Below are 43,055 nucleotides of genomic sequence, written 5' to 3'. Positions count from 1 at the left end.
CCCCCAACCAAAACCGTCGGGGAAGTGTGTTCACATGGGTCAATTCTCAGTGACAATTTATGGGGATACCGGGTCAGTTCTCAGTGACAATCAACAAGCAGGTAGCTTCAAAGAGCCCCCTACAAGGCCGAAGCAGGCCAGTGCGACGCAGGGGCATTCCTAGGGGCAGTTTGCTGCCTCTGTGGCGTTCCCGCTCTTGCTACGATGTTCAGAAGGCCGATGGCTGGGGTGGTAGGATTCGAACCTACGATCTTCAGTACCAAAAACTGTTGCCTTACCACTTGGCCACACCCCATCGGTGAGCGGGTGTCTAATGCCAGATTTCAGCAGGTGCAAGAGGGTTTTTGGAAAAAAATGCAGTTTTCATGCTTCCCTTTGCTGGTCTGTTCTGCCCCGGAAATACTCAGCTCTGGTGCTGGGTTTCTCAATCTCTTCCGGTCCTTACAAGGATGGAGCCGGCGCGATGCCCCCGTTCGACGGCGTGATGCGCCTTGGCGGTGTCGACCAGATCGAAAACCTCAGCGATGGGCAGATGCAACGCCCCAGCGGCTGCCGCATGTTCGATACGTTTGATCGCTGCACGACGGGCCACGGGCGGCAGCAGATAGACCAGCATCATCTCCAGCGTCACCGATTTGAACATCAACGGGTAGAACGGTAGCTGCGGTGTCATCTGCTGCGCCGACCCATAGGCCGTTATCCGACCATTTGGTGCAATGACCTCGGTGTCGACGGCACAGTTCGCACCAAACTCAACCTCGACGATATGTTCGACGGGGCGACCATCATTTGCCGCCAGGATCTGCTCTGCCAGGTCCCCGTCGGCATAGGCCAGGGTGGCGTCAGCTCCGGCCTGCCGGACCCGGTCCGCCGCGTGAGATGCGCAGGTCGCGATCACCCGCGCCCCGCCCCATCTGGCCAGCTGCACGGCCAATAGACCAACGGTGCCGGCACCGCCCTGAACGAGCACCGTTCGATCGGTGACATCCCCACCCGAGAACACCGCATGAGCAGCCGTTAGCGCCGGGATCCCCAGAGCCGCGCCCTGTTTCAGGTCAAGCCCTTCCGGCAGCGGAACAGCCTGCTCAGCCGGCAGCGTTATGGAGGTGGCGGCGGTCCCGAACGGCCGCTGCCACTGACCGTTCCAGATCCAGACGGCCTCCCCGATACGCGCCGGATCGACACCCTCGCCGACCTCCGCAATCACGCCCGACCCGTCACTATGGGGAATGATCACCGGATAGGGCAGCTCAGTCACTCCGGCGCGGGCGCCGGCCCTCGCCTTCACGTCAGAGGGGTTTACGCCGGAATAGGTCAGTTCCACACGCAGCTCACCTGGCCCCGGTGCGATATCGGGCAGGTCTTCCAGCTGCAGGACGGTTTCTGCCGCTCCAAACGCGCGATAGGTGACTGCCTTCATGATAGGGACCTCTTCGTACTGGCGAGCGCGATGCACACCCTCTACTGCCCCCGTAGATGAGCGAAGACACGGCAGGCCTGCAAGCCCCCGCGTCTCCACCGCTCTCACCCGGTCGATGGTCCGCCCGATGGATTTTTACCGCTCAGGCAGGCACACCCGCGGACCGCAGCGCCTTGCTCCAATCCTTGCCGAAGGGGGCATTGGATGCCGCGTGATCTTTTTCGTAACGTGCAATGTTGAACCCCGGCTGCACGGTGAGTAGCGATTTCACGACATCCCGCGCCTTGTCCGATTGCCCCAATGCCTGCAGGGCGATGGCTTTGGTCCGTAACGTTGCCGGGAAGGTCGGGTTGGCCTGCAAGGACCGGTCTGCCAGGTTGACTGCACGCTCGTAATTCTGCGCGCCCAGATTGGCCGTCGCTGAATATGAATCGAAGTAATAGCGCTGCGGTCCCAGCGGAGAGAGCCGCCGTGCGGCATCCGTCAGCCTTACCGCATCCTCCGGCTGGTTCTGATAGGCAAGGGTTGTGCCCTTCAGCAGCAATGCCAATGCTTCGTTCGGATTGTCCTTCAGTGCGAGGTCATAGGAATCCTGCGCCAGATCGAACCGGAACATCAGGTGGCTGGCGATCAGCCCCCGCACCGTCAGTGCCAGAGAGAACGTCGGATCCTGGGCAAGTGCCGCTGCCACCAGCTGGTTGGCGAGATGCGCGTCAAGCTGACGATCCGTTGAGAAGCCTTTCTGCACGCGCATCACATGCCACATCGCCATCCACGTCAGGGCAACCGGGTGCTGCACTTCACGTTCCAGCAGGACTGCGAGGATTTCCTGCGCCTGGTTGAACTGCGGCATCTGCATGTCCTGCATCAGCGCGATCGCCGCCATCAGCAAGGTATGACTATCGTGTTTGGACAGCGGCCTGAAGCCAACCAAACGCACCGCTTCACCGACCACGGTCCAGCCGATCTGTGCGGTAACATCTCGCAAGGCCATGCTGCACCCATTGGTCAGCATCGCGAGGGTCTCGGTGAAGTCTCGCGACCAGATGACCCGCTCCCGCTCGGCGTCATGCAGGTCAACCTGCAAACGGTAGGTCTGGCCCGTAACATTGACGGTCCCCGATACAAGATAGCTGGCACCCGCCATCGAATAGACTTCGCTAGGGCGGATCTGATGCGGATCGAACTGCCGCGACGCCAGATATGACGTGACGCAAAAGGCATGGCTGCGCGACAGGTGGCGCACCAACTCCTCCGAGAGCAATGCCCCAAGCGGAGATTTTGCATCCCCCGGCGCGCGGTGCACAAACGGCAGAACGGCGATCGGCGGCAACAGGCTGTCCAATACGGCGCGGCTGTAGTCACGCAGCATGCCCGTGGCGGCCCGATTGCGGGCATCGGCGCGCGTCAACTCATTGCGCTGCTGTTCCAACCAGACCGCAAATGTCGTTTCATGCGGCAGCTCAAAGCCTTCCATGAAATCGCCCTTGGCAGGGTCTGCATCTACTTCGATTTTCGACAGATCCAGGACCACGCGCTCTCGATTGGCGGACAGAAAGGACGCACATTCGCTTCCAAGATGCCGACGGAGAGTCGAGAGCGCGGTTCGCAAACTGGCCTTCGCCTGCTCTGGCTGGGCCAGACTCCACAGGGTACGCTCCAAAAACGCTCGTGTTCGCACACCGCCTTCTGCAGTAGACAAAAGTGCCAACAGTGCTTGGTGCTTTGAGCCGAGGAGAAGACTGTCTCCGTCGGGCAGAAAAACTCCAAACGCGCCAAAATGGCGAATTCTAAGTTTATTTTCCATATCCCAAACCCATTACCTCTAGCAATACAACCGGAACCTATAAACCCCAACTCCGACCGAATTGATTACCCACCCATTAACCATCTCACAAGAATCAATAAAAGTCACCACAAATAATACAACCTAAAGGATTTCAGTATGTTTGGATAACGCACACTTGTGGAGTATTCCCTCCAGCATCCAAACCACTGATCGGAATCCAGCTATTGACCACGGCTGAATGAGACGACAGCCGCAATATATTGTCTCCTCCAGATGGAGAAACTGCACATCCGGTGTCAGGACAGCCGAGCCGCGCAGGCGGAATAGCCGTCACATCCGACGCCGTTCTCTAACAGTCATTGATCGGGAGGCCGGATACGGATGTGAAAAAATGCACCCTATGATTGTTTTGATTAATTTTCAGATATAAACCGATACCCGCTGCCGACAGTATCGACACGACCCACGCCACCATTCGGTAGGTGATACCCTACAACCATCAGCTGCTCAGATGACAGCCGCTGCAACAGCTTTTGCCGCACCCTGGCCGCGGCGGCCGGGAGTTGATCGGATGCGATTTCCCAGCCCGGCTCGGAGAAGCTGACATGTGCATTGGTGATCGCATCACCCAGCACCATCACGTTATCCGTCCCACCTGAAATTTCAAACGACATATGGCCGGGTGAATGGCCAAAGGTCGCGTGTGCAGCAACACCCGGCAAAATCTCGGCGCCATCATCGAACAGGGTGATACCATCGGCAAGGATCTCCAGACGTCGGCGTGCGCCAACCGCCATGGACTCACGCGCCGCGCCGATTGACCCCACGGTTGCAGGATCAAACCAGTAGTCCCATTCCTTGCGCCCCATCATATGTTGAGCGTTGCTAAAGAGCGGTTCGTCGAAATCATCCAGAACGCCCCAGAGATGGTCAGGATGGCAGTGCGTGAACACCACATGCGTGACATCCTCCGGGCTGATCCCCACGGCAGCTAGCGCATCGGGCAGCTGTCCAGTCCCATCCTGAAAGGCGGGCCCCGCACCGGTATCAAACAGAATGATGTGATCCTTGTCGCGCAACAGCGTGACATTCACCTCCGGTGTGAGCGGCTCATCAGGAGAAATCCCATGCTCCGCAAGGACACGCGCAAGCGCAGATGGCTCCAGATCCCCATACAGAAAAGAGGGTGGCAACTGCATTCGGCCATCTGAGAGGCTGAGCAGCTCCGCTGCGCCGAGCGACACTCTGGTTTCCGCCCAAACACGCCCGAAGGGCACCAGCGCGAGCCCGGCCCCCAACCCCTGCACAAAATGCCGTCTTGTTACTGCCATGGTTCAACTCCCTCTTCCGCAAGAGTAATAATATTCAAATATGTGCATAAAATGAAGCCCAATACGCCGGATAGAGGGCCTGACCGAAGAATAGCAAAAACCGACAGATAGAAACCTGTCGGCTTTTTCCCTTTTGTTTTCGAGGCGGTCGCCTATTTCCGGCTCAGCTCTTTCCAGACGCCATTCTCTACCACCGAGATGACAATGACATCGGCGCCCCTATGGTCATCCGGCCCATAGGTGATCTGGGTATCGGTCAAGGCATCAAAGAAATCGAGGCTTTCCATCCCCTTGATAAAGCTTTCATGAGTCAGATCGGGGCCTGCGGCCTCCAGCGCATTCACCACGGTATTGGCTGCACTATACCCGAGCATGGCAAAGCCACCGGCGGGCTGGCCGAACTTTGCTTCGTAATCCGCCATAAACTTCGCCGGAACGTCGTCTTCAGCCCGCGCGATCAGGTCAGCCCAGCCAGCCGCAGCATAGAGACCCTCCGTTACGCCGCCGGGCACCGCCGCCACCACCTCAAGAAAACCGGCGGAGGTGTTGAGGAATTTCGCCTCAGTCCAGCCCAGCTTCTTGGCAGTGCCAACCACGGTAATCCCCTGCCGCACGCCAAGCGCCATGGTGATGATATCGCATCCTTCGGACTTCAGCTTCGTCAGCGAACCGACGAAGTCCAGCTCATCCGGCTTATGGGTCGTCTCGGCAGCGAAACTCAGCCCTAGTTCGGCAGCAACATCCTGGCTACCCTCCTTGATCTCCTTGCCGAAATCCGACGGGATATACATCGAGCAGACTTCTTTCGCATCGAATTCTTCCGCCAGATAGGTCACACCGGCGCGGACCTGATCGTAATAGCTGGAAAACCCGATGAACTTATTGTCGATCGGCTCCTGCAACATCTGACGCGCAGCGGTCAGCGGGCTGATATTGGGAATGCCTTTCGGATCCAGCAATTTGAACCCTGCGATATTCATGGGTGTTCCCAACGACAGGAGCATTGCAAAGACCTGATCGCGATTCAGAAGCTTATTGTAGCCCTGCATGGCCCGCGGAATCTGATAGCCATTGTCTTCGACCACGAAACGAATTTGGCGGCCGTGAATGCCGCCATTGGCATTGGCCTCGTCAAACCGCAAATTGGCGCCATTTACGGCCGGCACACCAACAGCGGCAAATATTCCACTCAGGTCATTGACCGAGCCGAGCACAATTTCACTGTCGCTCACTCCTTGGGTCTGCGCCATCGCCTGAGGCGCAAGCCCCGCCGCCAGTGCGGCCCCGATAAAGCCCGCTGTCCATCTCTTCATCTGCGCTTACTCCCTTGTGTCCCCCGGCGCGGATGCGCCTGTTTGTCAGTACATCTGGTCGATCAGGTTCTTGTGCTTTTTCTCCACCAGCCCACGTTTCAACTTCATGGTCGCGGTCAGCTCGTCATCCTCGGCCGTGAGCAGAACGTTGATCAGACGGAAATCCTTGATCTGCTCGACACGCGCGAAATCACGGTTGACCGCATCGACCTCACTCCGGATCAGATCAACCACCGGTTCCGCAGCACAGAGCGAGGCAAAATCACTAAACGGGATTTTCCGATCCTGCGCAAATTTCTCGACGTTTTCCTGATCAATCATGATCAGGCAGGTCAGGAATTTGCGCCGGTCACCGATCACCACTGCGTCTGAAATATAGTGGCTGAACTTTAACCGGCTTTCGATTTCAGCCGGTGTAATATTCTTGCCGCCAGCGGTGATAATGATGTCCTTGATCCGCCCGGTGATGGTCAGGAACCCATCTTCGTCCAGCCGCCCGACATCGCCAGTGCGCAGCCAGCCATCCTCGGTATAGGTCTCAGCCGTTTTTTCAGGCTTGCGCCAATATCCCTGGAAATTGTTGAGCCCCCAGAGCTGAATTTCCCCATCCGCCGCGATACGAATATCAACGCCCGGCACGGCCTGGCCAACAGTGCCCGGCCGATGCGACAACACCCGGTTTGCCGCGGTAAGTCCTGCGTTTTCGGTCATTCCGTAGCCCTCGATCAGCGGCACGCCAATCGACCAATACCAACGCAGCAATTCAGGCGAAATCGGTGCCGCCCCGGTGCCGCCCCGGCGCAGCCGGTCCAGCCCGAGCATTCGGCGCAGATTACGCAGAACCAGCATATCCCAGATCCGATAGCGCAGGGCGATACCCGCAGGGACGGGTTTTGCGGCCAGCACATACTCGGCCCGCGCAGCCCCCGCAGCGACCGCCCGACCAAAGGCCCAGCGCCCCAGCCAGGTCGCCTCCTGCGCCAGGACCAGAACGCGGGAATAGACTTTTTCCCAGACACGCGGCACCGCAAAGAAGGTGGCCGGCGACACTTCCTGCATATTGTCGAAAACGGTTTCCGGGCTTTCGGCGAAATTCACCGTACTGCCGGCCGCCATTGGCAGGTAGACGGAGACGTTGCGCTCAAGGATGTGGCAGAGCGGTAGGAAACAGAGCTGCTCATCCGTGGCGTAGCATTCCAGTGCACGCGCGCCTGACTCCATCGTCGCGAGGATGTTCTCGTGACTCAACATGGCGCCCTTGGGCAGGCCAGTGGTGCCCGACGTATAGATCAGCAGCGCGGTTTCATCTGGCCGCGACCGGGCCACCGCGTCCTCGAAAGCGGTTGGATTTGCCATCTTGAAGGCCGCGCCCTGATCATAAAGCTGATCGAGAAACAGGCATCTGTCATGCTCCAGATCATGCAGTCCGTCGCGCTCCAGAATGATAACCCAGCGCAGATGCGGGACCTCGGCTTCGATCTCCAGGAACTTGTCCAGCTGCTCGTCGTTTTCCACCACCAGAAACCGGCTGCCGCTGTCATTGATCAAATAGGCCAGCTGCTGGGCGGAATCTGTCGTATAGACGCCAGACGCAATGGCCCCGGCGCCCTGGATGCCCATATCGAGATAGAGCCATTCCTTGCGGTCTTCGCTCAGGATCGAAACAACTTCACCTCGCTCGAGCCCCAGCGCCATCAGGCCCAGGCCGATCTTTTCCGCATGGTCCCAGTAGTCCTGCCAGGAATAGGCCTTCCAGATGCCCATATCCTTTTCGCGATGAGCGGTCCGTTTACCCAGTTGATGACAGCGCAGCGAAAACAGTTTTGCCACGGTATCGCAGCCATCGACCATGACGGGCCGCTGCCCCGGCGTGGCATTGTAGCTGGCGCCGTTCAGTTCAACCTGAGGAAGCGGGGCCGCATCGCCGCCCGCCTGTGTTGTTATGTCTGCCGCCGACGCTGTCTGTGTCACCGCTGTCCTCGCATCCATTCAGGTCCCTAGTTGATCTCAGTCGCGCCGATCAGCGCCATGTCTTCTTGCGCTTCCAGCGTTTCTCGCTGCGCTGCCCGGCCTCCTGATGGCCGAGGTAAAACGCTTTGATATCCTCGCTGTCCATCAGCCGGTCGGCGCTGCCATCCATGACGATACGCCCGATTTCCATGACATAGCCGACATGCGCCAACTCCAGCGCGATCCGCGCGTTCTGTTCCACCAGCATCATGGTCACCCCCTCATCGCGGTTCAGCCGCTTCAGGATGCCAAAGATTTCCTGTACCAGCAGTGGCGACAGGCCAAGGCTTGGTTCATCCAGAAGCATGATGCGCGGACGGAGCATCAACCCACGCCCGATCGCCAGCATCTGCTGCTGACCGCCTGACAGTGTGCCAGCCTCCTGATGGCGCCGCTCAGCCAGGATGGGGAAATAGTCAAACACCATCTGACGGTCGCGCTCGATCTCAGCCTGATCACGGCGGGGATAGGCCCCGAGGGTCAGGTTTTCGTCAACGCTGAGCAACGGAAAGACCTCGCGCCCCTCGGGCACATGTACGATGCCCCGGCGGACGATCCGATGCGGTTCCTCACCTTGGATTTCTTCGCCGTCGAAGCTGACCGTGCCCTTCTCAGGATCCATGATACCCGAAATCGTCTTCAGCAGGGTAGATTTTCCAGCGCCATTGGCGCCCAGAACCGTGACGATCTGCCCGGCCTGAACCGATAGCGAAACACCGCGAATGGCCATGATCGGCCCGTAGAAACTCTCAAGATTGCGAATGTCCAGCAAGGCCGCGCCCATCACACCGCCCCCGCGCCCAGATAGGCTTCGATAACAGCCGGGTCGGCCTGCACTTCAGCCGGGGTGCCTTCGGCCAGTTTCGCGCCATCGGCGAGGGCCAGAACCCGGTCCGACACGCTGGACACCAGACCCATGTCGTGTTCCACCATCAGGACAGTGATCCCCATCTGTTTGCGGATATCGTCGATCCACCAGCGCATATCCTGGGTTTCCTCCACCGACAGGCCGGAGGCGGGTTCATCCAGCAGCAAAAGCCGCGGCCCCGAGGCCAATGCACGGCCAAGCTCAACAACCTTGCGGATGCCATAGGGCAACCCGGCAATCATCTTGTTGCGGTAGGCTTGCAGATCCAGGAAATCGATGACCTCCTCAACAGCAGCCCGGTGCAACCGTTCCTCGCGCCGGACACGTGGCGCAAAAAACAGCTCTTCGATCAGGGTGGTGCGCCGATGACGATGCCGACCGACCAGCAGGTTCTGCAGCACCGTCGCATGATCGAACAACTCGATATTCTGAAACGTCCGCGCAATGCCCAGATCCGCCACCGCATCCGCGTTGCACTGCAACAGGTCACGCCCATCAAAGCGGAACTGGCCGGAATGTGGTTGGTAGAACCTGGAAATCAGGTTGAATACGGTGGACTTCCCCGCCCCATTTGGCCCGACGATGGCATAGACCTCACCTTCCTCAACCGAGAAGCTGAGATCATTCACCGCCACAACGCCACCGAATTTCAACGTGGCATGTTCAATCTCCAACAGGCTCATCTGAGGCGCTCCGTCTTGAGATAGGATTTCTGACGCCGGAACATATCCTTGCGTGCGAAGGGGAACAGCTCGAACCAGATGCGAATCTTCAGCCAGCGTCCATAGAGGCCCATCGGCTCAAACAGAATGAACAGGATCAGGATCATGCCAAAGACGCCGGTTTCCAGACCCGGAATGGCAACCCCGCTGCCCAGCACGCTGTCTTTCAGGATCGACAGCCCCTGCGGCAGAAAGGCGACCACCACCGCGCCAAAAAACGCGCCATGTATTGATCCCAGCCCGCCAATCACGATCATCATCAGCAGCGTAATCGAGATCACCAGAGAGAAGGTCTCATTGTTAAAGGCACCGGCGTAATAGCCCATCAGCGCCCCGGCCCAACCGGTGATCATGCAGCTCAGCCCAAAGGCGGTTGCCTTGGTCCGGGCGATATGTACGCCCATCGCGGTGGCGCTGACTTCACTGTCGCGCACCGCTGCAAAGGCCCGGCCAAGCGGTGACCGTAAAAGATTGCGGTAAAACAGCGTTGAAATCACCGTGACACCAAGAACCAGATAGTAAAAGCGCACCGGCATGGTCCAGCGTTCAATCTCGATCCCAAATAAACGGATCACGTCAGGAAATTTGCCCGACACACCACCGGTCCAGGGTTCAAGCAGAACGATGATGTCATCGGCCAGGATCGACAGGGCAATGGTAGCAATCGCCAGATAGATCCCGTGCAATCGCAGGGCCGGAATGGCGATGATGGCCCCAACAACCCCGGTCAGGACCCCTGCCAGCGGGAACGCCAGAACAAAGGGCACCCCCTGTTCAATCAGGATGGTATTGGCATAGCAGCCAATCGCCAGAAACGCAGCATGGCCAAGGCTGGCCTGTCCCGTCTGGCCGGTCAGCAGCATCAGCCCCAGCCCGGCAATCGCCCAGATCAGAACATTGGTGACCTCGCCGATGTAGAATTCGTTGATCAGCAGTGGCAAAGCCAGCGCCAGCACAATCAACGCACCATAAACCAGCAGGCTATGACGGTCAGGAAACAGGCGGATGTCGTGGTCGTAGCTGGTTTTGAACTGAATCCGCATCGCCTTATACCTTCTTTGTGCGCACTTGGCTGAACAGACCATGCGGACGGAAGACCAGCACCGCCAGCAACAGCACGTAAGGGGCAATCTGCGAATAGCCAGCCGCCAGGTAACGCGCGGCAAAAGGTTCGATCACGCCGACGATCAACCCGCCCGCCAAGGCACCCGGAAGCGAGCCGAAGCCACCGATCACCGCCGCAGCAAAGGCCTTGATGCCCAGCAGCCCGGCATTTGGATCAATCGCGCCCTTCGACGCAAAGAGGATGCCCGCAACAGCCGCCGTCGCTCCCGAGAGCCCCCAGATGAGCCCCTGCACCCGCCTGACCGGAATGCCCATGAAATAGGCCGCCATCTGGTTTTGGCTGGCCGCCTGCATGGCCAGACCCAGCTTGGTGCGCTGAAAAAACTGGTAGAGCGACCAGGTCAACAGCACCGTGACAACAATCACCGCTATATCGGCCAGCCCCAGAACGACGCCGGCAAGCTGTACATCTCCCAGCGCCAGCGGACTCTCAAGCGTCTGTGGCTCATGGCCCCAGATCGCACCGGCAAAGAAGCGAATGACAAAGCCCAGCGCGATCGTCAGGATGACAACCGCCGTCTGGTTCTGCCCAAAGAGATGACGCAGGATCAGCAGGTCAAGCAGATACCCAAGCCCGGCCATGATTGCGATCGACAGCGGTGCCGCGACCCAGAAGGGTAAGTCCAGATATTCAGCATTGGTCAGTCCCAGCGTAACGAAGGCGCCAAGCATCATGAAATCGCCCTGAGCGAAATTGACCGCCTCGGTCGCCTTGTAGATCAACACGAAGCCAAGCGCGATCAGACCGTAAACACAGCCGTTCGCGAGCCCGCTGACCAGCAGCTGCACTCCGTCCAAATTGTCCTCCCCCACCCGTTCAAGGCGGCTTTTCTTTTTGCGCAGGTCCTATGCGTTTCAGACCTCCTCAAGCCAAAACGCGGCTGCGATTAAACCCAGAGTAGAGAGGTTGAAATTCACCTGTCAATCCGCGCGACACTGCGTCAGCGCCAGAAAAACAGGCTACCGCATTCGAAAAATGCCTCTATCATTCGCGGCGCAATCTTGGGCCGGAACGGTGCGCGAGGTGACCAGTCAGCCGCAGACGCTCTTTAGCGCAGCGCAGAATCTCGCGGCCGCTGCCGACAAGCGGTGCTCACTCCGCAGGCAGAGCCCGACCGGCCCAAGGGTGCTGTCAGTGTCCAGCGGCAGCTCTACCAGGGCGCCGCTGGCGAGGTCAGATTTCACCACCCCATGGCTGATGATCCAGACCGCCTGATGTGCCAATGTGAACTGGCGCCCAAACGTCGACGAGACTGTTTCAATGGCGGCGTCAGGCATCGAAATGCCCTGTTCCAGGAACATGCGTTCAACCGAAGGGCGAATAATTGACTTCGGCGGCGGCATCAAAATCGGAAACGCGCCGAACAGCGCATAGGAGAGATCCTGCGGTGCCAGCTCCGTCAGCGGATGGCCCGGTGCGACGACCACTGTTACCCGCTCACGGAACAGCGGATCGAAATCCAGGCCCACCATATTTTCGGGTGCCGGTAGTCGCCCTACGACCACATCCAGCTCTCCGCGCCGCAACAGATCCAGCAGATGCTGATTGTCTCCCGACATGACGGAAAACCGGTTGCGCGCGCCCTGCGTCCAGATATTGGCCAGCGCCTCCGGGACAACGGTTGCCGAGACCGTCGGCAAAGCCCCAATCGCCACCTTGGATCCTGCGGCCTCGTCCAGCCCACGTAGCAATTCGACACCGTCGCGTGTAAGGGCCAGACTGCGCCCCGCATAGTCCCTGAACGTCTCACCATAGCTGGAGAGTCGAATGCCGCGACCGTGTTTCTCGACCAAAGGTTTATCGCAGACGGCTTCCAATTCGCGCAGCGCCCGCGTCACTGCCGGCTGGGTCATGCCCAGGCGCTCCGCCGCTTGGGTCACGCTCATCTTTCTGGCAACCTCGACAAAGACCTCCAGATGGCGGAGCTTCAGCTGAGATGAAAGGCGCATATCATTTTCGACATAAAAATATCCACACAAGGGGATTATACAGACCATTTACGATATGAGATAAGGGATAATCCATGGAGGAGCATATGCACAAGCCGCAGTATGACGCAGGGATGAAGGTTCGTCGCGAGGTATTGGGCGAAGCCCATGTGGCCCGCGCAGATGCTGCGACAACAGCGCTGGATGCGCCTTTCCAATCCCTGATTACCGAAGCAGCCTGGGGGACAGTCTGGGCCTCTGAGCAGATCAGCCGACGCGAACGCTCGATGCTGACGCTGGCCCTTCTTGCGGCGCTCGGCAATTTCGATGAGATCCCGATGCACATCCGCGCAACCGCAAATACCGGCGCAACACCCGAAGATATTGCTGAAGTTTTCCAACATGTTGCCATCTACGCGGGGGTGCCGCGCGCCAATCATGCGCTGAAGCTCGCCAAGAGGGCCTATGCCGAAATGGCCGCCGAAGAACGAGGCGACGCCACCCCCGCAGGAGACAGCTGTGACGCCCCCTGATTATTTTACCCGCGACCGCCGCTGGCACCCTCCTGCCTTCACGCCGGACTACAAAACCTCGGTCAGCCGATCCCCGCGATTGCCGCTGCTCAGCCTCGAAAACACTGCCAGCGAAATCACCGGCCCGACGTTTGCGCCCAGCGATATCGCGCCCGGAGACAATGACCTTCTGACCAATTTCGCCCACGATGGCGGCAGTCCGATCGGCGAGCGCATATTGCTGCATGGGCGTGTTCTGGACGAAAACGCACGTCCCGTTCCCAATACACTGGTCGAGATCTGGCAAGCCAATGCCTCGGGCCGCTACCGCCATAAAAAGGACGGTTATCTGGGTGCATTGGACCCCAATTTTGGCGGCTGCGGTCGTGTTCTGACCGATGATCAGGGCGCCTATGCCTTTCGCACAGTGAAACCAGGGGCCTACCCCTGGCGCAATGGCATAAACGACTGGCGGCCTGCACATATACACGTTTCGGTGTTTGGCCGCGCCTTTGCGCAGCGGCTGATCACCCAGCTCTACTTCGAGGGCGATCCGCTGATTGCCCGCTGCCCTATCGTTAGCACCATCCCCGATCGCGCCGCCGTTCAGCAACTGATTGCGCGGCTCGACATGAACGAGACGCTGCCGTTCGACATGATTGCCTACCGCTTTGATATCGTGCTGCGCGGGCGTCGCTCTACCCTGTTTGAAAACCGGCCGGAGGGGAACTGATGGTGCCGCCACTGAAGGAAACCCCGTCTCAGACCGCAGGCCCCTATGTGCATATCGGCCTAGCGCCCGGTGCCGCCGGGTTTGAAATCTATGCGGCCGAGCTGGGTCAGGATATCGCCGGGCCTAATGCCAGGGGCCAGCGCATTCGGGTTCAAGGCCGGGTCTTCGATGGCACCGGCGCAGCTCTGAAGGACGTTTTGATCGAGGTCTGGCAGGCCAATGCCGACGGGCGCTATCCGCATCCGGAGACTCCAACATCCGATGATGCGCGCGGGCAGGTCGAACCCGGTTTTCGTGGCTGGGGCCGGGCGATTTCTGATTTCGACACCGGGGACTGGCAGTTCGAGACCGTGAAACCGGGAGGTGTCTGCGGGCGTGACGGGAAGACCATGGCACCACATATCAACCTCTGGATCGTGGCGCGTGGCATCAACATCGGGCTGAATACCCGGCTCTACTTCGACGATGAGCCGGAGGCCAACGCCAGCGATCCCATCATGGCGCTGATCGAGCAGACCGAGCGGCAAAAAACCCTGATCGCCCGCCGCCAGGATCACGGCAGGGCGGACGATGCGCAGGCACCCGTGACCTATCGCTTTGACATTCACCTGCAAGGGCCGGACGAAACCGTGTTCTTCGATATCTGAGGGCTGATCATGACCAATCCCTGTATCATCTGCGTCGCGATAACCGGCTCTGTGCCGCGCAAGGCCCATAACCCGGCCGTGCCGATCACTGTTTCCGAACAGGTAGAGAGCACACAGGAAGCCTATGAAGCCGGTGCCAGCATCGCCCATTGCCACGTCCGCCAGGACGACCAAACACCAACTTCCGATCCTGACAGGTTTGCTGAACTGATGGATGGGATCCGGCGGCACTGTCCCGACATGATTGTCCAACTCTCTACCGGCGGCCGCTCCGGCGCTGGTCGCGAACGCGGCGGAATGCTGTCTCTACGGCCTGATATGGCTTCGCTCTCGGTGGGCTCCAATAATTTTCCAACCCGCGTCTACGAGAACCCGCCGGATCTGGTCGATTGGCTGGCTGCGCAGATGCAGGCCTACGACGTGAAACCGGAAATTGAGGCCTTTGACCTCTCCCATATTCATCAGGCGGTGGCGATGTCGCGTGACGGCCGGTTGAAGGCCCCACTCTACGTCCAGTTTGTACTGGGCGTGAAGAATGCAATGCCGGTGGATCGTGATGTGTTTGACTACTACGTCAAGACTATGCAGCGCCTTGCCCCGGATGCGCAGTGGTGCGCGGCCGGGATCGGAGCCGGACAGATCGAGGTCAACGAATGGGCCATCGCGGCAGGCGGGCACACCCGTACCGGGCTGGAAGATAATCTGCGACTGGACCGGCATACGCTTGCCCCCTCCAATGCCGCACTGGTGCGCCGGACGGCGGATCTGTGCGAACGCTACGGGCGACCCGTTGCTACCGCTCATGAGGCCCGCAGCATTCTGGGCCTGCGCGCAGCCAACGGCTGAAACGGGGCGACCGGCTATCACCTGTCAGCGCAGCAATAGGCCGACCCAAGACACCTCTTTCGGCTGTTTCATGCCCAACCCAACGGACGCGGCGTCAGCCGGCCTGACCCCCTTGTCTGCGCGCATATCGCACCCTATTTCGAGGATGCGCGCGACGCATTCGCAGCAAGAGCCGCTCCTCCCTCGGCTGCTGTAGCCTGATTGCCTAACCCTCCCGAGTTGCACAGGGCTTGGAATGCGCCGCGCGTTACCATCCCTCGCATCCCATTGGCCATGAGATATGCCGCCAAGCCTCCTCAATCCGCGACGTCTTGCTGCTCCGGGATCTGCGACAGATCACGCAATATCGGGCAGTCCGGGCGATTATCGCCGGAACAGCAGGTGACCAGTTCCGACAATGTGTCCCGCATCGCTTCCAGATCCGCGATCTTGAGGTTGATCTTGTCCAGATGTTCCTGCGCCAGTTGTTTGACATCTGCGCTGGCACGGCTCTCATCCTCGTAAAGCGCAAGAAGCGTGCGGCAGTCCTCGATCGTAAACCCAAGCGCGCGGGCACGACCCAGAAACGCCAGCTTGTGAAGGTCGGTCTCCGCAAAACAGCGATAACCGTTTTCGCTGCGCCGCGGTTTGATCAGCCCAATGTCCTCATAGTATCGAATGGTCTTGGCCGGTAGGCCGGAGCGGTTCGCCACATCGCCTATATTCATGGTCGCACCTCTGCCAATTGCTGCGCGCCTCGCGCGTTTGGGAACTTTCCTAAGGGATCTATTTCGGAACTCATCCGACGCAAGCCCAGGCTGTTGCCGACGCCGGTCACCTTAACGTTCAGTTTTCTGACACGCGCCTGTTCCATGGCTCACCCCTTTCGACATCTGATCATCCCCTTTTGCGGCAGATATGAGGCTTCCAGTCAGGGGAAGGTCAAGGGCAGATAGCGCAGGTTTCTCGAACAGATGATGTGGCCATACTTACGCCCACCGGACCGGCAGGTGACGGGAACGAAGAGGCCCTCGTCGTATTCTTCTGAGGCGCAGCCAGCCGAAGCCGCTAGTGTGGTAGCGCAAGAAATACACATCCCGCGACGGCCGATGGTTTACGCCCCCCCAATAGGTCTGCCAATATGCCGCTCAGCGCAATTGGCGCCTGCCGTCACTGACAGAACAAAGGAATTTCGCAATGATACGCACTCGCGCCGCTGTGGCCGTTGCCCCGGGCAAACCGCTTGAGATCATGGAAGTGAACCTCGAAGGTCCGAAAAAGGGCGAGGTGCTGGTCGAAATCAAGGCAACCGGCCTCTGCCACACGGATGAATTCACCCGCTCCGGGGATGACCCGGAAGGGATCTTCCCGGCCATCCTGGGCCACGAGGGCGCAGGCGTCGTGATCGAAGTTGGCGAAGGCGTCACCAGCCTTGAAGTGGGCGATCACGTCATTCCGCTTTACACCCCCGAGTGCCGCGAATGCGAGTATTGCCTCAACCCAAAGACAAATCTGTGTCAGGCGATCCGCTCTACCCAAGGTCAGGGCCTGCTGCCGGACGGATCCACCCGTTTCTCGATGCTGGATGGGACACCGATCCACCATTACATGGGCTGCTCGACCTTTGCCAATCACACAGTGGTGCCTGAGATCGCCCTGGCCAAGATCCGCAAGGACGCCCCCTTTGACAAGGTCTGCTACATCGGATGCGGCGTCACCACCGGCATCGGCGCGGTGATCAACACCGCCAAGGTCGAGATCGGGTCGCGCGCGATTGTCTTCGGCCTTGGCGGCATTGGACTCAACGTGATCCAGGGTCTGCGACTGGCAGGTGCGGATCAGATCGTCGGCGTCGACCTCAACCCCGGCAAGGTTGAGATGGCCAAGAAATTCGGCATGACCGACTTCGTAAACCCCTCCGAGGTAGAGGGCGATCTGGTGGCGCATCTGGTTGAGCTGACCAAGGGTGGCGCCGATTACACATTCGACGCGACGGGCAATGTGCAGGTCATGCGGACCGCGCTTGAAGCGGCGCATAAAGGCTGGGGTGAGAGCATCATCATCGGCGTGGCTCCGGCAGGCGCCGAGATTTCGACACGTCCGTTCCAGCTGGTCACAGGCCGCAGCTGGCGTGGCACCGCCTTTGGCGGCGCCGCCGGGCGTACCGACGTGCCCAAGATCGTGGACTGGTATATGGACGGCAAGATCGAGATCGACCCGATGATCACACATAAACTGTCGCTGGACGAGATCAACCATGGGTTCGAACTGATGCACGAAGGAAAGTCCATCCGCGCCGTGGTCGAATTCTGATCCACCCGCATACCCGAGATCATGACGCAGGCCGCAGGGCCTGCGTTTTTTTTGCACTTCATCTGCCTGCATTCGGCGAACGTCCTGCCAGCAAGGGGTGGCGAGCCGCGTCAACCAAAGGCATAATTGCCCGGCACCTGCCCCGCTTTGGTTGAGGACCTTGCTTGAAACTACAAGCCGTTGACATCTCCCGGACCGAATCCGCCGCGACGATCATCTTTCGCACCCTGCGCAAGGCGATCATCACCGGTGAGCTGTCGGATGGAACCCCCCTGCGGCAGGATGAAATCGCCAAGGCCTTTCACACCTCGCGCTTTCCCGTCCGCGAGGCGATTGCCCGCTTGGAACAGCAGGGGCTGGTCACCTCCCAGCGCTACAAGGGTGCCGTGGTCGCAACCCTGTCGATGCAGGACGCCTCAGAAATCTTTGACCTGCGCGCCAAGCTTGAAGCGGATATCATCCGCGCCGCCGTCCCGAACATGACCATGGACATCCTCGCACAGGCGCGCGCGCATCTGGATGCCTTTGCCGCCTGCGATGCGCCAATGCAATGGGGGCCGCTGAACCGAAAATTTCACGGCACGCTCTATAGCGTCAGCGGCTTGCCCTATCACGTCGAGATCGTCGAAACCTCGATGGACCGGATTGATCGCTACCTTCGCGCGCAGCTTATCATGAGCGACGGCATGGCCCGCAGCAGCAGGGAGCATCGCGCGATACTGGCAGCTTGCGAAACAGGTGATGCCGATCTCGCGGCCCAGCTGACAGCAGAGCATATTCTGGCTGCCAAAACCTCGCTTGAGGATCAGCTACGCGCGCAGATCCCCTAACGCCGCACTGCCGCCCTACCGCACCTCTAGGATCCGGCGTCCACCGCCTCAAGGCTGACATCGTAGCCCCACAAGCGACGCAGATGCTTCAACACCTCGTCGCGGTCATCCTCCGACAGGTGAATGCCGTCGCGCACCGTATGGGTCAGCTTAAGCTCGCGGTCGCCTTTCAGATCGGCATCAGTGACCTGAATATCAGGCTCTAAATAGGCCAAATCGTAGGAATGCGCGAGATCGCGCCGCACCGAGCGATAGCCGCTGCGATTGTGGATCTGGCTCACCACCAGATGTGACTGCTCGGCGTCATCAGCGAGGGTGAACAGTTTGAACTTGCGGATGAGATGCGGCGACAGGAACTGCTGGATGAAACTTTCATCGCGGTAATTGGCCCAGGCATCCCGCATCACCCGGCGCCAGTCGGGATCACCCGCGAAATCCGGAAACCATTCGCGATCTTCATCGGTCGGGTTCTCGCAGATGCGGCGAATGTCCTGCATCATCGCAAAGCCCAGCGCATAGGGATTGATGCCAGAATACCGCGGGTCGTCATATTCCGGCTGGAGCACCACATTGGTATGGCTGTGCATCATCTCCATATAGGCGCCTTCGGTCAGGCGGCCCTGCTCGAACAGCTTGTTGATAATGTAATAATGCACAAAGGTCGCGCAGCCCTCATTCATAACCTTGGTCTGTTTCTGGGGGTAAAGATACTGCGCCAGCATCCGCACGATGCGCAGGATTTCAGATTGCCACGGATCAAGAACCGGGCTGTGTTTCTCCAGAAAATACAGCAAGTTTTCCTGCGGCAGATTCATCAGCTTGCGACGGGCACTATAGGGCTCGTCCCTGATCTGCTCCAGCTTGTCGCCACCCATGGTTGCATCGGTCCAGATATCCAGAACGCTCTGACCGCTTTCATAACCTTCACGCACCTTCTGCATCGCTGCCAGTTCTTCGGTGGTGGGTTTGGGCGGACGGCCATAGCGAAAGACCCCCTGCGATTGCAGCGCATGGGCCGCGTCCAGGATCTCCTCTACTGCGCTGAGCCCGTAGCGCTCCTCGCAGGCGGCGATGTAGTTCTTGGCAAAGGCCAGATAGTCGTGAATGCCGGCCGCATCAGTCCATTGCTGAAACAGGTAGTTGTTCTTGAAAAAATGATTATGCCCAAAGGCCGCATGGGCCATGACCAGCGTCTGCATGGCCATGGTATTTTCTTCCATATTGTAGCTGATACAGGGGTTTGAGTTGATGACGATCTCATAGGCCAGCCCCTGCCGCCCGGTCCGATACAGCGCCTCGTCGCGGGCGAAATGCTTGCCGAATGACCAGTGCTGATACATCAGCGGCAGACCGACGCAGGAATAGGCATCCAGCATCTGCTCGGCCGAGATGATCTCGATCTGGTTCGGATATACATCAAGCCCCAGATCATTCAGCGCAATATCCTCAATCGCGTCCCGCGCAACTTCCAGAAGTTCAAAGGTCCATTCCGGCCCCGTGAACAGTGGCTTCGCGATAGTATCACCCGCCTGCATTCTGCGCCCCTTTTGCCTTGGGGAGGAAGAACTCCCTGAAAATCGGATAGATATGGGAGGGTTGCGACACACGCTGCATCTCAAAATGCGGGACCTGAGCCTTGACCTGCCGGTAGTTCTGCCAGAGATCCTCACCCGCCTCGGGATTGCTCAACAGCATCTCGGCGTTCTCATCGACGATTTCGACATAGGCGTAGTACTGGCAGACCGGCAGCAGCTCTTCCAGAAGCAGCGCCTTGCAACGCGCCGAGTCATTGCCGAAATTCTCCCCATCAGAGGCCTGCGCCCCGTAGATGTTCCACTCATCCGGCGGGTAGCGTTCGGCAACGATCTCCTTCATCTTCTCCAGCGCGGTCGACACGATGGTGCCGCCTGTCTCGCGGGCATAGAAGAAGGTTTCTTCATCAACCTCCTGCGCGTGATGGGTGTGACGCACAAAGACCAGTTCGGTATGCTCATAGCTGCGCGCCAGGAACAGATGCAGCAGCAGGAAGAACCGTTTGGCCAGATCCTTCTCCCGCTCCTGCATGGAGCCAGAGACGTCCATAAGGCAGAACACGACCGCACGGGAGTTGCGGATCTTCTCCGGCACGTGGGTGTCATATCGCAGATCCAGCGGGTCAATATACCCCACCACGCGACGTTTGCGCTCCAGAGCCTCCAACCGGAGGATCAGCTCTTCAAGATAGGCTTCCTGTTCGGTGCTGCGTTCCGCCAGCGCCTGAAGCTCCTCGATCTGTTTTTGCAGCTCGGCTATGGATTTGGCAGTCGGGCGTTGCAGTGCGATCCGACGTCCCAGCGAATTGCGCATCGTCCGCACAAGGTTGAGGTTGTTCGGCGTGCCCGCAGTGGTCAGCCCGGCACGGCGTGTCCCGATGGTTTCAGTCTCTACAGAGGCTTTTTTGACCAGATCTGGAAGCTCAAGACCATCAAACAGGATCTCAAGGTATTCGTCGCGCGTCAGGGTAAAGGAAAATTCATCCGCGCCATCGCCATCCTCGGACGCCTGTTTGCCCCCCTCTCCGGCGCCCCCCTGCGGTCGCTTGAGCGTGTCGCCGACAACAAAATCCTTGTTGCCGGGCAGCACGTGACGGCGGCGCCCCCCCTTGGCGGAATGGTGAAACCGGGGTTCTTTCAAACCCCGTGAGGGAATAGTGACCTTCTCACCTTCGGCAGGAATACCGCCACCATCCTTGATCGATTTGTCGCGGACCGATCTGTCCACGCGCTCCTTGATGCTTTCGCGGGCGCGTTCGAGGAACCGTTGCCGGTTCCCCAAACTCTTGCCCTTGGGATTGGCGCGCCTGTCGATAAAGTGATGCATCTGCCACCCACCCTTTGCTGTTAGCCCGCCTTATTTACGCGCATGTACCATTCCACCAACCTGCGAACCTGCCGGTCGGTATAGCCGTGGCTGCGCATCCGTTCGACGAACTCCTGATGTTTGCCTTCGGTCTTGCTGTCCTTCTTCGATCCGAAGGAGATAACCGGAAGCAGTTCCTCGACCTGGCTGAACATGTGTTTCTCGATCACATCCCGCAGCTTCTCGTAGGAGTTCCATGCCGGGTTCGAGCCGGTATTGGCGCGATGACGCAGGGCGAATTTGACCACCTCATTGCGGAAGTCTTTGGGGTTGGCGATGCCCACCGGTTTTTCGATCTTGCTCAGCTCGGCGTCCAGAACCTCGCGGTCATAGAGCTGGCCGGTGTCCGGGTCCTTGTAATCCTGCTCCTCGATCCAGGCATCGGCATAAGAGATATAGCGATCGAACACGTTCTGCCCGTATTCGGTATAGCTCTCCAGATAGGCTTTCTGGATTTCATTGCCGATGAACTCCTCATAGCGCGGGGCCAGTTCCGTTTTGATGAAGGCAAGGTATTTCGCCTCTGTCTCCGCCGGGAATTGTTCGCGTTTGATCATCTGCTCCAGCACATACATCAGGTGCACCGGATCCGCCGCCACCTCATCGGTGTCAAAGTTGAAGGTGGTCGACAGCACCTTGAAGGCAAAACGGGTCGAAATCCCGTTCATCCCCTCGTCGACACCGGCGCGATCCTGATACTCCTGCACGGTCTTGGCCTTCGGGTCGGTGTCCTTCAGGCTTTCGCCATCGTAGACGCGCAGCTTGGAATAGAGATTTGAGTTTTCATGCGGTTTCAGCCTGGTCAGCACCGAAAACCGGCTGAGGATCTTCAGCGTTTCAGGCGCGCATGGGGCCGCAGCCAGCTCGCTGTGTTCGATCAGCTTGTCGTAGATCTTAGCCTCTTCGGAAACCCGCAGGCAGTAAGGCACCTTCACGATCGACACACGGTCGATGAAGGCCTCGTTGTTCTTGTTGTTCTTGAACTGCTGCCATTCACTCTCGTTGGAATGTGCAAGGATCAGCCCGGTGAAGGGGATCGCGCCGAAGCTCTCGGTCCCCATGTAATTGCCTTCCTGCGTCGCCGTCAGCAACGGATGCAGCATCTTGATCGGCGCCTTGAACATCTCGACGAACTCAAGAACGCCCTGGGTCGCACGATTCAGGCCACCTGAGAAACTATAGGCGTCGGGATTGTCCTGGCTGTAATGTTCCAGCTGGCGAATATCGACCTTCCCGACCAGCGTGGAGATGTCCTGATTGTTCTCATCGCCCGGCTCAACCTTCGCAACGCAGATCCGGCGCAGCCGCGACGGATAGAGCCGCACCACCGAGAATTTGTTGATATCGCCGCCGAACTCATCCAGCCGCTGGACCGCCCAGGGCGACATCAGCCCCGGCAGCCGGTGTTGGGCGATGCCATATTCATCGCTCAGCAATTTGCCCATCCGCACCGGATCGAAAAGGCCAAGCGGGCTCTCGAAGATCGGCGACAGCTGATCGCCAGCCTTCAGCACGTAGATCGGCTGCTCCTCTACCAGACGTTTGAGACGTTCCGCGAGCGAGGATTTACCACCGCCGACCGGACCCAGCAGGTAGAGGATCTGCTTGCGCTCCTCCAGCCCCTGCGCGGCGTGGCGGAAATAACCCACGATCCGCTCGATCGTGTCCTCCATGCCGTAGAAATCTTTGAAGGCAGCGTATCGCTTGATGGTGCGGTTCTGAAAGATCGGACCCAGTCGCGCATCTTTTGACGTATCAACCAGCTCCTCTTCGCCAATCGCCTTGAGCATACGTTCGGCGACATTGGCATACATGCTGGGATCATCGCGACAAGCATTCAGATAGTCCTGTAACGACATCTCCTGCTCGCGCGTTTCGCCGTATTGTTCGGCAAAAATTTCGGCAATGTCTTTCATCTGGCTCTAGCCTCCTAGTTACTGCGCGCCGGTCCTCCTGGGGTCCAAGATCGCACACGGACAGAGGGCGCCCAGCGCGAGGGCCAAGTAATGTCCGCGTGAAAATATTCGTCTGAATTCTGCTCGGCGCCGGATCCGGCGATACAAGACCAGCGGGTCACTCTGAGCGGTGACATTCCAGCTGTGGCCTGGGTTTCGGCGTCGTGTACTTAGGATCAACTCTACACCAATTATGTCCTTCAGCCTATCTGAAACTGGTGTCTTTTTGGTTAATTGCCAGTGCGTTTTAATAGAACGCTTGTTCACACATTGGCGATATAGACGTGACCCGAACAGCCGAAACCGGCCCCCTTTCTGACGGCTCTTCAGCCTGCGGACACATGGAACCACCATAAACAGAAGGCAAATAAACGCAGCGCCCATCGCAAATGCACCGCAAACCCACCGCAGCCACCTCCCTAACGTCAACCAGAGGGGATCATTAACAAAAACCGACGGATAAACTTCGATGCAAATTGAATACAAATTAGCCACACCCTGATCTTTTCGGTAAAAATCCGCTCATCAAAACCTAGACAAGGCCGCTGGGAAGGCAGCAATATGGCGGCAATATGGCCGCGGAGACGGCTGATGGGCAAAACAATGCAGGCTACCTGGGCGTCACAGTTTCGGCGCTTTGGTCTTTTGACGAGCGGTATATAAAAATGAGTACGGTTGGATACATCGTCCGCGACATGGCGGGCACCAAGCAGCATGGTACATCTGCTGACACCCCCCAGGCGACAATTGCGACAGCAACCGCGAAAGACATTTCGCTGAACCTCGGACCCTCCGATGTCGAAAGCTACGCGCGGCGCGGCCAGGACCTGCATATTACGCTGATCGACGGTCAGGTGGTGGTGCTGGATGATTTTTTCAACACCGATGCGACAGGTGGCAAGAACCTGTTCCTCAGCGAGGAAGGCAACTTCATCGAAGTGGTTCTGGAGGACCGCACCGATGGCATGCTCTATGCCAGCTACGAACCTCTCGACATGAGCGGCAAGTGGAGCGCCTACGATGACATGGTGTTCCTTGACGTGGACCGCATCGAACCGGTTGTCGCTCCCCTTGTGGCCCCGCTGATCGGCGGCCTCGGCACCGCAGGCGCCGCAGCTGGCGTCGTTGGCGCGGCGGCCATTGTTGGCGCAGGCGGCGGTGGTGGTGGCGGAGGCGGCGGGGCCGTCACGCCAACCGTCGACAATCCCGATGCGACCTATCCGGTTGCAGGCTCGACCACCGAAGATGTGATCGTCAGCGGCACCGGCGCCCCCGGCTCCACCGTGGAAGTCACGCTCGGCACAATTACCGAAACCGTCACGGTCAAGGATGATGGCACCTGGGTTGCCAACTTCCCGGTGACCAACCTGCCGCCGGATGGCTCCTACGAGACCACAGTCTATGTAAAAGATCCGGCCGGGACCGAATTCAATCTGGATGGTCCCTCGGTCATCATCGACACCACCCCGCCGCCAATCGACGTCAACACTGTCGAAGGCGACGATCACATCAACTATATCGAAGTGGCCGACGGTGTTGTGATCAACGGCACCGGCGAAGCAGGGGCCAGCGTCAGTGTTGTGTTCCAGGGTGTGACCCGCACAACCACCGTGGCCGATGATGGAACATGGTCGGTGAACTACAGCGTGAACGAAGTGGCGACGGGCATCTACAGCTCCACCATCGAAGTCACCAGCGCAGATTCCTTTGGCAACACAAGCACCACGACTCACACGGTCGACGTCGACACCGAAACCCGGGTCACGATCAACACCCAAGTGGGCACTGATCACATGATCAGCGGCGCGGAACAGGCAGCGGGCATTACCCTCACCGGTACAGCCGAGGCGGGGTCGAGTGTTGTGGTGACCTTCCAGGGGGTCAGCCGTACCGTAACCGCAGATGCGCAGGGTAACTGGTCGGCCAGCTATCTCAGCTCTGAAATCGCAACCGGCACCTATGACGCAAGCGTCTCTGCCGTGGCAACAGACACCAGCGGCAATACCAGCTCCACCTCCACCAAGATCCCGGTCGATACTGAAACCATGGCGTCGCTCGACGCGGTTCAGGCCGGCGACAATGTGATTTCCGCGCCGGAAGTCGCCAGCGGCGTAACCCTGACCGGCAAGGCCGAGCCAGGCGCCAGTGTCGCGGTGACGCTCGAGGGAACGACACGCACGGTCACTGCGGATGCGCAGGGCAACTGGAGCGCCGATTTCACCAGCAGCGAGATCCCGACCGGTGAATATGACGCCAATGTTTCGGTGACAGCAACTGATGCACTGGGCAACACTGCCTCCACCACCGGCACCGTCCGTGTGGATACCGAAACCGATATCACCCTCAGCAATCCGCTGGCGGGCGACAATATGATCAATGCGGCAGAGGCCAACAACGGTCTGGACCTGACCGGCACCGCCGAAGCGGGCGCCAGCGTTGTGGTCCAGCTGGGGACAGCTACCCGCACTGTGACAGCCAACGCCCAGGGGCAATGGACGGCCAGCTTCGCCGGGTCGGATATCGCCGATGGCACCTATGACACAACGGTGACCGCAACAGCGACCGATGCCTACGGCAATACCGCCTCGACCAGCAGCCAGATCCGTGTGGATACCACCACCAGCGTTGGGCTTGATAGCGGGCAGGCCGGTGGCGACGATGTGCTGAACGGTGCCGAAGCCGCAGGTGGTCTGACCCTGACCGGCAGCGCCGAGCCTGGCGCCTCTGTCGCGGTGACCTTCCAGGGCATCACCCGGACCGTCACCGCCGACGCACAGGGCCGCTGGAGCGCGCCCTACGCAACCAACGAAATCACCCCCGGCGAGTATGACGCCCCGATCAGCGTCACCGCGACCGATGCGGCCGGCAATAGCGAGAGCACCTCCGGCACCTTGCGTGTCGATACCTCGACCGCTGTCAGCATTGATGCCAACCAGGCAGGCGGCGACAATATCGTCAACGCAGCAGAGGCGCAGGCCGGTGTCACGCTCACAGGCAACGCCGAGCCCGGCTCCGTGGTTTCGGTGACCGTTGCAGGCGTGACCCGCAGCGCAACCGTGGCTTCAAATGGCAACTGGAGTGCGCTGTTCGAGCCCGGCGCGCTGGCTGCTGGCGAATACAATACCTCGGTCACAGTGTCGGCAACGGACGCGGCGGGTAACACCGCTTCGGCCTCCTCTGCCCTGCGGGTAGACACCGTTGCGGGCACTGTGACGCTATCTCCCGACCCGATCGAGATCGACGATGTGATCAACGCTGTCGAACGCGCCGACGGTGTCGAAATCAGCGGCACCGCGACGCCGGGCCTGACCGTGACGGTAGGCCTTGGCACCGCAAGCCGTCAGGTCGTCGCCGATGCAAACGGCGACTGGGCGACCACCTTCCCGGCGGCCCAGATCCCGACCGGCACCCGCAACCTGCCGATCACCGCCTCCATCATCGATGACGCGGGCAATACTGCGAGCGTTTCCGATAGCGTTGCGCTCGATACGCTGGTGACGCCGTTGACGGTGCAACCGAACCAGACCTCGGACGACATCGTGAACAAGGCAGAGCAGCAGGCGGGTGTCACCTTCAGCGGAACTGTCGAAGCAGGATCGACGGTGGTGATCAACGTTGAAGGCAAAGAGCAGACTGCCACGGTCGACGCCCTCGGCAACTGGACGGCGACGCTCGACGACGCAACATTGCCGGACGGTGACCGCACCCTGACAGCCTCCATTACCGCGACCGACGCTGCCGGTAACGAACGCAGCATCACCGAGCAGTTCGACATCGACACATTGGTTGATCCGGCGTCCATCTACGCGCTGAAAATCACTGGCCAGGGCATTCTTGAGCTGGAAACCAAGGACGCGACCGACAATTACGCTGTCAATACGCTGAACCCGGCAGGCACTGTTGGCTCTCCCGCGGCGACCAAGACGGTCGACCCGCAGGATGGCACCGAGTTTGCCTTCGGCACGCCGATCCCGGATGGCACACATCTGGTCCTGTCGCGCAGCGATGATGTTGGCAATACCTCCAGCACCTTGGTGATCTTTGATGACAACGCAACCAACAGCGGCACCATCAATCACGCCGGGCTGGGCCAGTTCAACATCGACCATCTGGACCTGCAATTTGCCAACGATGTGCACCTCACACTCAATGAAGCTGACATCAAGGCACTGTCGAACAATTCCGACACCCTGACGATCCACGGCAGCGACAATGACAACGACCAGATCACCCTCACCGGCGGCAACGCCGCGAGCGCGGGCACCCGTGTGGTCGATGGTGAACTCTACAATGTCTACACCATTGGCAACGATGGCACGACGCTGATCGTCGATCAGGACGTTCAGGTGGTCTTCTGATCCACAGCGATCACCCGGGGGCCGTTTGGCGCAAACCAACGGCCCCCGGCAAAACTACCCGGCAACAAGGGTAAGGGCACAGGCGATGCGAGGGGGCAGAATGCAATTGGGACGACCCATTGGCGCGGTGGCACTGTTGTGCTGCCTGTCGGCCTGCATGCAGTCCCTGCCCTTTGCCAAAACCGGCGAGGGCGCCGAAACCGATGTCAATCGGCGCGCCAGCAGCTTTGCCCAGCCGGATGCCAAAAACCCCTCGGTGGTGATCTCAACCCTGATGCAGCGTCAGTCCCTGCTTGAAGACGGCAGTGTCTATGACGTTGTTGCGCAATCCGCGATTTCCGCCTCTGCCCGCGCTGCCGAGGCCGAGCTGACCAGCGCCAAACTGCGTGCGGAGGCCAAATCCAAGAACTGGCTGCCGACGCTTGGCCCCTCTGTCAGCCTCACCGATCTCGGGGATCTGGTGGCGGGTATCCTGATTGAACAGGTGTTGTTCGACAATGGACGCCGCAAGGCCGAACGCGCCTTTGCCGCCGCCGATGTCGAAGTCGCAGCGGTCAACCTCTCGATTGACATGAACAGCCGTGTAGAGACGGCCTTGGGCCTCTATGTCGCGGGCCTGCGCGGTGCTGAGAAAGCCGCGATCGGCACCCGCGCCCTGTCGCGGATGTATGAATTTGAACGTATCGTGAAGGGGCGCGTTGATGGCGGCGTGTCGGACCGGTCCGACCTCAACGTAGTGCAGAGCAAGATCAACGGCATCCGCTCAGCCGTGGCCACGGCCAAGGACGCCACCGCCACCTCAACAGCCGAACTTAGGGCGATGACCGGTCAGAGCTTTGACGGGACGCCAAGCCACCTGCAACTGGCGACCCCGCCGGAGGCCGGTGCCTATCTCACCGTTCTCAAAGCCGAAGCCGAGGCCACCCGCAGTGTCGAACAGGCCAAGATGGAGCGCGCAGGGCTGCTGCCGCAGGTCTCAGCCGCGGGCAATGTCACCAGCGATGGTTCGGGCGCCGGACTGACCCTTGATCTGGCGCAGCCCTTTGGCCTTGGCACGCCTGCGGCGCTGAAAGCGATCGAAGCCTCCAAGGAAATTGCCAAACGGCAGGTATCCGAGGCCGAGGAAGATGCACGCCGCGATTTCAGTCGCCAGATGCAACGCCTCGCCTCTTATCGTAGGCAAGAGGCCGAAGCGGCATCCCTGGCGCAGACCAGCCGCGAGACTTATCGCCTGTTTCAGGCACAGTTTAAGGCCGGGCAACGCTCGGTCATGGATGTGGTATCCATCTACGAAGAGGTGGTACGCCGCGAACACGCCCATATCGACGCAAAATACGAAGTCGTTCTGATCCAGCTGGCGCTGGCAAGCGATATGGGACTATTGGCCGATGGGGACCGGATTTGAGCAATTCCAACCGCCCGACAGATGACACCGTGCTGCGGACCGTCCCCCCTGCCCCGCGCGACACCGGGACGGCAGGACGTGCCAGTGGTGGCAAACCGGTGCTGCGCGCCATTGATACCCAGTCGACGCCACATCTGGCGCCGGCCGCGGCCGCCCCTGCGCCGGCCCCCGGTCCCGCGACCCCACCGATGCCCGATGTCGATCTGACCGGCCTGCTGGAGGATGGCAACGTGGGCGAGGTCAGCGCGCTGATCGAGGACGCAACAGCGCGTATTCAGCATCGCGCCGCGCTCATCGCGACCTTTGCAGCCCTTAAAGGCACGAATGTCGCACTCAGCGACCTTGCCGAACATATGTGGCGCAATGATCCGGGCGATGTCTCCGTCGACTCGCTTGCCCGTGCGCTTCAGACCACGGGGATGCAGGCGCAGATCAATCATCAGGTGCCGCTCATCCCCGAAAGCTGGCCCGCGCTGGCCATGATGAACAATGGTCAATGCGTTCTGGTCCTGTCGCAAAGCCGGGATATGCTGAGCGTCTATGACACCACTTGCACAGATAATCGCGCGGATGTGCCGGTGGCCGAGTTCGGCCCCTATTTCACCGGCACAACGCTGGGCGCACGCAATTCCCTGAAACAGATCGCCGCCCGCCATACACCGCAGCTGGAAAGTGATCACTGGTTCTGGGGTGAGTTCCCCAAATACCGCCGTCAGGTCGGCGAGATCATGCTCGGCTCGCTGGTTGCCAATATTCTGGCCGTCTCAGTCGCGCTGTTCTCGCTGCAGGTCTATGACCGCGTGGTTCCTCACCAGTCCCATGCGACGCTCTGGGTGCTGGCAATCGGCGCCTTCCTTGCGATCATGCTGGAAGCACTGCTGAAGCTGGCCCGTGCCCGGCTGACAGATGCCGCCGGACGCCAGATCGAGCTGTCGGTGCAGAACAACCTGATGCGGCGGTTAATCGGGATGCGCTCTGACAAGAAACCACTGCCCCCGTCAGGTCTGTTTGCCGCGATGCGCGATTTCGGATCGGTGCGCGAGTTCTTTACCTCCACCACGATTTCAACACTGGCCGACATTCCGTTCATCGCCGTGTTCCTGCTGCTGGTGGCATCGATTGCGGGCCCGATCGTCTGGATTATCATTGCAGGTGGCATCCTGATGCTGCTGCCCGCCTATTTCATGCAGAAGCGCATGATCGCGCTGACACGTCAGACACAGGGCGCAAATGCCAAAGCCGGACGCCTGCTGCATGAGGTCGTGAACGAGCTGGACACGCTGAAGAGCCAGCGCGGCGAAGACCGGGTTCTGCGGCTCTGGGATGAGCTGAACACGCTCTCCACTCATGCCGCGACCGAGCAGCGCCGCCTTGCCAGCGCGCTTACCCATTGGTCGCAGGGGGTCCAGCAGGCCACCTATATCGGCTCTGTCGTGGTGGGCACTCTGATGGTTTTCGCCGGTGAGTTCACCGTCGGTACCATCATCGCAACCGGTATTCTGACCAGCCGCACGCTGGCACCTCTGACCCAGTTTGCCGCCACGCTGGCCCGCTGGAGCAACGTCAAAGGTGCGCTGGAAGGACTGGACGCCATCGCCAACTCCGCTCAGGAAAAAGAAGACGAACGCTCTTATCTGCGCCGCGACAGCCTGCAAGGCCGGTTCGAACTGCGCGAAGTGATGTTTCGCTATGACGAAGACGGCGCCCCGACGCTGGACGTGCCGGGCGTTGCCGTTACCCCCGGCCAGCGGGTTGCGGTTCTTGGCGTCAACGGCTCCGGGAAATCGACGCTGTTGAAACTGATGTCGGGACTTTATGCGCCGGACCGTGGACGGGTGATGATTGACGGCACCGACATGACCCAGATCGACCCGCGCGACCTGCGCCGCCATATCGGCTATCTCAGCCAGGATGTGCGGCTGTTTGCCGGGACGCTGCGCGAGAACCTGAACCTCAACCAGCTGGAACGCGACGACGACCGGCTGATGACGGCGCTGGATTTTGCAGGCCTCGGCGCCCATGTGCGCAATCACCACAAGGGCCTCGATCTGGAAATCTTCGACGGTGGCGGCGGGCTGTCCATCGGGCAGCGCCAGTCGATCGGCTGGGCGCGCCTGTGGTTGCAGAACCCGTCAATTGTGCTTCTGGATGAACCCACTGCCGCACTGGACCAAACGCTGGAACGCACATTGGTCAGCCGTCTGGAAACCTGGCTGGAGGGTCGCACGACAGTGATTGCGACACATCGGATGCCGATCCTGTCGCTGACCAACCGGACGCTGATCCTGCAATCCGGGCGCATGGTGGTCGACGGACCGCGTGATCAGGTTCTGGCACATCTTGCCGCAGGTGAGGGCAAATGACCTCGACCGGCTACGATCTTCGCGAAACCTCGCGCGGGGCGAGCCGCATCATCTATCTGGCGGCGGGCGCTCTGGTGGTGTTTCTGATCTGGGCCAGCTTTGCTTGGGTCGACGAAATCGTTCGTGCCGACGGCGAGGTTGTGTCCTCCTCGCGCTCTCAGATCGTGCAGAACCTTGAAGGCGGCATTCTTGCCGAACTCCATGTGCATCAGGGCGACACGGTGAAGGCCGGGCAGATCCTCGCCCGTCTGCAGGACACCAAGTTCCGCGCCGCCGCTGATGATCTGCAGGACCGGATCGACGCGTTGGAAATCAAACAATACAGGCTTGAGGCCGAACTGGAGGGTGCGTTTGATTTCAATGTTCCCGACGATCTGGCCGAACGCTCCCCAGGCATCTACACCTCGGAGCGTGCGCTGCTGAATGCCCGGCAGACCGATTTCACCAGTCGCCGCGCCAGCGCCCGCGAGATCCTCGACCAGCTGAAGGACGAACTGGCCAATATGCAGCGTCTCTACAAGAAAGAGATCGTGGCGTTGATTGAGGTCAACCGCGCGCAAAAGGCCGTGAGCGACGCCCAGGCCAAATACAATGAAATTGGCACCCAGTCAGAGCTGGAGCTGGCGGAGGATTACTCCAAAACCCTTCGCGAGCTGACCTCATACCGGCAGGAGCTGCGGCTGGCGCAGGATCAGCTTGACCGAACCGTGATCACCTCGCCCATGGCCGGGATCGTCAACAGCCTTGCGGTCACCACCATCGGCGGCGTGATCCGCCCCGGTGAGGAAATCGTCGAGATCATCCCGCTCGGCGAGGAAATGTTTGTAGAGGCACGGGTGAAGCCCGAAAACATCGCCAGCGTCCAACCCGGCCAGGATGCCACTATCAAGCTTTCAGCTTATGATTACACCATCTACGGATCGCTGCGCGGCAAGGTGGATTTTGTCTCGCCCGATACCTTCGAAGACGAGCGCAATCCCCGTGCAGAGCCGTACTACCGGGTGACGGTCAAGGTTGATCGTTCCGAATTTACCGAACGCCAGCAGGCCATCGAGATCCGCCCCGGGATGCGCGCCACCGCTGAATTGCAGACCGGCAGCAAAACGATCCTGAACTACATGCTGAAACCGCTGTATAAATCCCGCGAGGCCCTGCGCGAACCCTAAGGCAACACATCCAGAAACCCCGCGATCCAATTGGATGCAGGGGGGCTGTCTAAGAGGTTGATCGCTTGGAGAAAACCGGTGTGCATCCGCGGCCGTCAGCTGGTTTCCTCGGATCGGTGCTGCCTAAAGATCCTTCGCAAGATGGATGAACGGGGTCTGCTCGACCGGTCTGAATGCCGGTTTGTCCCCGTATCGTACCATCAGCTGGCGGACCGCATCATCGCCAGAACGGTCTGATCAAACGAAGTTCCGATTGAGACCCGACGATTGCCCATCGCCGCTTTGGCCGAGATAACCGAGACCAGTCGCGGCATCCGGCCCGGAACGACGTCAAAGACAGGCGCGCCTGACGCACCGAATTCAACCCGGCACGTCATCACCACGACCTGCGCCTGTCGCGCCAGAACGTGGCAGTTCTGTTCCAGATTTGGACGGTTCTGCTGCGCCATCGAATAAGACAGCACTTCAACCGACGCCCCGCGCGCCGGACGATTGGCCAGTTCAAAGGGCTGGATCATGTTGCGGCTGATTGGCCGATCCAGACGCAGGATCGCAATATCGCTGCCCAATTGTGAATCGCCGAGTGGCTGATACTCGTAGCTCGGGTGGACAACCGCCTTGGTGACAGACCGCGCCGCCTTGGCATGTCGCCCGTTCAGCCCCGCTTCGAACCGGATGCTGGTCGGATCAACCTGGCGGCCGGTGTCGGGGTTGTAGACGCAATGCGCCGCCGTCACGACCAGATCGGGTGCCACCAAGGCCCCGGTACACATATTCCGTCCTGAAATGTTCAGCCGACCCACGGCTTCCCATCCAATAACGGAGGTGATGCTCGACTGCGGTTCTTCCGCAGCAGAGCTATCAGGCATGCCAAACAGGAGGCATGCCGCAAAAGCAGCAAAAATGCGTTTCATCGCCCACTCCAAATTCCCACGCTCACACCTTGGTTCAAGCGTGCGGCTGGAATGAGACGCAAAACTGCCCGACATGGCCGAAACCATGCGCAAAATAAGTCTCTCTACACAAATCAGGACCCCCCCCAGGGTTTTGATGCCCCATCATCGCAAAAAAACCGCAGAGCGCACACAATTTCTCGGGTGTTTTATTAACTTTTTAGCAAACCTTTGTGATCGCTTAATAAATTCTCACGGTGGCAAATCAGGCTGCAGCCGGTCGCTGGCAGCTGACGATGGCATTACGGCCACCGTGCGGCAGGGTTGCCACATTGCCGCAGGCGCCGCGCGGCGGGTCGGTCGACAGAGCACAGGAAGAGCCGTTTTAACTTTCAAATAACCAAAACTCCGCCTTAACCTTCCCTTAGGACTTATCTGCAATATCTTAACGCGCGGTGGTGTGATGCTGCCAATTCGACCTATCTGGAGCGGCGCAGCCCCCTGATCGGCTCAAGAAGAATCGCATAGAGCCGGGGAATCAGGGCCCACATAGCAGCGCCAATGGCCAGGCAGATCAGCAGCACAGCCGCCGCACGAAACATCTCCAGAAACCCCAGGGTCGCAATGCCGGGTATGCTGACGGCAGGCGACAGGATCTGTCCCAGAAACACCGATGCCATCAACGCGCCCGCCACAACGCCGCGCCGCGAGGCGGGTGACAGCGCCAAGGCCAGCGCAACGAAATTCGGCATCACCGTGGCCAATCCGGAACCGATGGCGACCATCGCCAGGCTTTGCCACAGGGTGCCGCCCCCCGTCAGCATTAGAAACCCGCTGCTCATCAAGGCATATCCCAATGCGTAGGCGCCCGCCGCACCGAGCCAGCGATTGATGCGCAGGTAAAGAAAACCTGTCATCCCGCCAGATAGTGTCAGCACCCCCAACAGAAGCCCAGTTTTTGCGGAATGATCGCCAGCCTGCGTCGCCAGAAAAAATGGCAGCTGTGTCGGCATCATGAAGAAAACCAGACTGGTTATCATCTGCAACGATGCCAAGCCGACAAGCAGCACAGGCCAAGCCGAACGGGCTGCGCCCTCGGTTGATCCGGTTGCGGTTTCGCTCCGCTGGGCCGGATCCGGCTCTGCCAGGTAACGCCAGACCAGCGGCAAAAGAAGGATCGCAACCGCGTAAATCGCAAAGGGAAGCCGGGCTGAGATCACCGCCAGCGCCCCAGCTGAGGTGATGAAGATCAGCCCCCCGAAGTTGCGTGCCGATGTCTGCAAACCCATCATAGAACGCCGCGCGTCGCCGGTGAAATAATCGCCGATCAGCGCTGTCTGGGCAGTCATGATCATCGCCACCGCCACGCCCAAGAGCAACCTGCTGATCATGATCGCCGGCAGGTTCGGCAGCACCGCCCCTGCGGCGCCGCTGACGGCAAACAACGCAATACCCAGCAACAGCATCCAGCGCCGCCCGTACCTATCCGCCATCCACCCGGCGAGCGGCGCGCAGATCAGAACCGACAGCGACGGTGCAGAGACCAGGAATCGCGTCAGCAAAGCCGCATTCGGCGTATCGGCGAACTCGGCCTCAAGCCCGGGAAGGGCCGGGCTGATGGTGGCGTTCGCCATAATGGTCAGGGTTGCGGCGAATAGCAGGGCCAGCGCGCGCGGATCCTTCCAGACGGCATCAGAAATCGGGGCTGCCGGTACAGACATGCCAGTCTCCTCTTGTGGGTGTGAGCATTCTGGCGCAGCCTGCAACCTCAAGTCGACTTTAGGTCAAGAGGAAAGAGCGATGCGCCTGTACGACATCGGAGAAGTAGCCGCCCGATGTGGCGTCACCCCCGCCACATTGCGGTATTACGAAGAGCTCGGCCTGATCACCTCGCTCGCGCGCAAGGGATTGCGGCGACAATTCGGGCCTGAGACCTTGTTGCAGCTATCGGTCATCGCGCTTGGCAAGGCAGCCGATTTCTCGCTGGCGGAAATTTCGGGGATGTTTGGCTCGGATGGGCGGCCGGACCTGCCACGCGATGAGCTGCACCAAAGGGCGGACAAGCTGGATCAACAGATCCGCAACCTGTCGACGCTTCGTGACGCGATCCGCCATGTGGCCAACTGCCCTGCGCCATCGCATATGGAGTGCCCAACCTTTCAACGGCTCCTGAAGGTCGCGCGACGGACCCGCGGCTGAAACCGGGCCACCTCCTCCTTCAGCGCCGCTTTCTGGCGGCAATTGTATGTGATCGTAGACTTCTGCGCCCGTTGCCACATATCGCAGAGGATATCGGAACAGCGCGAGGCGGAGACTGAAATGGGTTTTGCAAATTTGACGTATAAGCTGACGGCCGGGTCTGAGGCTTCCGATCCCAAAGCCGCCCGCCGGGTTGCGACCCATGTCACCGCCCTCACTGCGACGAAGCTGGCCGACGGTTTGATTGATCCCAAACTGGTGCTGGCCTGGCTGATGAACGCAATCGGTGCGCCGGGCTATCTGATTGGGGTGCTGGTCCCGGTGCGGGAATCAGGATCGCTCCTGCCGCAGCTGGTCCTTGCCCAGCGGATCGAACAAAGCCGATATCGCAAATACTATTGGGCTGCCGGATCGGCGCTTCAAGGTCTCGCTGCGCTTGGCATTGCCGCCGCTGCCATGCTGCTACCAGGTGTCATGGCAGGCTGGGTCATTCTGGGCTGCCTTGCCATGCTGGCCCTGGCGCGGTCGGCGTGTAGCGCCAGCTACAAGGACATCCTCGCCCGAACCGTGGACAAGGGCAAACGGGGGTCCGTCTCGGGAACGGCGGGAACCGTCGCCGCCAGCGGTGTGTTTCTGTTTGCGATTTTGCTCAGCACCGGGCTATTGCCCCGCAGCCCGATGGCCATCTCGCTGGTTGTTGCCGTATCAGGCCTGCTTTGGCTCGGTGCCGCTGCCGTCTTTGCACGATTGAACGAGCCAGAAGCCGAGCCTCAGTCTGAAGAAGGCTTCAGCCCGCAGGAGCTGTTGCTGCCGTTGCGGCAGGACAGCGAGTTGCGGCGTTACATCGGCACCCGGGCGCTGCTGATCTCAACCGCCTTGGCGCCGCCGTTTCTGGTGATGCTTGGTGGACGCGACGCCGAAAGCGGCTTTGGCAATCTCGGGCTGCTGGTGCTGGCCTCCTCCATTGCTGCGATTGTCTCCTCCTACATCTGGGGCAAGCTATCGGACCGATCAAGCCGCCAAACCCTGATGGTGTCGGGTGCGCTGAGCGCTGTGACGCTGGCGGCGGCGGCGGCGTTCGGCTGGGGTGAGGGCGTTGTTGCCAGTGCCTTGGTGGCCTGCTTCGTCTTTGTCGCCCAGATCGCCTATCAAGGCGCGCGCGCCGGTCGAAAAACACATCTGACCGATATGGATACGGATGGTCACACATCGGTCTATACCGCACTTTCCAACACGATGATTGGCGTGCTGTTGCTGCTGGGTGGGGGCTTTGGGCTGCTGGCCGATGCTGTTGGCGCAGCACCGGTTCTGGCGCTCCTCGCCCTGCTTAGCGGGCTGGGCGCGGCACTTGGCTCACGGTTGAGCGAAGTGCAGGAGGATGCCGAAGGCTAACACCCCAACTGGCCCCCGTCATCTCCCTGTCGCCTCTCCCGATCCCATCGCTCCGTTAGGCGGCGTGGGGAGCTGGCACGTGATCCGCTGTCAGCTTGTCTTCACGCGGCGCGTCACCCGGTACAGAATGGCCGGTTTTCACCACCGCGCGGCGCTCGGCATCAAGCCCGGCCCCGAACAGGATCACAAAAGCAGACAACCACATCCAGGTCAGCAGAACGATCACCCCCGAGAGGGCACCAAAGGTTTCGTTGTAGCTGCCGAAAGCTTGCACATAGAGGCTGAACCCGATGCTGCCGACGACCCAAAGCGTACAACTCAGTATCGCGCCGGGCGTGAACAGCTGCCAGCCATCCCCGGACCGGTCCGGTCCAAATCGATAGAGCGCCGAAATTCCAGCGATACCGACTGCGAACATCAGGGGCCAGCGCAGGAGTTGGGTCACCATCGACAACAACGCTGACTCGCCCAGGAGCGCAGCCGCGGCGGGTATCGCCGCAACGACCAGCAGCAGGACACACCCGCCAATAATGGCCGTGAAAGTAATGCCGACAGTCATCGCCTTCAGAACGATGAAACTGCGCCCTTCCCGGGTGCTAAAAATTACGTTCAGCCCCTGGATCATACTGTCGGTGCCACGCGATGCGGACCAAAGCGCCAGAGCAGCGGAGACTGCGGCGGCCCAGCCCAGCGACTCTGGGCGCGCGCCCGCTACCTGCACCAATTGCTGATTGACCAGATCCGCAGCCGACGGTGGCAACAGCCCGGTCAGCCAAGCAGCCTGTGCAGTGATCAGGGTTGGATCCGCAATCAGACCAAACAGAGCAACCGCTGCCGTAATACCTGGAAAAACCGACAGGAGGCCGTAAAAGGCGACTCCGGCGGCGAGCAGCCCGCCGTTGGCCTGTCCCATCCGGCCCCAGGCCCGCCAGAGCAGTTTCACAAACGACGCCAGTTGCGCAATCGATCCATCCTGTGTCTGCCCGCTCCGGTCCCGTCCGGGGTCACTCGGTGGACCGCTGCGGTCGAGGTTGGGGGCTGTTTTCGACTGGTCGGTGGTGGTGGTCGTCCCCGACTTGGAGGTTGAGCTGTGATCTGACTGTTTTGGCATGAGGCTGTCTCCCGCGTTGCCAACTCAACGCAGCAAGATGGCGTTTTGTTTCTTGGAACTTAGCCTTTGCCCGCGAGTTGAGGTTTTGACGCAATCCAATTGGAGACAACCATGAGCCACTTCACCCATCACCCGGCTGCTTCCCACGATCTGGTGGTCATAGGAGGCGGTTCCGGCGGGCTGGCGGCCGCCAAGGCGGCAGCGCGGCTGGGGGCCTCGGTCGTGATGATCGAACAGGCTGAGCTGGGCGGAACCTGCGTCAACCGCGGCTGCACCCCGAAGAAGCTGATGTGGAAAGCCGCGGCCCATCGCCAGAGCCACCGTGATATGGCCAAGGTTGGCCTGACGGCCCTGCCGGACTTTGATTTCGCCGCGCTGCGCCGTCGCTCCGATGCCAAGATTGACCACCTCAACCACCACTTCGAGGATCAATTGCAACAGGCCGGTGTGCGCCTGCTGCGCGCCACTGCCGAGATTGGCGAAGCGGGCCAGATTCACGCCGGTGGTGAGGTTTTCCAGCCCGGAAAACTGTTGCTTGCGACCGGGGCGCGCCCGCGCGCGTTGGATATTCCGGGCGGTGATCTGGCCGCCACAAGTGATGATGTCTTTGGGTGGAGTGATTTACCGGGGCGGCTGCTGATTATCGGCGGCGGCTATATCGGATGTGAGTTCGCCAGTATCTTCGCGGCTTTTGGCAGCGAGGTGCAGCTGATGACCGATGGCGACAGACTGCTTGATCAATTTCACGCACCGGCGATCGCCTGCGTGCAGGCCGGTCTTCAGAAACAGGGCGTCACCATCGGCTTTGGCCGCAAGCCGAAGCAGATCGACTTCAACGGGACAATGTTCAAAGTCAGCTTCGACGATGGCAGCATCCAATATGCGGATCAGGTGATAGCCGCCATTGGGAGAGTACCAAACACCGACACCCTTGGGCCAGGGGTGCAGGGCATCGTCCATGCGAAATCCGGCGCGCTGGCCATTGATGAGCATTTCCAAACATCCATTCCCGGCATCTACGCGGTCGGCGACGCTGCCGACCGTCTGCCGCTTACCCCTGTGGCAACGCGAGACGGCGCTTGTTTTGCGACCCAACACTTTGGCGACGGCGCCGCACAGATAGATCTCAATCTGGTGCCGCAGTCGGCCTATACCATCCCGCCGGTCGCGCAGGTCGGCCGGATGGATCAGACAAACACCGGCGGTGAACAGGTGTCTGGCCTGTCCAGCGATGTGCTGGACGACGGCACGGCTGCCAACTCGTTCTTTGACAGATCGTTCAACGGCCCCCTGCTGAGCGGCGTGGCGCTGGTCGATCACGCAGCACCGGAGCTGATCGCCCCCTTCGCCGCGTTGATCGCAAGCGGAGCCACCGCAGACGATCTTGACGCAGTCGTCGGCATTCACCCCAGTTTTGCAGAAGAGACGGTCGGCCCGTAAGATACCGCAGACAAAAAAGACGCGATCCACTCTGGGTCGCGTCTTTTTTCTGCTCTTATCGGAGGCGTCGTCCGGTCAGTCGCACAGCGTCCGATCAATGAGCGAAAGCCCCAGCAAGAACATTGAAATCAGGAATACCACGTTGGCAGCAAATGCCGCCCCTGCCGCGACACCACCAAATGCCAGTACTGCCGAAGCAGCTGCAATCAGAGAAAAAACCAGTGGCCAATTCATCATCGATCATCCTCGTCTCTATCCGTTATGGTTCTGCAAACACAACGTTTTTGACAGGAAAAGGTTCCGAGACTTGGCCGGTCCTACGCCTGACTGGCGCGGACCGGGTCTGAAACAGACGCCTATTTCTCGTCAATCTCAGGCTTGATCTGCGCGTAGGTCAACACGGTGAAAACCGCTGTCCCGCCGATGATATTGCCCACCAAGACCGGCAGGAAAAAACCAAAGACAGCCTGCCCCAGAGGCAGCATGCCCTGCACCATCAGAAACGCCATCTCAACCGAACCCGCGACGATATGGGTGAAGTCCCCGGCGGCAATCAGCCAGGTGAAGATGACGATCAGGGGGATTTCGCTATTCTGCGCAGAGGGCAGCATCCAGACAATTGCGGCAATCAGGATCCCCGACGGGATACCGCTGATCATGCCGATAAACGGTGGCATTCCGGTGGCGTGTTCGCTGATTTCCACCATGGAGGCGCGCAGGGCCGGGTCCAGCACCGGGGTCAGGGCAAAGAACGACGCAATCAGGAAGGCCCCGACAACATTCGCAGCCAGCACCACCGACCAAAGCCGCGCGGTGCGCAGCAGGCTGGCCTTGTCCCCGCGCAACATGACCGGCACCACGGTGGTAATGGTGTTTTCGGTGAACAGCTGCATTCGGCCAAGGATGACCATCAGAAAGCCTAGTGAATATCCAAGGTTCTCAACAAGCGGGGACCAGCTGGCATCTGGCAGATGGGTCTTGAAAACGGCCTTGCCCAACACCGAGAAGCTGATCAATAGCCCGGCAGCGATGCCAGACCACCACAGCGCCCGCACGGGTCGCTCCAATTCTTCCTCACCGTTGCGACGAATGGTTTCAAAGATCAGCCTTGGAGACAGGCCTGTTGCCTCTTCGACGGCCTCATTCTCGGACTCTTCCTGGATGAGGTCTTCGCCGGACGTCTTGGCCTCGATCATCTGCAACTCCTGTTTTCCGTATCCAGTTCAACGCCCAAGCGTCCCAGTCGGTTCCGCCGCGCGGAACCTTTTTCACGCCGGAGCGTTAGCCCAAGAGACCTGTAACGGGATACGTCGATGACTGCCGAGATCAGCGCCACACTGATGGACCAATTGACGGGGTGGCTGGAAGGCGCCATCGATGCGCTACCGCGTCTGGCCGTTGCCATCATCGTTCTGGTGCTGACAGCTGCGCTGGTCTGGACTGCAAAAACGATCATCCGGCGGCTCAGCAGCCGGCTGAAACTGCGACGCAATCTCTGCGATGTGTTACAGCTCCTTGCCAGCGTCCTTCTGTGGCTTATCGGCAGCCTGATCGCAGTCACCGTCGTTTTCCCCACGATCACGCCGGGCAAGGCGCTGACCACCCTTGGCCTTGGGTCAGTGGCGATTGGCTTTGCCTTCAAGGATACCTTTGAAAACTTCCTGGCTGGTATTCTGCTCCTCCTGCGAGAACCCTTTCAAATCGGCGACTTCATCGAATGCGAGGGTGCCGAGGGCCAGATCGAGGCGATCACCGTGCGCGACACCCGGATCCGTCAGACAGACGGCCAACTGGTTGTCGTCCCCAACGCGCAGCTGTTCCACAACGCCGTCACAGTGCGCACCAACCGCGAGCTGCGGCGCGCCACGCTGATCTGCGGCGTCGCCTATGGCGAAGACGTCGATGCCGCTCGTGATGTCATCTCAAAAGCGGTCAGAGGCGTCGATATGGTGCGCAACGACGTGCGCGACATTCAGGTCTTTGCCAAGAGCTTTGGCGCGTCCTCCATCGACTTCGAAATCACCTGGTGGACCGGGTCCGAACCGGTGGATATCCGCGCCAGCCGGGATCAGGTTGTCGGTGCAGTGAAATCCGCCCTGGACGATGCGGGTATCGAGATTCCCTTCCCCTACCGAACCCTGACGGTCAACGCGCCGATCCCGGTCGATATTGCCGCGGCGCAGAAACCCAGTGCGTGACCCACCCCCCTGTGGCCGAGCGCTGGATCACTGTTTGCGATCATCAAACGCTCCTAGCCACGAGGCCGCAATTCACTCTACCATCGCGCTGGGATGATGGCGATTTAACTCAATCTTTGATTGTGTTTCATGCTATTCAAACCTCCCTGAAACGGAGGAGTACCTGCTATGAATCTCGGTTTACTGGAAGAGAACGCTACCGCATCAGCGACGCAGAAGCTGACCTATGCTCTCAAATGCGCGGCCTATGACGACGCCTATCTTCGCATGGATGGCAGCGGTGTCGACGCGCCCGCCCCTGAAGGCGCCGGAACGGTCAACGCGCAAATCGGCGCAAGTTCATGGGAGCAGTTTATTCTGACACCGCAGGACGACGGTACAGTCGGCCTGCTCTCAGCGGCATGGAACAATTGCTACGTGCGCATCGGCACCCCATCGCCGGGAGAGATCAAACCGATCAACTGCCAGTTCGGTTGCGGCGGGCTCGAGCGCTGGATACTGCGTGTCGTCGGCGCCAATTATTTCGCCTTCGAATGCTCGACATTTGCTGGCTATTATCTGTCGCTCAACACGGAGGGCGCAACGACGTTCGGCAGCAACGGCGTCGGCGTCGCCCAGGGCATCCAGGTGCTGAACGACAATGCCACATTCGAGCTTGTGTCAAACGCTGGCTGACGCTGTATCCCGGCCACCTCCCCGTCGTGGTGGGGTGGCCGATAACTTGTTTCTATTGCCAGAGCATCTGTCGACGATCACATCTTCGGCCGGGTCTCCCAGCCTCTTGAACGCGCGCCACCATATCCTCAGCCCTCGGTGCTGACCGGCAGGTCCATGCCGTGTTCTTTCAGCAGGGCGTGGCGGCGGGCGGTTTTGAGGTCTTCGCGCACCATTTCGGCGCACATCTCCTCGGTGGTGATCTCCGGCTCCCAGCCCAGTTTCTGCTTTGCCTTACCCGGATCGCCCAGCAGCGTCTCCACCTCGGCGGGGCGGAAATAGCGCGGATCGATGCGCAGCACCACATCGCCCACCTTCAGCGCCGGGGCCATATCGCCCTCAATCGCGGTCACGGTGGCAATTTCCGCTTCGCCTTCGCCCGAAAACGCCAGCGTCAGCCCCAGCTCCTGCGCCGACCAGGTGATGAACTGGCGCACCGAATATTGCTTGCCGGTGGCGATGACGAAATCCTCGGGCGCCTCCTGCTGCAGCATCATCCACTGCATCCGCACGTAATCCCTGGCATGGCCCCAGTCGCGCAAACTGTCGATATTGCCCATATAGAGGCACTCCTCGAGGCCTTGCGCGATATTGGC

At 59.9% G+C, this 43,055-nt stretch carries 35 protein-coding genes and 1 tRNA gene; 15 read left to right on the top strand and 21 right to left on the bottom strand.

Annotation, left to right across the window (positions count from 1 at the left end; genetic code table 11):
* Positions 1 to 220: 220 nt before the first annotated feature.
* From VWZ85_RS18765 to pcaQ, 11 genes are all read right to left on the bottom strand, one after another.
* A tRNA-Gln gene (locus VWZ85_RS18765) sits at positions 221 to 295 on the bottom strand.
* Between the two features lie 129 nt (positions 296 to 424).
* The gene (locus VWZ85_RS18760; protein WP_416587429.1) at positions 425 to 1,420 is read right to left on the bottom strand and encodes an NADPH:quinone reductase; all 996 of its coding nucleotides are present in this window, start codon (positions 1,418 to 1,420) and stop codon (positions 425 to 427) included.
* Between the two features lie 142 nt (positions 1,421 to 1,562).
* Positions 1,563 to 3,227 (bottom strand): tetratricopeptide repeat protein, encoded by a 1,665-nt coding sequence (locus tag VWZ85_RS18755; protein WP_340544173.1) that lies wholly within the window; start codon positions 3,225 to 3,227, stop codon positions 1,563 to 1,565.
* A 395-nt stretch (positions 3,228 to 3,622) separates the two neighbouring features.
* Complete coding sequence (locus VWZ85_RS18750; protein WP_416587427.1) at positions 3,623 to 4,540, bottom strand: MBL fold metallo-hydrolase; 918 nt, start codon at positions 4,538 to 4,540, stop codon at positions 3,623 to 3,625.
* A 152-nt stretch (positions 4,541 to 4,692) separates the two neighbouring features.
* Positions 4,693 to 5,853, bottom strand: coding sequence for an ABC transporter substrate-binding protein (locus tag VWZ85_RS18745; RefSeq protein WP_416536374.1), 1,161 nt, complete (start codon positions 5,851 to 5,853; stop codon positions 4,693 to 4,695).
* A gap of 45 nt (positions 5,854 to 5,898) precedes the next feature.
* Positions 5,899 to 7,842, bottom strand: a complete 1,944-nt coding sequence (locus VWZ85_RS18740; RefSeq protein WP_416587425.1) for an AMP-dependent synthetase/ligase — start codon at positions 7,840 to 7,842, stop codon at positions 5,899 to 5,901.
* A gap of 31 nt (positions 7,843 to 7,873) precedes the next feature.
* Positions 7,874 to 8,647 carry an ABC transporter ATP-binding protein gene (locus VWZ85_RS18735; RefSeq protein ID WP_416587423.1) on the bottom strand — a complete coding sequence of 258 codons (774 nt, stop codon included), beginning with the start codon at positions 8,645 to 8,647 and terminating at the stop codon, positions 7,874 to 7,876.
* Positions 8,647 to 9,414: an ABC transporter ATP-binding protein gene (locus VWZ85_RS18730; RefSeq protein WP_340544166.1), complete on the bottom strand. Its 768-nt coding sequence runs from the start codon at positions 9,412 to 9,414 to the stop codon at positions 8,647 to 8,649. Before VWZ85_RS18730 ends, VWZ85_RS18735 begins: the two co-directional genes overlap by 1 nt.
* Positions 9,411 to 10,496, bottom strand: a complete 1,086-nt coding sequence (locus VWZ85_RS18725) for a branched-chain amino acid ABC transporter permease (RefSeq protein WP_260082436.1) — start codon at positions 10,494 to 10,496, stop codon at positions 9,411 to 9,413. The genes VWZ85_RS18730 and VWZ85_RS18725 overlap by 4 nt, the downstream gene beginning before the upstream one ends.
* Positions 10,497 to 10,500: 4 nt before the next feature.
* Positions 10,501 to 11,376 carry a branched-chain amino acid ABC transporter permease gene (locus VWZ85_RS18720; RefSeq protein ID WP_340544161.1) on the bottom strand — a complete coding sequence of 292 codons (876 nt, stop codon included), beginning with the start codon at positions 11,374 to 11,376 and terminating at the stop codon, positions 10,501 to 10,503.
* Positions 11,377 to 11,610: 234 nt separating this feature from the next.
* Positions 11,611 to 12,528 (bottom strand): pca operon transcription factor PcaQ, encoded by a 918-nt coding sequence (gene pcaQ / locus VWZ85_RS18715; RefSeq protein WP_416587421.1) that lies wholly within the window; start codon positions 12,526 to 12,528, stop codon positions 11,611 to 11,613.
* Between the two features lie 86 nt (positions 12,529 to 12,614).
* On the opposite strand from pcaQ, the gene pcaC reads away from it, so the two are divergent.
* From pcaC to VWZ85_RS18695, 4 genes are read left to right on the top strand one after another with little or no spacing between them, the layout of a single operon-like run.
* On the top strand, positions 12,615 to 13,040 hold the full coding sequence (gene pcaC / locus VWZ85_RS18710; protein ID WP_416587431.1) for a 4-carboxymuconolactone decarboxylase: 426 nt from the start codon (positions 12,615 to 12,617) through the stop codon (positions 13,038 to 13,040).
* On the top strand, positions 13,027 to 13,752 hold the full coding sequence (pcaH, locus tag VWZ85_RS18705; protein ID WP_416587419.1) for a protocatechuate 3,4-dioxygenase subunit beta: 726 nt from the start codon (positions 13,027 to 13,029) through the stop codon (positions 13,750 to 13,752). The genes pcaC and pcaH overlap by 14 nt, the downstream gene beginning before the upstream one ends.
* Positions 13,752 to 14,399: a protocatechuate 3,4-dioxygenase subunit alpha gene (gene pcaG, locus VWZ85_RS18700; protein WP_416587417.1), complete on the top strand. Its 648-nt coding sequence runs from the start codon at positions 13,752 to 13,754 to the stop codon at positions 14,397 to 14,399. The genes pcaH and pcaG overlap by 1 nt, the downstream gene beginning before the upstream one ends.
* A 9-nt stretch (positions 14,400 to 14,408) precedes the next feature.
* Positions 14,409 to 15,245: a 3-keto-5-aminohexanoate cleavage protein gene (locus VWZ85_RS18695; RefSeq protein WP_416587416.1), complete on the top strand. Its 837-nt coding sequence runs from the start codon at positions 14,409 to 14,411 to the stop codon at positions 15,243 to 15,245.
* 296 nt (positions 15,246 to 15,541) lie between these two features.
* Here the strand turns inward: VWZ85_RS18695 and cueR are convergent, their stop codons facing one another.
* Positions 15,542 to 15,952, bottom strand: a complete 411-nt coding sequence (cueR, locus tag VWZ85_RS18690) for a Cu(I)-responsive transcriptional regulator (protein ID WP_340544153.1) — start codon at positions 15,950 to 15,952, stop codon at positions 15,542 to 15,544.
* A 469-nt stretch (positions 15,953 to 16,421) separates the two neighbouring features.
* Here cueR and VWZ85_RS18685 point away from each other — a divergent pair, with 469 nt between their 5' ends.
* On the top strand, positions 16,422 to 17,537 hold the full coding sequence (locus tag VWZ85_RS18685) for an S-(hydroxymethyl)glutathione dehydrogenase/class III alcohol dehydrogenase (RefSeq protein ID WP_340544152.1): 1,116 nt from the start codon (positions 16,422 to 16,424) through the stop codon (positions 17,535 to 17,537).
* A 164-nt stretch (positions 17,538 to 17,701) separates the two neighbouring features.
* Entirely contained in the window at positions 17,702 to 18,367 is a 666-nt protein-coding gene (locus VWZ85_RS18680; protein ID WP_340544151.1) for a GntR family transcriptional regulator, read from the top strand.
* Positions 18,368 to 18,393: 26 nt separating this feature from the next.
* On the opposite strand, the gene VWZ85_RS18675 is transcribed toward VWZ85_RS18680, so the two are convergent.
* From VWZ85_RS18675 to VWZ85_RS18665, 3 genes are read right to left on the bottom strand one after another with little or no spacing between them, the layout of a single operon-like run.
* Positions 18,394 to 19,902 carry a SpoVR family protein gene (locus VWZ85_RS18675; RefSeq protein ID WP_416537135.1) on the bottom strand — a complete coding sequence of 503 codons (1,509 nt, stop codon included), beginning with the start codon at positions 19,900 to 19,902 and terminating at the stop codon, positions 18,394 to 18,396.
* Positions 19,889 to 21,226, bottom strand: a complete 1,338-nt coding sequence (locus VWZ85_RS18670) for a YeaH/YhbH family protein (RefSeq protein WP_416537134.1) — start codon at positions 21,224 to 21,226, stop codon at positions 19,889 to 19,891. Before VWZ85_RS18670 ends, VWZ85_RS18675 begins: the two co-directional genes overlap by 14 nt.
* Positions 21,227 to 21,246: 20 nt before the next feature.
* On the bottom strand, positions 21,247 to 23,181 hold the full coding sequence (locus VWZ85_RS18665) for a PrkA family serine protein kinase (RefSeq protein ID WP_340544146.1): 1,935 nt from the start codon (positions 23,179 to 23,181) through the stop codon (positions 21,247 to 21,249).
* A gap of 704 nt (positions 23,182 to 23,885) precedes the next feature.
* On the opposite strand from VWZ85_RS18665, the gene VWZ85_RS18660 reads away from it, so the two are divergent.
* From VWZ85_RS18660 to VWZ85_RS18645, 4 genes are all read left to right on the top strand, one after another.
* The gene (locus VWZ85_RS18660) at positions 23,886 to 27,578 is read left to right on the top strand and encodes an Ig-like domain-containing protein (RefSeq protein ID WP_416587414.1); all 3,693 of its coding nucleotides are present in this window, start codon (positions 23,886 to 23,888) and stop codon (positions 27,576 to 27,578) included.
* Positions 27,579 to 27,678: 100 nt separating this feature from the next.
* Positions 27,679 to 28,983: a TolC family protein gene (locus VWZ85_RS18655; protein ID WP_416537131.1), complete on the top strand. Its 1,305-nt coding sequence runs from the start codon at positions 27,679 to 27,681 to the stop codon at positions 28,981 to 28,983.
* Positions 28,980 to 31,346, top strand: a complete 2,367-nt coding sequence (locus VWZ85_RS18650) for an ATP-binding cassette domain-containing protein (protein WP_416537130.1) — start codon at positions 28,980 to 28,982, stop codon at positions 31,344 to 31,346. Before VWZ85_RS18655 ends, VWZ85_RS18650 begins: the two co-directional genes overlap by 4 nt.
* A complete protein-coding gene (locus VWZ85_RS18645) occupies positions 31,343 to 32,512 on the top strand; it encodes an HlyD family type I secretion periplasmic adaptor subunit (RefSeq protein WP_340544139.1) in 1,170 nt (389 codons plus the stop codon). The genes VWZ85_RS18650 and VWZ85_RS18645 overlap by 4 nt, the downstream gene beginning before the upstream one ends.
* A 200-nt stretch (positions 32,513 to 32,712) precedes the next feature.
* On the opposite strand, the gene VWZ85_RS18640 is transcribed toward VWZ85_RS18645, so the two are convergent.
* Together VWZ85_RS18640 and VWZ85_RS18635 are read right to left on the bottom strand one after the other, a co-directional pair.
* Positions 32,713 to 33,426: a trypsin-like serine peptidase gene (locus tag VWZ85_RS18640; protein ID WP_416587411.1), complete on the bottom strand. Its 714-nt coding sequence runs from the start codon at positions 33,424 to 33,426 to the stop codon at positions 32,713 to 32,715.
* A 458-nt stretch (positions 33,427 to 33,884) separates the two neighbouring features.
* Positions 33,885 to 35,126 (bottom strand): MFS transporter, encoded by a 1,242-nt coding sequence (locus VWZ85_RS18635; RefSeq protein ID WP_416587409.1) that lies wholly within the window; start codon positions 35,124 to 35,126, stop codon positions 33,885 to 33,887.
* Positions 35,127 to 35,205: 79 nt separating this feature from the next.
* Between VWZ85_RS18635 and VWZ85_RS18630 the strand changes: the two genes are divergently transcribed.
* Together VWZ85_RS18630 and VWZ85_RS18625 are read left to right on the top strand one after the other, a co-directional pair.
* Positions 35,206 to 35,604 carry a helix-turn-helix domain-containing protein gene (locus tag VWZ85_RS18630; RefSeq protein ID WP_416537127.1) on the top strand — a complete coding sequence of 133 codons (399 nt, stop codon included), beginning with the start codon at positions 35,206 to 35,208 and terminating at the stop codon, positions 35,602 to 35,604.
* A gap of 120 nt (positions 35,605 to 35,724) precedes the next feature.
* Positions 35,725 to 36,996, top strand: a complete 1,272-nt coding sequence (locus tag VWZ85_RS18625; RefSeq protein WP_416595517.1) for an MFS transporter — start codon at positions 35,725 to 35,727, stop codon at positions 36,994 to 36,996.
* Between the two features lie 55 nt (positions 36,997 to 37,051).
* On the opposite strand, the gene VWZ85_RS18620 is transcribed toward VWZ85_RS18625, so the two are convergent.
* Positions 37,052 to 38,107, bottom strand: coding sequence for a YihY/virulence factor BrkB family protein (locus VWZ85_RS18620; RefSeq protein WP_416587406.1), 1,056 nt, complete (start codon positions 38,105 to 38,107; stop codon positions 37,052 to 37,054).
* A 111-nt stretch (positions 38,108 to 38,218) separates the two neighbouring features.
* On the opposite strand from VWZ85_RS18620, the gene VWZ85_RS18615 reads away from it, so the two are divergent.
* Entirely contained in the window at positions 38,219 to 39,547 is a 1,329-nt protein-coding gene (locus VWZ85_RS18615) for an NAD(P)/FAD-dependent oxidoreductase (RefSeq protein ID WP_340544131.1), read from the top strand.
* A 75-nt stretch (positions 39,548 to 39,622) separates the two neighbouring features.
* Here VWZ85_RS18615 and VWZ85_RS18610 read toward each other — a convergent pair whose 3' ends face one another.
* Both VWZ85_RS18610 and VWZ85_RS18605 read right to left on the bottom strand, forming a co-directional pair.
* Positions 39,623 to 39,784 carry a DUF1328 domain-containing protein gene (locus tag VWZ85_RS18610; RefSeq protein WP_340544129.1) on the bottom strand — a complete coding sequence of 54 codons (162 nt, stop codon included), beginning with the start codon at positions 39,782 to 39,784 and terminating at the stop codon, positions 39,623 to 39,625.
* 119 nt (positions 39,785 to 39,903) lie between these two features.
* Complete coding sequence (locus tag VWZ85_RS18605) at positions 39,904 to 40,743, bottom strand: formate/nitrite transporter family protein (RefSeq protein ID WP_416554120.1); 840 nt, start codon at positions 40,741 to 40,743, stop codon at positions 39,904 to 39,906.
* Between the two features lie 117 nt (positions 40,744 to 40,860).
* Here VWZ85_RS18605 and VWZ85_RS18600 point away from each other — a divergent pair, with 117 nt between their 5' ends.
* Together VWZ85_RS18600 and VWZ85_RS18595 are read left to right on the top strand one after the other, a co-directional pair.
* On the top strand, positions 40,861 to 41,745 hold the full coding sequence (locus VWZ85_RS18600; protein ID WP_416554118.1) for a mechanosensitive ion channel family protein: 885 nt from the start codon (positions 40,861 to 40,863) through the stop codon (positions 41,743 to 41,745).
* Positions 41,746 to 41,913: 168 nt separating this feature from the next.
* Entirely contained in the window at positions 41,914 to 42,420 is a 507-nt protein-coding gene (locus VWZ85_RS18595; RefSeq protein ID WP_416537121.1) for a fascin domain-containing protein, read from the top strand.
* Between the two features lie 128 nt (positions 42,421 to 42,548).
* Here the strand turns inward: VWZ85_RS18595 and VWZ85_RS18590 are convergent.
* On the bottom strand, positions 42,549 to 43,055 hold a 507-nt coding region (locus VWZ85_RS18590; protein WP_416595515.1), incomplete at its 5' end, for a GDP-mannose 4,6-dehydratase.

Origin of the sequence: Phaeobacter sp. JH20_29 (genome assembly GCF_048056175.1) — a bacterium.
Classification (GTDB): domain Bacteria; phylum Pseudomonadota; class Alphaproteobacteria; order Rhodobacterales; family Rhodobacteraceae; genus Phaeobacter; species Phaeobacter bryozoorum.
This window is presented reverse-complemented; position numbering and strand designations above follow the sequence as displayed.

What these genes read in the sequence shown, in the direction of transcription:
- VWZ85_RS18760 (WP_416587429.1), bottom strand. Translation starts at nt 1,420, where the DNA reads ATGAAGGCAGTCACCTATCGCGCGTTTGGAGCGGCAGAAACCGTCCTG.
- VWZ85_RS18755 (WP_340544173.1), bottom strand. Translation starts at nt 3,227, where the DNA reads ATGGAAAATAAACTTAGAATTCGCCATTTTGGCGCGTTTGGAGTTTTT.
- VWZ85_RS18750 (WP_416587427.1), bottom strand. Translation starts at nt 4,540, where the DNA reads ATGGCAGTAACAAGACGGCATTTTGTGCAGGGGTTGGGGGCCGGGCTC.
- VWZ85_RS18745 (WP_416536374.1), bottom strand. Translation starts at nt 5,853, where the DNA reads ATGAAGAGATGGACAGCGGGCTTTATCGGGGCCGCACTGGCGGCGGGG.
- VWZ85_RS18740 (WP_416587425.1), bottom strand. Translation starts at nt 7,842, where the DNA reads ATGGATGCGAGGACAGCGGTGACACAGACAGCGTCGGCGGCAGACATA.
- VWZ85_RS18735 (WP_416587423.1), bottom strand. Translation starts at nt 8,647, where the DNA reads ATGGGCGCGGCCTTGCTGGACATTCGCAATCTTGAGAGTTTCTACGGG.
- VWZ85_RS18730 (WP_340544166.1), bottom strand. Translation starts at nt 9,414, where the DNA reads ATGAGCCTGTTGGAGATTGAACATGCCACGTTGAAATTCGGTGGCGTT.
- VWZ85_RS18725 (WP_260082436.1), bottom strand. Translation starts at nt 10,496, where the DNA reads ATGCGGATTCAGTTCAAAACCAGCTACGACCACGACATCCGCCTGTTT.
- pcaQ (WP_416587421.1), bottom strand. Translation starts at nt 12,528, where the DNA reads ATGCGCCTTTCATCTCAGCTGAAGCTCCGCCATCTGGAGGTCTTTGTC.
- pcaC (WP_416587431.1), top strand. Translation starts at nt 12,615, where the DNA reads ATGCACAAGCCGCAGTATGACGCAGGGATGAAGGTTCGTCGCGAGGTA.
- pcaG (WP_416587417.1), top strand. Translation starts at nt 13,752, where the DNA reads ATGGTGCCGCCACTGAAGGAAACCCCGTCTCAGACCGCAGGCCCCTAT.
- VWZ85_RS18695 (WP_416587416.1), top strand. Translation starts at nt 14,409, where the DNA reads ATGACCAATCCCTGTATCATCTGCGTCGCGATAACCGGCTCTGTGCCG.
- cueR (WP_340544153.1), bottom strand. Translation starts at nt 15,952, where the DNA reads ATGAATATAGGCGATGTGGCGAACCGCTCCGGCCTACCGGCCAAGACC.
- VWZ85_RS18685 (WP_340544152.1), top strand. Translation starts at nt 16,422, where the DNA reads ATGATACGCACTCGCGCCGCTGTGGCCGTTGCCCCGGGCAAACCGCTT.
- VWZ85_RS18675 (WP_416537135.1), bottom strand. Translation starts at nt 19,902, where the DNA reads ATGCAGGCGGGTGATACTATCGCGAAGCCACTGTTCACGGGGCCGGAA.
- VWZ85_RS18670 (WP_416537134.1), bottom strand. Translation starts at nt 21,226, where the DNA reads ATGCATCACTTTATCGACAGGCGCGCCAATCCCAAGGGCAAGAGTTTG.
- VWZ85_RS18665 (WP_340544146.1), bottom strand. Translation starts at nt 23,181, where the DNA reads ATGAAAGACATTGCCGAAATTTTTGCCGAACAATACGGCGAAACGCGC.
- VWZ85_RS18660 (WP_416587414.1), top strand. Translation starts at nt 23,886, where the DNA reads ATGAGTACGGTTGGATACATCGTCCGCGACATGGCGGGCACCAAGCAG.
- VWZ85_RS18655 (WP_416537131.1), top strand. Translation starts at nt 27,679, where the DNA reads ATGCAATTGGGACGACCCATTGGCGCGGTGGCACTGTTGTGCTGCCTG.
- VWZ85_RS18645 (WP_340544139.1), top strand. Translation starts at nt 31,343, where the DNA reads ATGACCTCGACCGGCTACGATCTTCGCGAAACCTCGCGCGGGGCGAGC.
- VWZ85_RS18640 (WP_416587411.1), bottom strand. Translation starts at nt 33,426, where the DNA reads ATGAAACGCATTTTTGCTGCTTTTGCGGCATGCCTCCTGTTTGGCATG.
- VWZ85_RS18635 (WP_416587409.1), bottom strand. Translation starts at nt 35,126, where the DNA reads ATGTCTGTACCGGCAGCCCCGATTTCTGATGCCGTCTGGAAGGATCCG.
- VWZ85_RS18630 (WP_416537127.1), top strand. Translation starts at nt 35,206, where the DNA reads ATGCGCCTGTACGACATCGGAGAAGTAGCCGCCCGATGTGGCGTCACC.
- VWZ85_RS18625 (WP_416595517.1), top strand. Translation starts at nt 35,725, where the DNA reads ATGGGTTTTGCAAATTTGACGTATAAGCTGACGGCCGGGTCTGAGGCT.
- VWZ85_RS18620 (WP_416587406.1), bottom strand. Translation starts at nt 38,107, where the DNA reads ATGCCAAAACAGTCAGATCACAGCTCAACCTCCAAGTCGGGGACGACC.
- VWZ85_RS18615 (WP_340544131.1), top strand. Translation starts at nt 38,219, where the DNA reads ATGAGCCACTTCACCCATCACCCGGCTGCTTCCCACGATCTGGTGGTC.
- VWZ85_RS18610 (WP_340544129.1), bottom strand. Translation starts at nt 39,784, where the DNA reads ATGATGAATTGGCCACTGGTTTTTTCTCTGATTGCAGCTGCTTCGGCA.
- VWZ85_RS18605 (WP_416554120.1), bottom strand. Translation starts at nt 40,743, where the DNA reads ATGATCGAGGCCAAGACGTCCGGCGAAGACCTCATCCAGGAAGAGTCC.
- VWZ85_RS18600 (WP_416554118.1), top strand. Translation starts at nt 40,861, where the DNA reads ATGACTGCCGAGATCAGCGCCACACTGATGGACCAATTGACGGGGTGG.
- VWZ85_RS18595 (WP_416537121.1), top strand. Translation starts at nt 41,914, where the DNA reads ATGAATCTCGGTTTACTGGAAGAGAACGCTACCGCATCAGCGACGCAG.